The sequence below is a fragment of the Microbacterium sp. C23T genome (assembly GCF_053345975.1).
Genome location: NZ_JBKFBD010000010.1, coordinates 57378 through 114040 on the forward strand (window position 1 = coordinate 57378; position 56663 = coordinate 114040).

A 56663-nucleotide genomic window follows, 5' to 3' on the forward strand; every position below is an offset into this window, starting at 1 on the left:
CGGCAAGCCCGTGCGGGCGCTGTGCGGCAAGAAGTGGACGCCGGGCCGCGACCCCGAGAAGTTCCCCGTGTGCCCGACCTGCAAAGAGATCTACGAGTCGCTCCAGGGCTGATCACTCGGCGTCGGTATAGACCGTCGGGATCGCCGGGTCGGAGCGGCTGAGCGCGAGTCCGCGCACCGGAAGCTCTTCGCGCACCCGGGCGTGATGTGCTCGAGCGGCCTCGACGCCGTCGGATCCCTCGTACGCGGCATCCGGTTCGCCGTCCACGACGAGCGGCACCTGCAGCGCGCGGGATCCCGGGTGGGCCGAGGCGGTGTCGAGCGCTTCGAAGCCGTCCGACACGACGATGAGCTCGCTCGTCGCGGTACCCGCGTCGAGCGCGCGGAACGCCGCCTTGCGGCCGCCCTTGGACGCCTTGTCGGTCGACGCCTTCGCCACACCGACCCACCCGCCGTCGGAGTCCTGCCGCGCCACGAGCTTGTAGACCATTCCCGCGGTCGGCGTCCCCGACCCCGTGACCACCGACGTGCCGACGCCGTAGGAGTCGACAGGGGATGCCGCGAGCGCCGCGATCGCGTACTCGTCGAGGTCGCTCGTCACCGTGATGCGCGTGCCGGTCGCACCGAGCTCGTCGAGCTGGGCGCGCACCTCCGTGGCAACCGTCGGCAGGTCGCCGGAGTCGATCCGGACCCCGCCGAGCCTCGTCCCGGCGACGCGGATGGCCGTCTCGACACCCTGGCGGATGTCGTAGGTGTCGATGAGCAGGGTGGTGCCGACGCCGAGGGCCGCGATCTGCGCGCGGAACGCGTCCTCCTCGGTGTCGTGCAGCAGCGTCCAGGCGTGGGCGGCCGTGCCCATCGTCGGGATGCCCCATCGGCGACCTGCCTCGAGATTCGAGGTGGCGCTGAAACCGGTGATGTAGGCCGCACGCGCCGCGGCGACCGCCGACGACTCGCCGGCCCGCCGCGAACCCATCTCGGCCAGCGGACGGTCCCCGGCGGCGATGCTCATGCGGGCGGCGGCGGTCGCGACCGCCGAATCGTAGTTGAGCACGCTGAGCGCGAGGGTCTCGAGCACGACGGCCTCGGCGAACGTTCCCTCGATCGTCAGGATGGGGGAGCCCGGGAAGTACAGCTCGCCCTCGCGATAGCCCGTCACCGAGCCGGTGAACCGGTAGCCCTCGAGGAAATCGAGGGTCGAGGCATCCACCACCTTCTCGTCGCGGAGGAATCGCAGCTCGTCGTCGCCGAAGCGGAAGTCGCGGATGAGCGAGAGCAGCCGTCCCGTGCCCGCGACGACCCCGAAGCGCCGCGCTCCCGGGAGGCGCCGGCCGAACAGCTCGAACACGCATCGGCGGTGGGCGGTGCCGTCGCGGAGCGCCGCGTCGACCATCGTGAGCTCGTAGCGGTCCGTCAGCAGGGCGGTCGAGGCGGCCATGCGGGTCAGCCTAGCTTTTGATGACGCGGGGGTTCCCCCCGAGGGCTCGCTCTGCTCGCCGCGGCCTCGCCGTGCCCCGCGGCGACCCGCTGGCGTAGGGTGGATTCTCGTGAACGACGCGCCGATCGGAATCTTCGACTCCGGGGTCGGCGGGCTCACCGTCGCGCGGGCCGTCTCGGCGCTGCTGCCGCAGGAGTCGATCCTGTACATCGGCGACACCGCGCGTTCGCCGTACGGCCCGAAGCCGATCGCCGACGTCCGGCGCTACGCACTCGAGGTGCTGGACGATCTCGTCGCCCAGGGTGTGAAGATGCTCGTGATCGCGTGCAACACGGCGTCCGCGGCGATGCTGCGCGACGCGCGCGAGCGGTACGACGTGCCGGTGGTCGAGGTCATCAACCCCGCGGTGCGCACGGCGATGTCGACCACGCGCAACGGGCGCGTCGGCGTCATCGGCACGGCCGGCACCATCAGCTCCGGCGCGTACCAGGACATGCTCGGGGTCAATGAGGTTCTCACCGTCTTCGCGCAGGCCTGCCCGCGGTTCGTCGAGTTCGTCGAAGCCGGCGTCACCGGTTCGCCGGAGGTGCTCGCCGTCGCCGAGGAGTACCTCGCGCCGCTGCGCGCGGCCGAGGTCGACACGCTTGTGCTGGGCTGCACCCACTATCCGTTCCTCGAGGGCGCGATCAGCTACGTGATGGGCCCGGACGTGAGCCTGGTGTCGAGCGACTCCGAGACCGCGAAGGACGTCTACCGTCAGCTGGTCTCCCGGGACCTGCTCGCCGGGCCGGATGCCGAGCCCCGCCACGTCTACGAAGCCACCGGTGCGTCGGCCGATGAGTTCCTGCGGCTCGCGCACCGCCTGATGGGCCGCGAGGTCACCGACGTGCGCCTGGTCCAGACCGGCGCCATCGACCTTCCGCGCGCCTCGAACCCTGCCCGCAGCCTCGGCTGAGGCATCCGTCCCTCCGGAGGAGAACTGCATGACCGACATCACCCGTGCCGACGGCCGTTCCGTCGACCAACTGCGCCCCATCACGATCGAACGGGGCTGGTCGAGCCAGGCCGAAGGGTCGGCGCTCATCTCGTTCGGGAACACCAAGGTGCTGTGCACGGCGTCGTTCACGAACGGCGTGCCGCGCTGGCTGACGGGCAAGGGCAAGGGCTGGATCACCGCCGAGTACGCGATGCTGCCGCGCGCCACCAACGAGCGCAACGACCGCGAGAGCGTCAAGGGCAAGATCGGCGGCCGCACGCACGAGATCTCGCGCCTCATCGGCCGGGCGCTGCGCGCCGTCGTCGACACCAAGGCGCTCGGTGAGAACACCATCGTCATCGACTGCGACGTGCTGCAGGCCGACGGCGGCACGCGCACCGCCGCCATCACCGGCGCCTACGTCGCGCTCGCCGACGCGATCGAGTGGGGCCGCGGAAAGAAGTTCATCGGCCAGAAGGCGCAGGTGCTGTTCGACTCCGTCGCGGCGGTGTCGGTCGGCATCATCGACGGCGAGCCCATGCTCGACCTCGCGTATGTCGAGGACGTGCGCGCCGAGACCGACATGAACGTCGTGGTCACCGGCCGCGGCCTGTTCGTCGAGGTGCAGGGCACCGCAGAGGGCGCGCCGTTCGACAAGCGCGAGCTCGACGCCCTGCTCGAGCTCGGCGTGAACGGCTGCGCCGACCTGCGCACGCACCAGCTGGCCGCACTGCAGCCCGCGGGGGAGTGACGGATGCCCCGGATCGTCCTCGCGACCCACAACCCGCACAAGGTCGAGGAGTTCCAGGCGATCGTCGCGGCGACGCGCCCTGACCTCGAGGTCGTGGGATACGACGGGCCCGAGCCCGTCGAGGATGGGGTGACGTTCGCGGAGAACGCCCTCATCAAGGCGCGCGCGGCCGCCGACCACACCCGACTGCCGGCACTGGCCGACGATTCGGGCGTGTGCGTGGACGTGCTCGGCGGGTCGCCCGGGGTGTTCTCGGCCTACTGGGCCGGGCACGCGAAGGATGCCTCGGCCAACCTGAACCTGCTGCTCGACCAGCTGTCCGACATCGGCGACCCGCACCGCACGGCGCAGTTCGTGTCGACGATCGCGCTCGTCGTGCCGGCGGGCGATGGGGAAGCCGTCGAGCACGTGGTCGAGGGGATCTGGCCCGGACGCCTCGCGACGGCGCCGTCGGGCGCCGGCGGCTTCGGCTACGACCCGATCTTCGTACCCGACGGGCAGGAGACGGGCGCCGAGCGGACGGTCGGAGAGTGGACGGCCGACGAGAAGAACGCGGCATCCCATCGCTCGCGCGCGTTCGTCGCGCTGGCCGCGCTGCTCGCCGAGCTCTGACGCGAGGGGTCAGCGCCGTTCCACGACGGGCAGCTCCAGCACCTGTGGGCGGCCAGGATCGGAGTGCAGCGTGAAGCCGGCTCGCCCACCGGAGCGGTAGAGGGCCGGGAACGCGCCCGTCAGCGGGTTCCGAGGGGACAGCTGGCGCCCGGCGACGTGGAGCCGCAGTTCGTCACCGGCCCGGAAGAACGTCGCCGACGGAGCGAAGTCGATCTCGACCTCCGTGGGGGCGGCGCCCGCATCGACCCGGCGAAGACCGGTCGTGACGAGATCGCGGCCGAAGCCGTACGAGCCTTCGAACGGGACGAATCGTCCGCCGCTCCACTTCGAGAGCCCGACGAAGACCGAGACCGGGCCGGCGACCGCGGCGCTCACCCACAGCCGCACGCTCGCCTCGCCGGTCACCTCGGTGTCGTCCGCGAACACCCACGAGAACCGCGCGGCACGTCGTCGGCCGTCCACCGGGACCGCGCTGCTGCGCACGGGCGGGTGGGCCAGGCGACCTCCGTCTGCGAGGTGGAGCCGCAGCGGCCGGGTCTCGGGCGGCCAGCGCTCTTCATCTCGGACGGCATGGACCAGATCGGCGCGCTCGCGCACCTCCAGCCGCACGCGCGGCAGCTCGGAGGAGGCCCCCTTCAGGTGGGCGTCGAGAAACGCGCGCTGTGCCGCCTTGCCTTCATCGCCGTAGAACGCGGCCCACTTGCCGGTGCGATGGGTGAACAGGTGACGGTCGGACGACCCGACCTGGGCGAAGGCGCGGAAGCTGCCGCGTGAGTGCAGGTTGGCGTCGGAGAAGCTGCCGCAGACGAGCATCGGGGTTTCGATCCGGCCGAGGTCGGGGGCGAGCGAACGCCACCACGCATCGTCATCGGGACGGGCCGCCGCCTCACGGCCCAGATCCGGCGACATGCGCGATCCCCGGCGGACGAGGGTCGTCCACAGGCGGGAGAATCCGACCTCTCGAACGCCGCCGGGGTAGAAGAAGTCGGGATGCGCGTCGGTGAAGCCCTCCCACGGAATGATCGCGCGAAGATGCGGCGGGCGGAGCGCCGCCGCCTTGTACTGCGAGATCGCCAGATACGACACGCCGAGCATCGCGACGCCGCCGTCGCACCAGTCCTGCGCGGCGATCCACTCGATCGCGTCGTAGACGTCCTCTGCCTCGGCGTCGCTCATCAACGACCCCACGCCGTCCGAACGGCCGGCGCCGCGGAGGTCGAGGTTGATCACGGCGTAGCCCTGCGGCACCCACCACGCCGGATCGGGGGCCTCCCAGCTGGTCTCGTCCGAGATGTGCACGGCGGCGGTCTGGCGCAGGATGCGGAACTGCGGATTTATCCGGTAGTGCCGGCCCGCGCGCCGCGGAAGCGCGTCCTTGCCATAGGGGTGCGCGCAGAGGATCGCCGGCACGGGATCGCCGGTGGCCGGCAGGTAGACGTTCGCCCGCAGCACCGTGCCGTCGCGCATCGGCACCTCGACGTCGCGTCGGATCCGCACGTCGGCGCCGATCGGCGTGACCACGACGGGAGGACGCACCGCCCGCGCCGCGCGCTCGCTGGCGTAGCCCCATGCACCCGGGCGCCGCCAGGGGCGATCGGTCACTCCGTCGACACCGTCCTTCACGGGCGCGACGGTATCAGGTGGAGGGCGTCGACGCGGGAGAGACCCTTCATGCCTCGCCATCGCCGCCAGGGAGGGGCATGCTGTTGTGGACGCAGCCTTTTTCCGGAGCGGCCGATGTTCTTCCTTCGCTGGATCCCCACCTTCCTCGCCTTTCCGCTGGGGGAGTCGATCGCCTCAGCGGTCCTGGGGACGCATCGCAGCCCGCTGACGGCGCTGGCGGCGGGCGCGATCGTCGGCGGCGTCGTCGGAGCCGCGCAGTGGCTCGCGCTGGGCCGCCTCGTGGACTGGCGCTGGGCGGTCTGGACGCTCGGCGCGACGGGTGCGGGCTGCGCGCTCAGCCTCGTCTGGTTCGGCCCCGCGGTCACGCCGGCCGCGGCCGCGGCGACGGCACTCGTCACGGGCGGCATGGTCGGGGTCGCCCAGGGGTCGTTGCTGCGACGCCGGTGGCGCATCGCGCTCGCGTGGGCGGCGACGGTGTGTCTGACCTGGGGCGTTGCCGGACTGGTGGGGACCCTGGACGGAGCCCGCACCGTCCTCGGCTCGAACGGCGCTCTGGGGGCGACGGTCGTCACGGGCGTCGTGCTGTGGCTCGTGCTACGGCCCCGCTTGATCCGCCGGGGCGTTCCCCCTGCGGACTCGACCCGGACCATGGACCTCGCCGCGAGCATCATCGAGGCGAGGCGGGAGGTCAACCGCAGGCACCGCTAGCGGGCATCGCGCTGCGAGTGAGAATCACACTCATTCCCGACTAGGCGCAACAGCCCTTTCCGGTGCAATCCCGGGCTTAGCCTGGGCTCATGCACGACCACGCGCCGACCGGGATCCGAGGGGCAGGCAACCGCCGCCTGCTCGCGATCTCGCTCGCGATCACCTCCACCGTGATGGTGGTGCAGATCGTCGGAGCGGTGCTGTCGGGCTCCCTCGCGCTCCTCGCCGATGCGGCGCACATGTTCACGGACGCCGCCGCTCTGGTGATCGCCCTCATCGCGAGCACCGTCGCGGCGCGACCCGCGAACGACCGCCGCACCTTCGGGTACCAGCGCGCCGAGGTGTTCGGCGCCCTGATCAACGGCGTCATCCTGCTCGTGCTGTCGGGATGGGTCGCGTTCGAAGGCATCTCGCGCCTGCTCGACCCGGGCGAGACCGAGGTCGCCGGCGGGCTCATGCTCGTCGTCGCGATCGTCGGGCTCGTGGCCAACGGGGTCGCGATGTGGCTGCTGAGCTCCGCCCAGCGACACAGCATCAACGTACGCGGCGCGTATCTCGAGGTTCTCGGCGACCTCATCGGATCGGCCGCTGTGATCGTCGCCGCCATCGTCATCGTCACGACCGGCTGGTACCAGGCGGACGCCATCGCGTCGCTCTTCATCGCCGCCATGATCATCCCGCGCGCGGTCGGCCTGCTGCGCGAGGTCGTGTCGGTGCTCGCCGAGTCGGCGCCCAAGGGCACGCACGTGCACGAGATCCGCGAGCACATCCTCGCCACCCCCGGGGTCGTCGACGTGCACGATGTCCATGTGTGGCAGCTCACGCGCGGGGCGCCGGTGTTCACCGCGCACGTGGTCGTCGAGGGCGCGGCTCTCACCGACGGCCGGGCCGCCGGCATCCTCAGCACCCTGCAGTCGTGCCTGTCCGACCACTTCGACGTCGAGCACTCGACCTTCCAGCTCGAGCCCGCCGGACACGTCGAGCACGAAGCCCACGCGTGACGAGGCGCGTCAGTCTTCGCGCCGCACCTCGGCGGGCGACTTGTCGGGACGCAGTCCGCGCCACCTCGGGTGGCGGAGGATGCCGCCCGGGGTGAACTCGCCGTACTCGACTTCGCCGACGAGCTCCGGCCGCACCCAGAGGGCGTCCCGCGCGTCGAGCGGCGGCACGCCGACGAGCGGATTGTGGTCGGTGCGCAGCGGCGTCAGCTTCTTGAGCAGCATCGAGAGCGTCGAGTCGCTGAATCCGCTGCCGACGCGGCCGGCGTACTGCAGGCCGTCGGCCCCGGGGATGCCGAGCAGCAGCGACCCGAAGGTGGTGGTGCGCCCGCCCTTGCCGGGGCGGATGCCCGCGATCACGACCTCCTGGGTCCTGGTGTTCTTGACCTTCAACCACGACTCGGAGCGGCCGCCGCGCAGGTACCGCGACGCCGGGTCCTTGACGACGATGCCCTCGAGGCGCAGCTGCTCGCTGGTGTCGAGCGCGGCGTCGACATCGTCGAACACGGGCGGCACGGTGATCGCTTCGACGGATGCCGCGGCCACCGCCTCGAGCACGTCGCGGCGTTCGCGCAGCGCCAGCCCAGCGAGGTCGACGCCGTCGTGCGAGAGCACGTCGAACAGGTAGTACCGCACGGGCGTGCGCCGCGCCACCCGAGCGATGTCGCCGGCGTGCTCGAGGTTCATCCGGGTCTGCAGGAGCGGAAAGCTGGGGCGGCCGTCGGGTTCGAGAGCGACGAGCTCGCCGTCCACCACGCACGGCTCCGCGCCGAGGCCGGCGTCGACCGCCGCCAGCTCGGGGTAGCGGTGCGTGACCTCGTTGCCGCTGCGCGCGAACAGACGCAGGCGCTGCCCGTCCCACGCGCCGACCGCGCGGATGCCGTCCCACTTCATCTCGACCCAGGCCCCGGTGCCGTGTTCGCGGTCGGTCCACCTGCGCGCGGCCAGGTGCACCTGGGCCGGAGTCGCACTCGACGCGAGCATGGGGCGCAGCTCGGCGGCGGCCGGTGCCGATGTTCCGGGAACCCCGGTGAACTTCCGGTTCACATCGGTGCGCACGTCGGCCGCGGCGACCTGAGCGCCAGAGTCGCCGTGTGAGCCGGAACTGATGTGGGGCTTTCGACTGGTGGCAGCGCCCCGACCGCCCGGCGCGTCGCGAACCGCGTCGGCCTGGGGGCTGGGCTCGACGACCGCGCCGTCCGGCTGTGTGCGGCCCGCAGCATCCGTCTTCATGCGGTGCAGCAGCCAGCTGGACTTCTCGCCGTCGCCGGCGGTGCGGATCAGCGCCAGCCGGACGCGCCCGAGCGGGCCGCCGGGGCGGCCCTCGAGCGTCGCGATGACCTCGTCGTCGCGCCACTTCTCGAGCTCGTAGCGCCCGTCGTCCCAGATGGTCACGGTGCCGCCGCCGTACTCGCCCGCGGGGATCGTGCCCTCGAACGTGGCGTACTCCATGGGGTGGTCCTCGGTCATGATCGCGAGGTTGTTGCGCTTGTACGAGTGCGGGACGCCGCGCGGAACGGCCCAGCTCACCAGGACGCCGTCGTGTTCGAGGCGGAAGTCCCAGTGGAGCGCCGTCGCGTGATGCTCCTGGATGACGAATCTCGGAAGTTCGCCGTGAGGCGACGCGCCGAGGGGGTTCGCGGGCACCGGTTCGGGGGTGCGGTCGGCGCTCCGCTTGGAGATATACGCCGACAGCGGGCCGGACTCGGCGTCGCGGCCGCCGGCGTGGAAGCCGAGCGCGGCCATCGGGTCGCCGATGGTCTCGGCCCGTTCGAGCACCTCGGTGAACTCGAGGTGGCGCAGCCCGGGATCGTCGAGCTCGTCCCAGGTGCGCGGCGCGGCGACAGTCGGGTGCGGCCGGCCGCGCAGCGAGTAGGGCGCGATCGTCGTCTTGGACCCGTTGTTCTGACTCCAGTCGATGAGCACCTTGCCGTGCCGCTCGGTCTTCTTCATGCTGCTGACCACGAGGTCCCTGTGGTCGGCCTCGATCGCGCGGGCGAGCTCGTTCGCGAGCGCGGAGGCCTGCTCGGTCGACTGCCCCGGGGGCAGCGCCGTGTACAGGTGGATGCCCTTGCTGCCGCTCGTGACGGGGTAGGGCTCGAGCCCCATGTCGAGCAGGATCTCGCGGGCCCAGCCCGCAACCACGGCGCACTCCGCCAGGCCGGCGCCGGGCCCGGGGTCCAGATCGAGCACGAGCCGGTCGGCCGGACCGCGTCCGCCGCCGGCGTCGAAGCGCCATTGCGGCACGTGCAGCTCGAGGCTCGCCACCTGGGCCAGGTAGACCAGCGTCGGCACGTCGCCCACCAGCGGGTACTCCTTGGTGCCCGTGGAGTGGGGGATCGGCATTCGTCGCACCCACGACGGCGCGCCGCGCTCGAGGTCCTTCGCGAAGAAGACCATGCCGGGGTCGTCGTCGGTGCCGACACCGTCCGGCCACCGCTTGCGGGTGACGGGTCGTCCCACGACGTGAGGGATGAGAAGCTCGGCGATGCGCGAGTAGTAGTCGATGACCTCGCCCTTGGTGGTGCCGGTCTCGGGGTAGAGCACCTTGTCGAGGTTCGTGATGCGCAGGCGGCGGCCGCCGATGCGCACCAGCTGCTCGTCGCCCGCCATGGGCTCAGAGTATCGGCGCGCCGTGACGCAAGGGGTGGCCGCGTGTCGGCGCCCTGGTGTTCACTGGTGGGGTGAGAGCGATCTGGAAGGGTGCACTGACGTTCGGACTCGTCAACGTGCCGGTGAAGGTGTACTCGGCGACCGAGGACCACGACGTCTCGCTGCACCAGGTGCACAACAAGGACGGCGGGCGCATCCGGTATCAGCGGATCTGCGAGATCGACGGTGAGGTCGTGCCGTACTCCGACATCGACAAGGCTTACGACGACGGTGAGAAGACCGTCGTCCTCACCAAGGAGGACCTCGAGTCGCTGCCTGCGGAGCGCAGTCGCGAGATCGACGTCGTCGAGTTCGTGCCGAGCGAGCAGATCGACCTGCTGACGCTCGACCGTGCGTACTACCTCGAGCCCGACTCGGCTTCTCCCAAGGCCTACGTGCTGCTGCGCAAGACGCTCGAGCAGACCGATCGCACGGCCATCGTGCGCTTCTCCCTCCGGCAGAAGACCCGGCTGGCGGCGCTTCGCGTGCGCGACGACGTGCTGGTGCTGCAGACCCTCCTGTGGTCCGACGAGGTGCGAGAAGCCGCCTTCCCCTCGCTCGACGAGTCGGTGCGCATCTCGGCGAAGGAGCTCGAGCTGTCGGCGTCGCTGGTCGAGAGCTTCTCGAGCGACTTCGATCCCGAAGAGTTCAAGGACGAGTACCAGGAGGAGCTGCGCACCCTCATCGAGGCGAAGCTCGAGAAGGGCGACGCGCTCGACACCTCCGAGACCTTCGGCGAGCAGGAGGAAGAAGAGGCCGGCGGCGAGGTCATCGACCTGATGGCCGCGCTCCGCGCCAGCGTCGAGAAGTCCCGTGCAGCCCGCGAGGGCGGCGATGCGAAGGCCGCGTCAGGGAAGACGGATGCTGCAGCCCCGGCGAAGGCCGACGCCAAGGCACCTGCGAAGAAGCCCGCGGCGAAGAAGAAGAAGGCGTCCTGACAGACCGAGCGACGTCGGCTCAGGCCTTGGGTGCGTCGCCGTGCTCGGGGCCCCGTTCGAACACCTCGGGATCGAGGACGAGTGCCTCTGCCTCGGCGTGGTCGGTGACGACATCCTCACCGGCCGCGGCGGCCTTCTTCGCCTTGCTGCGCTCGCGGAGGTAGTGCCACAGCGTGACGAGCGCCGTGCCGCCGACGGCGACCAGCAGGATGAGGTCGATGTAGTTCTCGACGAACGTGGCGACGGGCGGGATGTAGCCGAGCAGGTAGCCGAACATCGTCAGCCCGAAGCCCCACAGCACCGCGCCGATGAGGTTGTAGAGGGTGTACTTCCACTTGTTCATGTGGCCGATGCCCGCGGCGACGGGCGCGAAGGTGCGGACGATCGGCACGAAGCGCGCCAGGATGATCGTGAGGCCGCCGAACCGCTCGAAGAAGGCGTTGGTGCGTTCGACGTTCTTGACGCTGAAGAGGCCCGATTCCTTCTTCTCGAACACCGCAGGGCCGCCCTTGTGGCCGATGTAGTACCCGACTTCACCGCCGACGAAGGCCGCGAGGCCGATCAGCAGGGACACCACCCAGATGTTGACGCCGAAGATGTTGCTCGTGTGCGTCAGCAGACCCGAGATGACGAGCAGGGTGTCGCCCGGGAGCAGGAAGCCGATGAGCAGACCCGTCTCGGCGAACACGATGAAGCACACGACGACCAGCGCCCATGGGCCTGCCCATTCGATGATGGCGGCCGGATCCAGCCAGGGGATCAGGGCTGTGGGAACTGCGTGCACGATGGTCGTCCCGTCGTCAGTCGGCGGAGGATGCGAGAACTCGCGTGCGGAAGGTGGGACTTGAACCCACACGCCCGGAGGCACAGGAACCTAAATCCTGCGTGTCTGCCAATTTCACCACTCCCGCGAGGCTCTCAGTCTACTGAGGCGACTGGGGGTCGGCTGTGGGGCTGGCCCCCGCTCCGACCGGGGGATCAGCGGCGGATGCCGAACAGGAAGTAACTCGCGGGACCGATCCAGTTGACGAGGATCGCAGGGATCCAGGCGACCTTGGGTCCGCGGACCTCGTCGGCGTCGCGGTGGGCGAGATCCCAGAATGCGAGGAACGCGAACGCGACCTGCACGATGCCGAGCACGCCGAGTCCCGCCTTCGCCGCGGGGGCCATCTCCGTCTTCGTCATCTTCGTCCCTTCGTCTGTTCCTCCATCCTGCCGCGCCGGCGGCCCGCTCGCATCTGTGGATAACTTTCGGCTGGCTCCGGGGCGAATTGGGAGGATGCAGACGTGACTCCCGCCGCCGCCCCCGTCGCGTCCGTCGTGGCGGAGCGCGTGCGGGAGCGGCTCCGGGCCGAGCGGTCGGATCCGACCCGCGACCCCGAGTTCGCGGCGCAGATCGCCCGCGCAGAGGTGCGCCGCCACAACGACTTCGCCCTCGCGCGCGGCCTCGCACCCGTCGACGACGAGACGGCGTGCGTGCGCGAAGTCCTCGCCGCCGTCTCGGGGTTCGGCCCGCTGCAGGCGTACCTTGACGACCCGACCGTCGAAGAGGTCTGGATCAACGCACCCGACCGCATCTTCGTCGCCCGCAGCGGCGTCCCCGAGCGCACGCCGCTCATGCTCACCGACACGGCGGTGCGCGATCTGGTCGAACGGATGCTGCAGTCCAGCGGTCGTCGAGTCGACCTGAGTCAGCCGTTCGTCGACGCGTCACTCCCCGACGGCTCCCGGCTCCACGTCGTGATCCCGGACATCACGCGCCGGCACTGGGCGGTCAACATCCGCAAGTTCCTGCCCGCGTACCGGGACCTCGGGCGCCTCGTCGCGGCGGGCTCGATCGCCCCGGAGGCCGCGACGCTTCTCCGCGACGCCATGAACGCCGGGCAGTCGGTGCTGGTCTCGGGAGCGACGCACGCGGGGAAGACGACGCTGCTCGGCGCGCTCATCGCCGCGTGCCCGCCCGAGCAGCGCATCGTGACGGTCGAGGAGACCTTCGAGCTCGCGGTCGCCGCGCCGGACCTCGTCGCCCTCCAGGGGCGCCAGCCGAGCCTCGAGGGGACCGGTGAGGTGACACTGCGGCGACTCGTGAAGGAGGCGCTGCGCATGCGCCCCGACCGGCTCGTCGTCGGCGAGGTGCGCGACGCTGAGGCGCTCGACCTGCTGCTGGCCCTCAACACCGGCGTTCCCGGTGCCGCCACGATCCACGCCAACTCCGCTCGCGAAGCGCTCGGCAAGCTCGCCGCGCTGCCGTTGCTGGCCGGGCGCAACATCGACGCGAGCTTCGTGCAGCCGGCGGTGGCGGCATCCGTCCATCTCGTCGCGCATTGCGAGCGCGACGCGAGCGGCGCACGGCGGGTGGTCGAGATCGTGGCGCCGACCGGAGTCGCGGACGGCCTGCTCACCGCTCACACTCTCTACCGGGCGGTCGCCGCGTGACCTTCGTATGGGGAGCGGTGCTCGCCGCCGGGCTGCTCCTGATGCTGTCGCCGTGGTTCTGGCCGGCGGGCTCGCGTCGTCCGGGTGCGCCCCGGCGCGGGCGGATCTCGCGTCTCCTCGAAGACGCGGGGATTTCCCGCGTGTCCGTGCCGTCGATCATCGTGGTCGCGGGGGTGTGCGCTGCGGTGGCGGCTGCGGTGGCGTGGCTCATCGCCCCGGTCGCCGCGCTCACTCTGGTCGCGGCGGCGGCGGGGGCGATCGCTCCCTTCATCTGGCTGAGATCGCGACGCTCGAAGCTGCTGCGCACGCGGCGCGGACTCTGGCCGGACGTCTGCGATCTGCTCATCGCATCGGTGCGCGCGGGGATGTCGCTGCCCGATGCGGTCGCGAGTCTCGCGGACTCGGCTCCCGCCGACCTGCGGCCGGCGTTCGCGGCGTTCGCGCGCGACATGGCCGCGTCGGGGCACTTCGACTCGAGCGTCCAGCGGCTCAAGACGAACCTGGCAGACCCGGTCGCCGACCGCATCGTCGAGACCCTGCGCATGGCGCGCCAGGTGGGCGGCACCGAGCTCACCGCGGTGCTGCGCGCGCTCGCCTCCTCCGTGCGAGCCGACGCGGCGTTGCGGGCCGAGGTCGAATCGCGGCAGTCGTGGATCCGCGGCGCGGCTGTGCTCGGCGTGATCGCCCCCTGGGTGATCCTCGCCATGCTCGCGATGCGCCCGGAGGGCGCCCGCGCGTACGGCAGCCCGGGCGGCATCGCGCTCATCCTCGTCGGCGCGGCGGTGTCGCTCGTCGCGTACCGGCTCATGATCCGTCTCGGCCGCCTTCCCGAACCGCGGCGGTGGTTCGGGTGATCGGATTCGCGATCGGCGACGTCGCGTATGCCGTCGTGCTCGGCACGGCGCTCGGTGTCGGGGTGTGCCTGCTGATCTCGCTCGCTCCGCGGTGGGGCGCGCCCAGCCTGGCGCGGAGGATCGCGCCCTACATCCGCGACGTGACCGATCCGCGGGGCCTCGACGTGGCGGGTGCTGCGATCGGAGGGTCGCCGTTCGCGTGGTCGGCGTTCGCGCAGCGTCGCCTCGCCCGGCTGGCAGGCGGTGATGCGGCGCTCACCCGGCGCCTGCAGCAGGCCGCATGGACGATAGACGCGGCCCGCTTCCGCGGACGGCAGCTGGCCTGGGCCATCACGGGACTCGCGATCGGCGGCGCGGTGGTCGTCGTGCTCGTGCTCGTCGGCCGCGGATCGCCGGTCCTCGGCCTGCTTCCGCCGGTCGCCGCCGTGGCCGCGGCGCTCGCGTACGACGCGTCGCTCACGCGTGCGGCGCGGGCACGGGCCGCACGCATCGAGGAGGAGCTGCCGACGGTGCTCGAGTTCCTCGCGCTGTGCCTCTCGGCGGGTGAGGGGATCCTCGACTCGCTGCGTCGAGTGAGCGAGGTGGGCGCGGGGGAGCTCACCGCGGAGCTCCGCGGCGTCGTCGTCGCGGTGGGCACCGGCTCACCGCTGTCGGAATCCCTCACGCGCCTTGCCGCAGGACTCGAGATCCCCGCGCTCACCCGCTCGATCGACCAGCTCGTGGCGGCGATCGAGCGAGGCGCGCCGCTCGCTCACGTTCTCCAGGCGCAGGCGATCGACGCTCGCGAGGACGCGAAGCGCACACTCATCGAGCGCGCGGGCCGGAAGGAGATCTACATGCTCTTTCCGCTCGTCTTCCTGATCCTGCCGCTCAGCGTGCTGTTCGCGGTGTTCCCGGGGATCTTCATGCTTCGACTCGGACTCGGCTGACGGCCGGAAGGAGAAATGATGAAAGCACGGATGCTGCGCCTCACGGCTCGTCTTCGCACCACCGCGCGCGACCTCGCAGACGACGAACGGGGTGACGTCCCCGGCTGGGTCCTCATCACGCTCATGACCGCGGGGCTCGTCGTCGTGATCTGGGCGATGGCCGGGCCGGCCCTTGCCGACCTGTTCGAGCAGGCGATCAGCCGCGTCTCCGGGCTCTGACGTCTTGCGTGCCGGCCTGGTCCGCGCGTTGTCGAGCCTGCGCGCCCGACTCAGCGCTGACCTGCGCGACGACGCCGGGGCGAGCCCCGTCGAGTTCGTCCTCGTCGGCACGCTGCTCACCGTGCTCACCCTCGGTGTGCTGCAGTTCGGCCTCGCCGTGTATGTCCGCAACGTGGTGCACGACGCGGCCGTCGAGGGGGCCTATCACGCTGCCCTCGCCGACACGACCCTCGCCGAGGGCGCGCAGCGCACGCGCGACATCGTGGGTCGCGCGATCGGCGCCGAGTACGCGACGGACGTCAGCGTGCAGGAGACGGCGGCGCTCGGCCAGCGGACCGTCGAGGTGCGAGTCGAGGCGACCCTGCCCCTCGTGGGCCTGCTCGGTGCGCCGCGCGGAATGGACGTGACGGCGCATGCGCCCGTCGAATCGTTCGACTGAAGGCCTCGCGGTGGACCCGCTCGGAGACGACCGCGGGTCCGCGGCGCTCGAGTTCATCCTCGTCGGGCTCCTCCTCCTCGTGCCGCTCGTCTACGTGGTCGTGGCGCTCGGCCTCATCCAGGGGCAGAGCCTCGGGGCCGAGGCCGCCGCACGTCACATCGCGCGCGCGGTGTCGACCGCGAGCGACGTGGACGACGCGCGCGCCCGGGCCGACGCGGTGCTCGCCGCAGTGGCGGAGGAGTACGGCCTCGACGACGTCGACCTCTCCATCGACTGCACGCCATCGGGCGCCGCCTGTCCGCGGGCGGGTGCGACCCTGCACGTTCGCGTCCGCACGACGGTCACGCTGCCGCTCGTGCCGCCGGTGCTCGACCTCGACCGCATCGCCGCGGTCCCGATCGAGGCGTCGTCCGCGCACAAGGTCTCGCGCTTCTGGAGCGAGCGGTGATGGCTCGGGTGACGCGCGTGATCGCACGCAGGAACAAGGCGGTCGACCCCGATGACGCGGGCAGCGTCCTCATCCTCACCCTCGGCTACGCCGTGCTGGCGATCGCGGTGATCCTCGTCTGCACGGCGGCGACGAGCCTGTACCTCGCGCAGAAGCAGCTCGACGCGGTGGCGGATGCCGCGGCTCTGGCCGCAGCGGACGGCTTCGACCTTTCCGTGGTCGGCGGCGAGCCCGTCGCCACCCTGACCGACGCGGGCGTGCGTCGGGAAGCCGAGGCGATGATGGGTGCCCTCGGTCCCGAGGCGCGACTCGTCTCGGCTTCGACCCCCGACGGAGTCTCCGCGCGGGTGACGGTCGCCGGGCAGTGGCATCCGCCCATCGTCACCGTGTTCGTGCCCGACGGCGTCGCCCTCGAGGCCACCGCCACGAGCCGGACGGCGCTGCGCTGACGCGCAGGCACCGCCGTCGGCTCTACGCCTCCGAGCCGGCCGTGGCGCGGGCGGCGAGCGCCACCGCCTCCATACGCGAATGCACGCCGAGCTTGCCGAGCAGGTTCTGCATGTGCGCACCGACCGTCTTGATGCTGATCCCCATCTCGGTGGCGACCTGCTTCTGCGACATCCCCTCGGTCGTGAGCGCGAGCACCTGTCTCTCCCGCGGGGTCAGCGACGAGAGCCGGCGGAGGTCCGCGGTCGCGCCGCGCGCCGGCCGCGTGCGCTCGATGAGCCGTCTCACGCGGGCGAGGAACTCCTCGGCGTCCATGGACTCCGCCGCATAGTCGTCGGCGCCCACGAGCAGCCCGGCGACGACGTCGGCGGGCGTCGTCCGATCCGCCGAGACGAGCACCGCGGGCATCTCGGGCCCGTAACGATCTCGAAGCTCCCGCAGGAACCCGCAGCCGCCGTCCTCGACTTCGAGGATCGCCACCTCGGGCGCCACGCCGTTCAACTGCGCGGCGGCCTGTGTCGCCGTCGCGAATGCCACCGCGGACAGCCCCAGCCGGCCCAGCAGCGCTACATATTCGGTCCTGACGTGGTCACCTGCGACCACGAGTGCGAATGACTCTTCCGTGCTCACGATTCCTCCCCGAATCGCGCGCCCTCCCGCTGGGACCGATGACCTAGGGAGTTCCCCGGAATCCCCATCCGCACTTCACCCAATGGTCGCGTCCCCACGCGGTTCATAGCCTAAGCCCAGCAATGGCCTGGGGAAAGGGGAGGACCATGTCTGAGGACAAGCGGCGGCGCGCGCTCGCCGCGGGGATCACGGGCTGTTTGGTGGCAGCCTTCGTGCTGGGCGGTGCCGTCGCCGCGTCAGCTGCGGATGGACCGTACAACATCGACGGGAACGTACCGGACGCGAACACCGCCAACCTGTCCGACCTGTTCGGCAGTGTCAAGGAGCTCGGACCGGCCAACTCGAACACGACGAAGATCGGGGTCATCCACAACGACGGACTGCCGACGCTCGACACCACCAACCCGAACGCTCAGGTGGATCTGCGTCAAGCGTGGCTCGACACCGAACGCGACCCCGCCGCCCCCAACCACGACTGGCTCTACTTCGCCTGGGAGCGCGACAGCAACAGCGGCAGCGGCTTCATCGCCTACGAGTTCATGCAGGATCCGGCTCCGGCGGGCTGCGCGTATGACACCGCCACCGACGCCCAGCTCATCGCCAACTGCAACCCGTGGGCGAACCGCAGGGCCGGCGACTTCATGATCCTCTGGGACCAGCAGGGCGGCAGCAGGGATCTCTACCTGCGCACGTGGAGCGGCACGAAGCCGAACCTCACCCTGGGCGCGCCGACGTTGCTCGACGCAGCGGTCTCGCAGGCCGCGTACAGTGCGGACGGATTCCGAGGTGAAGCGGCGGTCGACTTGACGGCCACCATCTTCGGCGGCTCCACCGCCTGCAAGACCTTCGCGAACACGATCCCCAGCACGGTGACCGGCAACTCCGACACCGCCGACTACAAGGACACCATCCTCAAGAACGCTCCGCCGATCACCAACTGCACGTCGACCACGGTCACCACGCCGAAGCTCGGCGACGGCACGACCAACATCCCGGCCGGCGGTGCGTCCATCGGAACGGGCGTCCTCGCCGTCAAGGACTCGGCAGTGGTCAGCGTCATCGGCGGGACGGCCACTCCGGCCGGCTCGGTGGCGTTCTTCCTCTGCAAGGTGGACGCACCCGGTCTGTGCACGAGCCCGAACGGAACCTCGGTCGGCAGCACGAACCTGACCGGCTCCGCGTATCCGGTGACCGTCGTCTCACCGACCGCCTATGTCACTTCGGCAGGCAGATACTGCTGGCGCGCCACCTTCACCGGTGACTCCGCCAATGGCATACCGAGCTCCGGCGACTCGAGCGCGACCGAGTGCTTCACCGTGAATCCGGTGACACCGACTCTGTCCACGAGCGCAGGCGTCGACGTGCTCCTCGGCACGGCGGTCACCGACTCGGCCACGCTCGGAGGCACCGCGACGCAGCCGGCCAACCCGGTGATCAACCTCACCGGTACGGGAGGCGCTCCGGCAGGCGGCACGATCACGTTCAAGCTGTACGGCCCGAGCGCGACCGGGTGCGGCGCCCTCGCGTACACCTCGCCGACGGTGGCGGTCAGCGGGAACGGCACGTACTCCACGCCGAACCCGCAGTTCGTGCCCACCGCGCCCGGTGACTACCACTGGGTCGCGGAGTACAGCGGCAACCCGCCGAACACCAACGCGCAGACGCACAACACCGCGTGCACCGACACCGCCGAGGACGTGACGGTCACCGCCATCCAACCGACGATGACGACGGCCCAGCGCTGGACGCCGAACGACTCCGCGACGATCACGGCGTCGGCAGGCGGCAACCTGGCCGGCACGGCGTCGTTCACGCTGTACCCGACGACCAACTGCACGGGCACTCCGGTGCTCCCGACGATCAACGTCCCGGTGGCGGGCGCGTCGCCGCAGACGCCGAGCACGGCGAACACGGTGGCGGTGACGGCGGGTGGCTCCTTCTCGTGGAAGGTCAGCTACGACAGCACCAACCCGGCCCAGCTGGACATCGCCGACACCTGCAAGGAGGTGTCCACCCTCACGATCAACAACAACTTCGTGCAGCCGTAAGGCACGGGTGACGGGCTGACCGGCCCGTCGAGCACGATCACCGCGGATGGCGTCCGGATCGCAGAAGTCCGGACGCCATCCCTGTGTCTGCGCACCGGCGCAGGGTGGATCCGCCGGATGCCCTCGGCTAGAGTGTCGCGGAGTCGGTGCGAGCGTCCTGCCGCACCCGGACCGGAGGGAGGAAGAACGATGGCTGTCTCTGTCGCGCCTCGCAACCCCACCCCCTTCCGCGAGGTCGCCCGCACGCGTTGACCTGTCGGCGACCTCCTCTCCTGGAGTGTCCTACCGATGTCATTCGAACGCTTCGACGCGTCCGCATCCGTTCTCTCGCCGGATCTCGAACCCGGCCCCGATCAGCGCTGGTCCACGTGGCCGGCGTCTCCGCCGACCCAGCGCGGGCCGCTGCCGCACCCGGAATGGGTCGTCACCGCGTCCGGCGCGTTCGACACCGAGCTCGGTGTCGTGAAGACCGGCAAAGAAGCCGACGTGCACCTCATCGAGCGCGCGGTGCCCGGCACCGCCGGCGTGCTGCTGGCCGCCAAGCGCTACCGCAACTCGCATCACAGTGACTTCCACCGATCGGGAAGCTACGAGGAGGGGCGCACCATCCGCAACACCCGCGACGCCCGAGCTGTGAGTCGCAGGTCGGCGTACGGGCGCTCGGTCGCCGCCGGCCACTGGGCGGTGAGCGAGTTCGATGCGCTCTGCCGCGCCTGGCGCGCGGGGGTCCCGGTGCCGTACCCGGTGCAGGTGAGCGACACCGAAGTGCTCATGGAGTTCGTCGGCGAGGGGCGAGCGGCGGCGCCACGACTGGCGCAGAGCCGGCTGCACGGAGAGCAGCTGCGCAGTGCCTTCGACCAGGTCGTCGGCATCCTCGAGGCGTTCGCGCACGCCGGATTCGCGCACGGCGACCTCTCGCCCTATAACCTGCTCGATCACGACGGCCGTGTCGTCGTGATCGATCTCCCGCAGATCGTCGACGTCGCCGCGAATCCGCAGGGCCTCGACTTCCTCCACCGTGACGTCGTCAACGTCTCGACGTGGTTCACCCGTCGCGGGCTCGAGAACGACCCCGAGGAGGTGTTCGCCCACCTCGTCGCGATGCTCTGGTGAGCGTGCGTCAGGTGGAGTCGCGCACGTTGATCGTCGGAGTCAGCTGGACCTGCTGCGAGGGCGCGTCCTCGCGCTGCTCGAGTCTCATCAGGCACGTCTCGAGCGCACGGCGCCCGACGGCGAGCTTGGGCGGTGCGATCGCGGTGAGCGGCACGCTCGCGAACGACGCGATCTCGTCGTCATACGCGACGATCGCGAAGTCCTCCGGCACCCGCAGCCCGCGCCCCTCGGCGATGCCGAGCAGCCCGACGGCGAGATCATCGGGCAGGACGATGGCGGAACGGATGCCGGCGGCCAGGCAGTCGTCGAGGAAGGCGCGCAGCACGTCCGAGGTCGAGCCGTCTCCCCAGCGCGGTGAGGGCGCGGTGGCCACGGGTGCGTCGACCATGCCGTGGCGGCGCGTGGCGCGCGCATGACCGAGCGCGACCCACGGCGCCGTGGCCGTCTCGCGCAGCAGCAGGCCGACCCCTCGATGCCCGCGCTCGGCGAGGTGGTCGACCGCGAGCTCGGCGCCGAAGCCGTGATCCGAGCGCACCGAATCCACCCGGAGGGTCGTCGGCACGCCCTCGGGGGAGCGCTCCACCAGGACAACCGGGGTGCGGATGCCGGCGATCGTCTCCCACGTCGCGGTGTCCTCGATGCCGGGTCGGGCGGTCACGAGCATGATGGCGTCGGCGCCGGCGGCGTCGAGCCGCGCGAGCTGATGGATCTCTTCGCGGGGGTCGTAGTTGGTGGTGCCCAGAACGATCCGGATGCCCGCGCCGCGCGCCGCCTCACCCACCCCGCGGATCAGGGGAGGGAAGTAGTAGGCGGCATCCGGCACGATGAGCCCGATGGTCGCCATCGGGCGCGACGACGTGCCGATCCGACGGCTCCCGGTGGCGGGGGCGTCCGCGGTCTCGGGCAGCACAGCCCCTCCATGCACGCGGCGGATGAGTCCTCGGTCGGCGAGTACGGCGAGGTCGCGCCGGATCGTCATGCCGCTGAGACCGGACCGCCCGGCGAAGTCCGCGACCTCGATGCGCCCCCGCAGGACGATCTCGCGGAGGATCCGCTCTCGGCGCTGCTCGGCGATCATCGGCTCACCCCAAATCTCTCGATGTCCATCATGCGCGACCGGCCGGCGTGCCGCGTGGCCGCGGGGACGGTGCGCGCCCCGCCCCCGCAGCGCCGCGGATCAGCGGCAGTCGACCCCTGCGTACGGCACCGTCGTCGTGGTGCGGGCGCCGTCGCCTGTCGTCGCCACGACCCGCACCTCACCGTCGGCGAGGGAGTCGCGGATCTTGAACGACGAGCGGGTGTCCTTGCCCGGGTTGAGCTTCGCCTTCACGTCGTCTCCGAGCACGGTCTTCACCGCCACCGTGACGGGCGCGCCGTGCTCGTTCGCCACCGTGACATGCACCCAGGCGTTCGGACCGCGGCACTCGGTCGAGACCTGCACCGCGGTCGGCACGGCGCTGCCGGTGAGCTCCATCGCGAACAGGGTCAGGCCCTGGCCGGTCACCGGATTCCCTTCCGGCAGTGTGACGCTCGCAACCGGCTTGCCCGAGAGCGGGATCCGCTGGGCGAACACCGACGCGGGCGCCGCGATCGTCGAGACGGTGCCTCCGAGGTACGGCTTCGTCCGCTGGAGGTACGACGTGGCGCTCGCGAGCAGCACCGTGTCCGCAGCATCCGTCGACGCATCGCTCCAGAGCGGCAGTGCGAGCTGCACCCGCTGGGTCGTCCCGTCCGCGTAGTGGACGGTCGCGGTCCCCGACGTCGCGACACCCGCCGAGAAGCCGGCGACGATGAGCTCGTCGCCCTCGCCCTCGAGCGACACCCGCTGGCCGGCGACCTTGATCGCGTCGGGTGTGCCGACCGCGGTCGGGTGCCAGTCCAGCTCGGAGCCGAACGCCGTGGCCTTCGCGCCGACCGCGAGTCCCGCGTCGGCCAGCGCCTCGGCCGAGAACACCCGGAAGTCCGCGGTGACGGCACCGTTGCGCGCGTTCGCGGTGGAGGCGACCGCCGTCTGGTTCACGAGCGCGTCGAACGGGAGCGGTGCGACCTCGACGCCCGATCCCTGGTACGCACCGATGTTCGGCGTCGCCGGGATCGGGTTGCCGAAGAAGTCGCGGTCACCGGCGTCCGAGATCGGCACGCCCGCGCCGAGGAGCGGCGAGCCGACGGCGAGCTGGTAGCCGGGGAGCGCACGGGTCAGCTGCCCGCTGCCGGCGGCGACGAGCTGCGGGTCGCCCACGACGGCGCCCGTCTCGGTGGACACCGGCTGGATGCCGCCGAAGTACGCGTTGTTCGCGTACACCGCGTTCGCCGTCTTGAACGTGCCGCCCTGCGAGATGAAGATGTTGTTCTTCACCTGCCGCGGCGCGGTCATGTCGTCCTCGAAAGGCCGGTTCAGGCACGAGAACGTGTTGTTGTAGATCAGATGCTGACCGGGTCCGCCGCTGGCGCCGCCCAGGCGGCAGTCGTCCTGCGACACGTTGTACCGAAGGATGGCGTTCGCGGTCGTCGATGCCGTGCCGCAGCCGGAGATGCAGTCCAGGTAGAACCCGCCGGCGTTGCCGTACGAGTAGTTGTACTGGAACGTGCAGGTGCCCTTGATCTTCATGTCGCAGTCCCACGCGGTCGAATCGTAGGTGGACGCGACGCTGTTGCCCACCACGTTGTACTGGAACAGCGGGTCGACGGAGTTGTAGGGCCACATGCCGGCGAAGTTGCCCTTGAGGAAGGGGTACTCGCCGTGTCCGAGGTCGATCGCCGAGTTGTACTCGATGACCGGCTTGTCGGAGTTGTGGATCACGATGCCGTCGCCGCCGACGGCGCGGATGTCGTTGCGCGCGACGTAGACGTCGGTGTTGTAGTGCTTGGTCGTGTCGGGCGCCGAGAGCTTGATGCCGCCGGCGGCGGTGTCGTTCACGACGTTGTCGGTGACGGTGATGCCGTCGAACCAGCCGATGCCGTCGCCGAGCACCGAGATGCCGGCCGAGCGCGAGAAGGCGTTGCCGAGGCTCGTCTTGTCGGACCAGCCGGCGACCTTCTCGACGTGGTTGTGCGTGAGCACCACGCCGCTGCGCTTCGAGCCGTCGTTGATCTCGAAGAGGATGCCGACGCGTCGCTGGTCGGGAGTGCCCGGGTTGATCACACGCATGCCGTCGACGGTCCAGTTGCTGACATTGAGGAGGTGGATGCCGGCGAGCCGGCCGTCGCCGTTGATCGTGGCGGGTGCGTCGCCGTCGCCGTAGGGGGAGACGGTGATCGGCGCGGTGCCGAGACCGGAGCCGGTCGGGGCGAAGGTGCCCACGCACTCGGAGCCGCGCTTGAAGCGCACGGACTCACCGGGCTGGAACGGCTGCACCGCCGCGAGCTGGTCGAGCGCGGTGAACGGTGCGGCTTCGGTGCCGGCGCCGGCGCCGGTTGCCGAGCAGTCGACGAAGTAGACCGTGTCGGAGACGGCGACGACGTGTGCCGCGAGCTCTCCCTGCGCGATCGCGCCGAACAGCGACTCGGCGCGCGCCGTGATCGCGTACTCGCCCGCGGTGGTGCCGGCGGGCACGACGAAGGACGCGGTGGCGCGGCCGGCGTCGTCGGAGTTCACCACGACCTCGGTGCCCGCGAAGCCGACGGTCACCGGTACGCGCGCTCCCGCGCCGTCGACGGTGACCGCGACGGGAACGCCCGGAGCGAGCAGCGAGAGGTCGACGTCGTTCGGGGTGATGGTCAGCGGCTGTGCGAGGTAGCCGTCCGTGCAGTTGATGCGGAGGTCGGCCCAGTCGGCGTGGTCGTTGCCGTTGCCCTCGGCGCCCGGCTCGGCGATGAGCTCGACGGTGCTCGCCCCACGGAGGTCGAGATTGAGCCGGCCCGCGGGGTCGGTGCCCTTGCGATCCATCCGGAACTTCTCGGCACCGTCGACCTTCACCACGAAGTCCACGCGTCCCTTGCCGGACTGGCTGTCGTCGATGCCGACGTAACCCAGCAGCTGTGTGCACTGCTGCGTGAGGTCGTACACGATGCGCGCGGGCGCGTGCGTGCCCAGTCCCTTCGGGAACTTCGTCCCGCGGATGGACTGGATCGCCCGGTCCGCATCGGGCACAGCACGGGCGCCGTTGTTGTAGTCGCGCTCCACCGGACCCCAGCCGTTGTCGGCCGAGACCCAGTCCAGATCGCTGGCGTAGTGCACCGCGCCGCCCAGACCGTCTGCCGCCATTGCCGCGGGGGCCTGAAGACCCCCGAGACAGAACGCGCCGACGGTCGCTGCGACGAGCAGCTTCATCCGCTTGGTGGGCAAGATTCCTCCTCGAATCACACGGCCCGCCGCCGGAGTGACGGGGGACCGCGAGCCATCGTTCCAGCGGGTGTTCGAATTGGCGATCGAAATGAACACACCTGAACATCGAGGGCGCGTTCGGAGGCGCGACGGACCGGAGAACGACAGAGACCCCGGCGCGCGTGCGCCGGGGTCTCTGGACTGGTGGACTAGCGGACGCCCTTGGCCGGTGTGGCCTCGAACGCCTTCTCGATCTCCTGCGTGAAGGTGTTGCCCGCGGCGTCCTTCGCCGTGACACGGAGGTCGACCCAGCCGCCCTTGTCGGACACCGGGATCTCGGCCGAGTAGCCGCTGACCCATGCGCGCGACACCGCGAAGATGTCGCCGTCACCCTCCACCGCGCCGGTGGGGGCATCCGTCTTCGCGCTCTTCAGCGCGACCTTCACCCACTCGCCGCCCGCGGTGCGGGCCTCGAGCGTCGCGTCGGTGATCGCACCGGCCGGTGCGGTGCCGGCGACGTGGCCGAGCTCGAGGCCGAGCGGGATCGCTGAGCCCTTGCGGCGGCCTTCGCCGACGCGGTTCTCGTCGTTCACGTCGACGTCGTAATACGCCTGGATCAGGGGGAGCAGCCGGTAGTCCCAATCGCCGAGTTTGCCCGACGCGCGGAAGCTCCAGTCGCTGACCGTCTTCGTCGACCCGGCGAGGTGCGAGCCGTCGTGCGTCGCGGTGCTGACCACGCGCCAATCGTGCTCGCCGTCGGGCAGGTCGAACACGTTCGCGCCCTGGTGCTCCTTCTGGGCGAAGAGCTCCCCGTCGAGGTAGATGTCGGTCAGCTGCTGCACCGTGGACGGCTCCGTCCACGTGTCGAAGGTGCCGGTGTGCTCGCCGTCACCGCCGTCCGCCCAGCTCGGGATATTGATCTGGGCGTAGTCCGACACGAGGTACGGCATCCAGAATCCCGTGCCGACGTAGGGCCGCACGACGCCGCCGTAGTAGTCGGCCTGGGTGCGCTCGCCGCGGTCGTAGGTGCGCTTGATGTCGCGCATCTCCCAGCCGACCGAGGTGATGAACGCCCCCTGGTACCAGCGCAGGCCGTCGGTGTTCACCCATTCCTCACGCTCGGTGCCGCGCTGCGTGCGCAGGGGGAACCCGCTGCCGTACTTCGCACCGGGCACGAAGTCGTACCGGAATTCGCCGATCTCCTCCGCCTGCCCGATGTACCGGGTGTCGATGCGGGCGAGATCCTTAGCGCTGTGGCGGTAGGCCATGTCGGCCGGGATCTCACCGTCGCCGAAGTGGGCGATGTCATAGGTCACCTCGGAGGTCGGCTCGCCGACGGCCGAGAGTGTGACCTTCTTGTGGCCGCTGAGCTGCTTGAGCAGCTGGCGCCCCTCGACACCGCTGATCGCGGCGACCGGGATCCCGACGTTCGTCGTGAAGTCCTCCGAGCCGACCCATTCGCTGAGCTCTCCGTCGCCGTCGTTGACGACGATCAGCAGCTTGGCGCCCGCGGCGACCGCGTTCGCGGCGCGAGCGGATGCTGAGACCTCCGCCGACCGGGTGACCACCGCGATCTTGTCCTTGACTCCCGCTGCCGCGAACTCCTCGACGCTGCCCTTGCCGGCATCCACGGCTGCCGCCTTGAACGAGCCGTCGAGGAACGACGAGCCGATCTGCACGATGAGGTCGAGCGGGGTCTTCCCGGACGCGACCGTCAGCATCGGCGTCTGCAGACGCCAACGCGTCGCCCACGAGAAGTCGGCGTCGTCGACCTTCATGGGCTGCGCCCACATCTCGTCGGTCCACACCGGCATCATCGCGCTCGCCGCGAAGTCGTCGACGGTCACGTCCATGCGCCGGAACACCTGGTCGAGACCCTTCTGGCCGACGTCGACCGTGACCTGCTTCGCCGTGCGCGCGTCGAGCGCGACCGTGCGGTTCTGGTCGAGCTCGAGCGTCGGCTCGCCGACGAGGACGCTCGCGATCGTGTCGGGCGTGCGGTTCAGCTCCATGAACGACATGACCGTGTAGTCGCCCTTCATGAGGCGCAGCGTCGTCTCGCCTTCGACGAGCACCGGCTCCGCCCACTGGGTCGCGGGATCCCACAGCATCGCGTAGGTCGTCGTCGGGTTGCCGTCGAAGTCCGTCGCGGTGAGCGTGAGGTCGTACCGCTCGGCCTCGGCGATCGTGCCGAGGGCGGTGCGGGTGACCGGGTCACCGTCGACGGACGCCACGAGCATGCCCGACAGCTGCGTGCCGGCGGGGACCTTCGCGGGATCCACCGTCAGCGTGACCGCGCGGCTCTCGCCCGCGGGGATCGTCAGAGTGTCGACGTCCATGGTGAGCGCATCGAACGCGATGCCCGCCGACAGCGGGCCCGGCTCGCCACCGCCGGCTCCGGGCGTGGTGTCGCCGAGGTTCGCGGCGAGGGTGACGGTGGTCTCGGCATCCGTGCGGTTCGTGTACTGGACCGTGCGCTCGACCGGCGTCGGCGTCTCGCCCCACATCAGCATGCCGAAGTCGCCCGATCCGGCGGCGATGATCGGCGCCTCGAGTGCGGCCGCGACGTTCACGACACCCGTGCCACCCTGGTACGCGGAGTACCCGACATCGGTCGTGGTGCTCGCGATCGCGGCCTTGAGCTGGTCCCTCGTGTACTCCGGGTTCGCGCTCAGCAGGATCGCGGCCTCGCCCGCGACGTGGGGCGTCGCCATCGACGTGCCGCTCATCGAGATGTAGGCGCCGTCGCCACCGCTGTCAGCCGATCGTGCGGCGGTCACGTCGTTGCCCGGTCCGGTGACATCGGGCTTGAGCGCGCCCGAGCGGGCGAGCGGGCCCTGGCTCGTGAACCACGACAGGGCGCCCGACGGATCGTCGACCGAGCCGACGGTGAGCGCCTGCTCAGCCGAGCCGGGTGCGCCGATCGTCTCGGGTGCGCCGGCGTTGCCCGCCGCGACCACGAACAGCGCCCCGGTCTCCTGGGAGATCTGGTTGAGCGACTCGGCCATGAGGTCCTTGCCGTCGGAGGCCTGCGTCGAGCCGAGGCTCATCGAGACGATCGGGGCGTTCTGGCCCGCCCACTCCATCGCGTCGATGATCCACGAGTCCTGGCCGTAGCCGTCGGCGCCGAGCACCTTGCCCACGAGCAGCTCCGCGCCGTCGGCCACGCCGCGGTGCGTGCCGCCGCTGGCGGCGCCCGTGCCCGCGATCGTCGAGGCGACGTGCGTGCCGTGGCCGTTCGGGTCGCTGTCGACCTCTTCGCCGGGCACGAAGCTCTTCGAGTCGGCGCTCACGTGACCCTGCAGGTCGGGGTGGGTGTCGTCGTAGCCGGTGTCGAGCACGGCGACGGTGACGCCCTCGCCGGTGTAGCCCTCGGCCCACGCCTCCGGGGCGTGGATGTACGGCACGCTCGAGTCGAGCGTCGCGCGCACCTTGCCGTCGAGGTGGATAGCCTCGATGCCTCCGCCCAGCGCCGGCGACGCCGAGAAGCTGCGGGCGGTCGGGGCGGTGAGCGCCTGCCACGCGGATGCCGCATCGCCGTGTCCCAGCGTGGCGGCGGCGCCGCCGATGCTCTCGAGCGGCGTCGTCACCTCGAGACCGGGGACCGGCGCCGAGAAGGACCGCGCCGCCCCTGCCTGCTCGACGATGATCGGCGTCGCGTCGACGGACGCGTCGTCGTAGCCGTAGTCGATGAGCAGCGAGACGTTGAACAGGTCGGCGTCGAGCGCCCCCGATGCGAGGTACGGCAGCGCGGCGTCGGGCACCACGTGCAGGTCGCCCGCCGCCTCATAGGTGCGGGCGCCGGCGCCGTCGACAGCGGTGTCGATCGAGACGGCGTGGGTGCCGTCGCTCAAGTCGGTGACGGTGACGCGGTCACCCGTGATGAGGGTGACGGAGTGGGAACTGCCGGCGACCGCCCGTGTGGTGGGGGAGTCGTCTGGGGCGGAGGTGGCGGCCGCCGGCAGGGTGGTGAGGCCGATGCCTGCGATTCCGATCGCCAGGCCGCTTGTGGCGGCGACGATCGGACGGAGGCGAGGGCCGAAGGGCTGGGGTCGTGACATGCGCGAGCCTCTCGGTGTGTGGGGATCCGTGTAACCCCCACCTTCCTGCGCTGAGTGCATAAAGTGGATGGCGGAGAAATGCCATGGCCTGCATCCGCCAATGTCGGTGGGTGACGATGAACACGTGGAGAAGGTCGCCGTGCTCGATGCGCTCGGTCTCGACGAGGCCCACACTGCGGTCTACCGGTTCGTGCTGCAGCAGTCGTCGGCGTCGACCGCGGAGATCGCATCTGGCCTGAGCATGTCGCTGCCGCGCACCAGGCCGATCGTCGCCGAGCTCGAACGCCTCGGCCTGCTCGCCCGCCAGGCCGCGCGCAGCGACCGGTTCGTGGCGTCGCCGCCGTCGATCTCGCTCCGCCCCCTGCTGCTCGAGCGCGAGCGCGGGCTCACGCGCGCCCACGAGGCGCTCGTCGAACTCAGCGACATGTACCGGCGTTCGGCCGAGCAGCGCAGCGTCGCCGATGTCGTCGACGTCGTGATCGGCGATGACGCGGTGCGCCAGCGCGTCGCGCAGCTTCAGGCTGCCTCCGTCGAGCAGGTGCGCGTGCTCGTGCTGCACGAGGTCGCGCTGGTGAGCGGCGAGGAGAACATCGAGGAGGACCGCGCGCTCGCGCGTGGCGTGCGGTATCGCGTGATCGTCGAGAACGCGGTCCTCGAACGCCCGGGCTTCCTCGACGCAGCCCGCGAGATGGCCCAGATCGGCGAGGAGATCCGGGTGCTGCCCACGCTGCCCACGCGGATGTTCATCGCGGACGACCAGATGGCGCTCGTGCCCATGCACTCGCAGGCCGAGGATCAAGGATTCGGGGCGCTGCTCATCCACCCCAGCGGTCTGCTCGACCTCGTGACGTCGATCTTCGAGGAGTACTGGCGGGCCGCCACCGAGTTCCTGCCGGTCGCCGCCGTTCCCACCGCCGACGCCGTCGACACCGACCTCCTGCGCCTGCTCCTTCTGGGGGTGACGGATGCTGCCGCCGCCGCGCAGCTCGGGATCTCACTGCGCACCGTCCAGCGCCGGGTGTCCGAGCTGATGGAGACGGCAGGGGTCACCACGAGGATGCAGCTGGGGGCGGAAGCCGTGCGCCGGAACTGGGTGTGACGCGTCTGCTACCAGCCGTGGGCGTTGAACCACTCGCCGCGACGCCGGGCTTCGGCATCCGTCTCGCCCTCGTCCGCGGTGTCGTGTCCGATCAGGCGACCGGCGTCGTCGAGCGGGATGAACCGCAGGCACACCGGGCACAGCGCGCGCCCGTCGGGGAAGCCGTCGGCGAGGGGTGCGGCGGGTTCGCCCGGTTCGCCGGAGCCGGAGCAGTGCGCGGGATCCGCCCCGGCATCCGACCACATGATCGTGCGGTGGCGGTGCAGTCCCGCGTGCCCGAGGGGGCGCGTGCAGCGCCGCCCGTCGTTGCGGCTGCGGCAGAAGCTCACGACCTCGCTCACGCGCGGGCCCGCGGTACGTGGCGCGGCACCCACCGCACGAAGGCGAGCGCGCCGACGAGACCGATCGCGCCCATGATCCCGGTCGCGACGGAAAGGGACGCGACGGCGGCGATGCCCGATACGAGCAGCGGTGCGACCGCGCCCCCCGCGTCGGTGAGGGTTCGCCACGAGCCGAGGAAGGGCGCCGGGTCCGCCTTGGGTGCGACGTCGGCGCCGAGGGTCAGCAGGATGCCGCTCGACAGGCCGTTGCCCACGCCCAGCACCGCCGCGAACATCGCGAACCACATCGCGGCCTGGGGGAGGTCGTGCGTGAACGCGAGGGCGACGAAGCCCGCACCCATCAGGATCATGGCCGGCAGGGCGGCCCACAGTCGACCGAAACGGTCCATGACCTGGCCGCTCGCGTAGAACAGGGCGAAGTCGATCGCACCCGAGATGCCGACCACGAGGGCGATCGTCTGCGCGTCGAGGCCGATCGACACACCCCACAGCGGCAGTACGACCTGGCGCGCCGAGCGGACGGCGGACAGGGATGCCGCGGCCAGGCCGAGCGTCGACAGCACACGGCGGTGGCGCCACATGGTGCGGATCACGCCGGTCCCGGGACCGGTGCCGGAGGCCTCCCTCCGCGGAAGGCGGATCGAACCGGTGACAGGTTCACCCGTGTCTTCCGTGTCGACGGAAGCGTCACGCGCCGCCTGCTCCTGCGGCATGAGGAACTGCTTCTCGGGGTCGGGGCCGAGGAGCACGAGGAGCACCGTGGCCACGAGGCATCCGCCGAAGAACCAGATCGTGGCGTGCTCGTCGCCGAACAGGGCGAGAAGGCCCGCCGCGACGAACGGCCCGACGAACATGCCGAGGCGGAACGTGCCGCCCAGCAGCGACAGTGCGCGAGCGCGGAACGACAGGGGGACGCGGGTCGTCATGAACGAATGGCGGGCCAGGCCGAAGGCCGCGGCGCAGAATCCGATGAGGAAGACCGCGAGGGCGAAGATGCCGAGCGACGGCGCCAGCGCCATGCCCACCACCCCGCCGAGGGAGATGACTCCGGCGATCGCCATGGTCAGCCGCTCGCCGACGCGGGCGACCGCCCAGCCGGCGGGGATGTTGCCGCAGAGCTGCCCCACGACCAGCGCGGAGGCGACGAGGGCGGCGGTCGCGACATCCGCTCCGAGCTGTGCGGCGATGACGGGGATCAGCGGGATGACGGCGCCCTCGCCGAGCGCGAACAGTACGGTGGGGCCGTAGACCATCGGCCCGAACCGCCACAGCACGTCACGAGCGGTGGGGGAGCCTGCGTGATCGGTCATCGCTTCCACGTTAGTCTGGAGTGTCATGCTCGACTTCGATCCCTCCGCCGACATCCAGGCCCTGCGTTCCACGTTCGCCGACATCAAGGCCGTGGTCGACGTCGAGGCACTCAACGCCGACATCGCCCGACTCAGCGAGGAGGCCGGCGCCCCCAATCTGTGGGATGACGTCGAGAAGGCGCAGAAGGTCACCAGCGCCCTCAGCCACCGCCAGGCCGAGCTCAAGCGCGTCACGGACGTCGAGCAGCGCCTCGACGATCTCGATGTGCTCGTCGAGCTCGCCAACGAGATGGACGACGAGGACTCCGCCGAAGAAGCGCGCCACGAGATCGCCGAACTGGAGGACATCGTCAGCCAGCTCGAGGTGCAGACGCTCCTCGACGGCGAGTACGACGAGCGCTCCGCGGTGGTGACGATCCGCTCGGGCGCGGGCGGCGACGACGCCACCGACTTCGCGGAAATGCTCCTGCGCATGTACCTGCGCTGGGCGGAGCGTCACAAGTACTCGGTGAAGGTCATGGACACCTCCTACGCCGAGGGAGCCGGCATCAAGTCGGCGACGTTCGAGATCGACGCCCCCTACGCCTACGGCACGCTGTCGGTGGAGGCCGGAACGCACCGCCTCGCGCGCATCAGCCCGTTCGGCTCGGCCGACAAGCGCCAGACGTCCTTCGCGGCGGTCGAGGTCATCCCGGTGATGGAGGAGGCCGTCGAGGTCGACATCCCCGAGAACGACCTCCGCGTCGACGTCTTCCGCTCCTCGGGCCCCGGCGGCCAGTCCGTCAACACGACGGACTCGGCGGTGCGCCTCACGCACATCCCGACCGGCATCGTCGTGTCGATGCAGAACGAGAAGTCGCAGATCCAGAACCGCGCTGCCGCGATGCGCGTGCTCCAGACCCGCCTGCTCCTGCTCAAGCGCGAGGAAGAGGCGGCGAAGAAGAAGGAGCTCGCGGGCACGATCACGGCGAGCTGGGGCGACCAGATGCGCTCGTACTTCCTGTACGGGCAGCAGCTCGTCAAGGATCTCCGCACCGGCCACGAGGTGGGCAACCCGGCCATCGTCTTCGACGGCGACCTGGACGGCTTCATCTCCGCCGGCATCCGCTGGCGCAAGCGCAAGGACGACGACGACTGATCCAGCCCGCACTCGGCGAACCGATGCGCAAACGATGAGTGTCGCTGGACCGGGGCCGGTGGCGTCCGCATAGGCTCGTTAGGCCATGATCCGGTTCGAAAACGTCACGAAGCGCTTTCGCGGCACTTCCAAACCCGCCCTGAGCGATGTCGACTTCGAGGTGCTGCGCGGGGAGTTCGTCTTCCTCGTCGGTGCGTCGGGCTCCGGCAAGTCGTCCTGCCTCCGTCTGATCCTCCGCGAGGAGACGCCGTCCGAAGGGCGTGTGGTCGTTCTCGGTCGTGACCTGCGCACGCTGTCGAACCGCAAGGTTCCGTACTTCCGGCGCCATGTGGGGGCGGTCTTCCAGGACTTCCGGCTGCTGCCGACCAAGACCGTGTTCCAGAACGTCGCGTTCACGCTGCAGGTCATCGGATCGTCGAGAGGCTTCATCCAGCAGGCGGTCCCCGAGGTGCTCGCGCTCGTCGGCCTCGCCGGCAAGGAGAAGAGGTTCCCGCACGAGCTGTCGGGCGGTGAGCAGCAGCGCGTCGCGATCGCACGCGCGCTGGTGAATCGGCCCCAGATCCTCCTCGCGGACGAGCCGACGGGAAACCTCGACCCCGCGACATCCATCGACATCATGCAGCTGCTTGCGCGCATCAACGCGGGAGGCACCACTGTCGTGATGGCCACCCACGAGGCGGGCTTCGTCGACCAGATGCAGCGCCGCGTCATCGAGCTGCGCCACGGCGAGATCATCCGCGACGAGCGCCACGGCGGGTACGGCGACCGGTCGAGCCTGCCGAGCCTCGCTCCCGAGCCGGAGCGCGGCGCCGCCGCGGTCGCCGCCCTCACCGCCGTGCTCGAGGTGCAGCGCGAGGCCGCGATCGCTGCCGCCGCGGGCCTCGATCCGACGGCCGTGCAGGATGACGAGGAGCTCGTCGGCGTGGAACCGGATGCGGCGTCGCCGGCCGCCGGTGTCGCGGCGGGGGCGGCCGCCGCAGCAGCCGCTGTCGCCGTCACGGCCGCAGAGGCGCAGCAGGCGGAGGGCCTTGCGCAGGCCCTCGAGGAGCCGGTCGTCGAACCCGCGCCCGCGCCCGCGTCCGCGCCCTCAGCCGAGGCATCCGCTCCCGCGAAGCCCACTCACACCCAGCCGATCCCGCTCGTCGACGCCGTCGAGCTGCAGGTCGAGGAGCTCGGTCTCGCCGATCGGCTCGGTCTCGGCGCCACCGATCCTGACGACGAAGTGGGGCCCACCTCATGAGGTTCGGACTCATCATGTCGGAGGCTTTCACGGGCCTCCGGCGCAACGTCTCGATGGTCGTCTCGGTGGTGCTGGTCACCTTCGTGTCGCTCACGTTCGTCGGTGCGGCGATCCTCATGCAGATGCAGATCGGCACGATGCGCGACTTCTGGGTCGAGCGCGCGCAGGTCGCGGTCTACATGTGCACCAGCATCTCGACGCCCGCGACGTGCTCGAACGGCGAGGCGTCGCCGGAGCAGGTCGAAGAGGTGCGCGCGAAGCTCAAGGGCAGCGCGCTGGCGCCTCTCATTCGCGACCTGACGTTCCTCGACCACCAGCAGGCGTACGACGAGCTGCTGCAGATCGCCGGCGAAGAGAACGCGAGCGTGATCACGCCCGATCAGGTCAACGAGACGTTCCGCATCACGCTGGTCGACCCCGAGCAGTCGGACGTCATCATCGAGGCCTTCAGCGGCATGCAGGGGGTCGAGCTGGTGAAGGACCAGATGCAGTACCTCGATCCGTTGTTCTCGGCCCTGACGATCGCGACCTACATCGCGGTCGGCATCGCCGTGCTCATGCTGATCGCCGCGGTGCTGCTGATCGCGACCACCATCCGGCTCTCCGCGTTCGCACGAAGACGGGAGCTCGGGATCATGCGCCTGGTCGGGGCATCCAACCGCTTCATCCAGACTCCGTTCATCCTCGAGGGTGTCTTCGCGGCGCTGCTCGGATCCATCCTCGCCAGCGCCGCCGTGATCGCCGGTGTGCACTTCGGCGTGAACAACTACCTGCGCAACCGCGTCGATTTCGTCACGACGTGGGTCGGCATGGCGGACGCGTGGCTCGTGGTGCCTGTCCTGATCCTGGTCGGTGTGGTGCTCGCGGCGCTGTCGGCGAGCTTCGCGATCCGCAGGTGGCTGCGCGCGTGATCGTCGGCCCCTCCGCAGGGGTAGACTGACAGGCTGCCGTCCGCCCTTCGACAGGCTCAGGGGCCAGCAGGCCGGCATCAGCGAGGAGACATCATGCCCAGGGAACGCGGGGAGAAGGTCGTGGCGACCAATCGTCGCGCGCGCCACGAGTACGCGATCGAGAAGACCTACGAGGCGGGCCTTGTGCTGACCGGCACCGAGGTGAAGTCGCTGCGCGAAGGTCGCGCGAACCTCTCGGACGGCTATGCGTACATCGACAACGGCGAGGCGTACCTGGACGCGGTGCACATCCCCGAGTACTCGCAGGGCCACTGGACGAACCACTCGTCGAAGCGCACGCGCAAGCTGCTCCTGCACAAGGAGGAGATCGTCAAGCTCTCGCACGCCATCTCGGCGGGCGGCTACACGCTCATCCCTTTGAAGCTCTACTTCTCGGACGGCCGCGCCAAGGTCGAGATCGCTGTCGCCAAGGGCAAGCGCGAGTTCGAGAAGCGCCAGACGATCCGCGAGCGCGAAGACAAGCGCGAGGCGGAACGCGCGATGCGTTCGCGCAACCGCCTCGGCGAGTAGAGCGTCAGCTCACTGCTTCCGCCGCGTCCGCGCCGTGCGCGGCACTGTCGCTGAACGCCGTCTTCGGGACGAAGCACAGCAGCACCGCGGCGGCCAGCGCCGTCACGCCGCACACCACCCACACCGTGACGTAGCCCGAGAACGATCCCGCGGTGCCCTCGGTCGCCGCGCCGGTCGCGCCGTGCAGCAGCGCGATGCCGAACACGCACGACGCGATCGCACCGCCGACGGTCTTGACCGAGTTCGTGAGACCGGTCGCGACCCCCGTCTGAGTGGGAGGGGCGGCGGATGCTGCGGCCGCGGGCAGCGCCGCGACCAGCGCTCCCGACCCGAGGCCGACGACCACCATGTTCACGATGACCTGGGTGTAGGTGGCGTGGAAGGGCAGGAACATGAGGAACCCGAGGCCGACCAGCGTCGCCGCACCGATCAGGGTCAGGCGGGGCGCGGTGAGCCGGGCGATGAGCGGGAACAGCAGTGCGCCCGTGATCATCGCGATGAGGTAGACGCCGATGATGAGCGAGGTCTGGAAGCCGGTCGTGCCCAGGCCGTATCCGTACACCGACGGGTCGGTGCGGGCGAAGGTCGACAGCGGGGCCTGCGCGCCGAGCACGCTCACACCGAACAGGCCGGCAGTGAGGAAGACGGGCCCGAGGGCAGGGGAGCGGAACATCCGCACATCGATGAGCGGATCGTCGTGCCGGAGCTCCCACAGCGCGAAGGGCACCACGAGCAGCACTCCGAGAGCCGTGACGAGCCAGGCGATCGGATCAGCCGGGCCGTTGAGGCGCAGCAGGCTGAGGCCGCCGGTGAAGGCGACGAGCGCGAGCGAGATGAGCACCAGGCCGACGTTGTCGAGGCGGCCGCCGGTCGGTTCGGGCGATTCCTTGACTCCGAACAGGATCACGAAGAAGCACGCGACGACGAGCAGGGCGGGCACGAGCAGCACGATCCACAGCGGCAGGCTGTCGATGAGCATGCCGCCCACGAGGGCACCCGTGATGGCGCCCATCTCGAGCGCCGCCACGAGGAATCCGGCGGCTCGGGCCGTGATGGTCGCCCGGCCTTCCATGCGCCGTGAGCGCGACCAGATCAGGGCGATCTCCAGGGGCAGCCACACGACGTAGAACCCCTGGATGGCCCACGCCGCGAGGAAGACGCCGAACGAGTCGGTGAACGGCAGGACGAGGGATGCCGCCGCCGTGATCGCCGTCGAGATCACCAGCATCCGTTTGTGCCCGACCATGTCGCCGAGCTTCGCGAACGCGGGGACGACGAGCGCCGAGAGCATGAGCTGCGTGCCCTCGAGCCAATTGACGTCGGCGTCGTGCACTCCGAGATGACGGGCGATGTCGGTGAGCATGGGCGTGTAGAAGCCCTGGATCACACCGCTCGTGAACTCGACGAACGCGAGGAAGCCGACGACTCCCGCGAGCGCGCCGATGGTGACGCGTGAGGACACGGCGCTGCGCGTCATCGGTGCTCCTTCGCTCGGGCCCCAGACCCGGTCACTGCTGCGCTCCGCCCCAGGCATGCCGAAGGGCGGGTGCGAATCACTCTAAGCGCTGGAGGAGGGTGCGGTGGAACAGCTCACCCCGCTCGAGCGCGGCGATCTCGACCCGCTCGTCGACGCCGTGGATCGAGGCGCGCTGCGCCTTGCTCATCTCGAGCGGTGCGAAACGGTAGACCGCCGGCGAGAAGCGGTGGAAATGCCGCGAGTCGGTGGCCGCCATCATCACGTACGGAACCGTCGCGGCGTCCGGGTGCGACACCTTCACCGCATCTGTGATCAGCGCGAACTGCGCGTTCTCCGTCGACGACTCCGGCGACGGTCCGTCGCCCTCGAGCACCTCGACCTTCACGTGCCGGTCCGCGACCCGCTTGCGGACCCGCCTCACGGTGCTCTCGACGGACTCGCCGAGCGCGATGCGCAGGTTGAGCGTCGCCGATGCCTGGGACGGCAGGACGTTCGCGGCCGTGCCGCCGGACTGCATCGTGGCGGCGACCGTCGTGCGCACCAGCGCCGCGGGCTCGCCGCCCATCGCGGTGAAGGCGCGCGCGGTGAGCCACGGTGCCCTCGACAGCAGTCGGTACAGCGCGCGAGGGATGCCGCCCGTCCGGGTGGCGAAGAGCTCGAGCATGCGCGTCACCGCCGCCGGCGTGCGCGCGGGGAACGTCTCGGGCGACAGTCGATCGACCGCGCGCGCGATGCGCCGGACGGCGGTGCGGGCCGGGGGAGCGGACGCGTGCCCGCCCTCGCCGCGGGCGCTCAGACGGAGCGTCAGCACGCCCTTCTCGCCCACGCCCACCATGGCCGCGGTTCCGCGGACGAAGGGAAGCGGCGCGTCCACGACCGCGCCTCCTTCGTCGAGCACGAGCCACGGCTCGACGCCGCGATCCCTGAGCGTCTCGGCGATGATGCGGGCGGCGCCACCGAACGTCTCCTCGTCGCCCCCGAACGACAGGTACACGTCGCGCACCGGAGTGAACCCCGAAGCCAGCAGGTTCTCGACGGCATCCATCACGACGACGAGCGGTCCCTTGTCGTCGAGGGCGCCGCGGCCGTACACCCAGCCACGATCGATGCGCCCCTCGAACGGCGGGTGGGTCCAGGCGTCGCCCTCGTCGACCGGGACGACGTCGAAGTGCGCCATCAACACGGTGGGCTGCTGCGCGACGCGCCCGCGCCACCGGTAGAGGATCCCCAGTTCGCCGATGCGCTCGCGCTCGAGGTGGGCGTGGACGAGCGGGTAGAGCTCGACGAGCAGGTCGGCGAACGCATCGAACGGTCCCTGCCCGCGTTCGGCGCGCTCTGCCGACACGGTGGGCAGCTGGATCATGCGCGACAGTCGTTCGGCGATGCCCGCGCGGGGCACGACGTGGGCAGCGCTCATCGGGCGGCGAACCGGGCCTCGACGGCCGCCGAGATCACGATGTCCTCGGGCTGGAGCTGCACAGCGGGCCCCCCGCCCGCGGCGTCCGAGGCGAACGACGCCTTCGCCATGAGCATGCGGGGCGCTGGTGCCGCCTCGGGGCCGCTCTGCTGAGTCAGCAGTCCCACGTCGGCGAGTTCGACGGCGGTGACATCGGCGAGTCCGAGCGCCCCGGCGTACGCGCTCGCTCGTGCAACCGCCACTCCCACGGCCTGCGTGGCGACTTCCCGTTCGACGGATGCCTTCGTCTCGGGGGTGAGCTTCCACTCGATCCAGCCGAGCTGCACACCCTCGCGCTCGGCGACCTCGCCGGCCCACCACGACAGCACCGCGAAGTCGGTGAACGTGACGGAGAACTCCACCGTCGCGTAGTGCACGGGGGCCAGGCGCTTGCCCTCGTTGTTCCAGGGGCGCTCCGACCACACCGACACGCGCTGGCTCGTCCACTCGGTGACGGTGCCCGCGGACTTGCGCGAGGCGAGGTCGTCGCGCACCGGCTCGGTGAGCGCGGCCATGCGCTCGACGACGGCGCCGCGCTCGGGACCTTCGGCGCGGATGGTCAGGTGCGCGATCGCGCGCTCGGGGGCGATGCGGGTCTCGTGCTCCCCGCGGACCGTGATGACGACGTCGCTCATGCTCAGACCCTAACCCGTGACCGGTGCGTCAATCGGGGAAGATCTGCCCGACCGGGAGGCGCTTCTCGGCCTGGAACGCGTCCTCGGTGCGTCCGTACGCCCAGTACGCCGACAGCGACAGGTCGGCGCGCGCGACGCCGCGCTCGAGCAGGAGCGGCCGCAGCGACTTCATCGCACCGCGCTCACCATGTGCGAAGACCTGCACGCGGCCGGCCGGCCAGGCCGCAGCACCCACCGCCGAGACGAGCCGGGCGCCGGGAGCGTCGTGGTCCTCGTCGACCCACTGGACGACCACGCCCGACGGCACCTCGATCCGGTGCGCCGGCGAACGGGTCTCGATGATGGTGGTCACCGCCGCGTCGGCGGGCAGCGCCTCGAGCGCAGACCAGATCGCCGGGATCGCCGACTCGTCGCCGATCAGCACGTGGTGATCCGCGGTGAGGTCGGGCGAGTACCCCGCTCCGGGGGACGACATCGTCAGCCGGTCGCCGGGCTTCGCGTTCGCGGCCCACGGCCCCGCGATGCCGGTGTCACCGTGCACGACGAAGTCGATCTCGATGGTGCCGGCGGCGGCATCCACTCGCCGGATCGTGTAGGTGCGGATCGTCGGCAGCTCGTCGAACGCCACCGTCTCGCGCAGCGTGGCGAGGTCGTACGGCGGCTCGAGCGCGCTGCCCGCCGGCGGGAAGTACAGCTTCGCGTACTTGTCGGTCTCGGGCCGGTCGGCGAAGTCGGCGAACTCGTCGCCCGCCAGCGTCACCCGCACGAGGTCGGGTGAGAGCCAGACGCTCCCGGTCACGAAGAGGGTGGTCTGCGGGCGCGCGGCACGAGGTGAGGTCACCCTTACATGCTAGGCAACGGATGCTGCATGCCGGCCGGAGCCGGCCAGGAATGGCGGGGAGGGCGCATCCGTTGTATTCTGATGTGCTCGGATGCTTCGGCGCCCGAGTCTTGGCAACTCCACAGTGTGACAGCGGCCCTTCGCGAGAAGGACACCTCGAAAGAGGCAACGGGGATGATCGGTTTCGACATCGCCTGTGAATCTGCGTGAAGCGGGCCGAGGATGCAGGGTTATCTCGTAAACGCTCCTTGCAAACCAATAACTGCCGAAAAGAAGCAGTCCGCGTTCGCCCTCGCTGCCTGAGCAGCGAGCCCGACGCCGTCAATCCGTGACTGATCCCGTCACGGGTATTGGCGTCATCTAGGGATCTTGCTGCGTGACGTCGCCTGAGCGTCACGCGGGACTCTTTTCAGGATGGGCTTGTCGACTTAGGTGTCTGTGACAAAGGTCGGAGCCGAGTAGAACGATTTCACAGACTGCGCCCGGAGAAACCGCAGTTACCCAGCGATGGACGGGGGTTCGATTCCCCCCATCTCCACGAACCGCTGTCACAGAAGAGGGCCCGAGAGCCGCGGAATCACGTGGATCTCGGGCCTTTTTCGATGGGTTCGGGTGCGGGTCACGAAGGTGTTTGCCCACAATTTGCCCACACTTGAGGAGGAACGCGGCACGGCTAGACCGACCACAGCCGAGTCACATCGGCGTCAAGTCCACCTTGGTTCATCCGGGCCGCGACGTCGGCCAGGTCGTCCTCGAACAGGTCGGCGTACGTGTCGAGAGTCATCGCCGCGGACTTGTGGCCGAGCATCCTCTGTACGGCCTTGACGTTCGCGCCCGACGAGATCGCGAGGCTTGCGGCGGTGTGCCGCAGGTCGTGCGGCGTGAGTCGTTCGACCCCCGAGCGCTCGAGGGCAGCCGCGAACCACGAGGTCGTGCCGACGCTGGTCTTCGCACGCCGAAGGTGATTGCCGTCGGCGTCCGTGAACACCAGGTCGTCCGGACCCTTGCCTGCACACATCTCGCGGAGCGGCCCCTCGAGGAAGGCGGGGAAGGGTACAATTCGTCGCTCCCAGTTCTTCGGCGCGCCGACCACGATACGTCCCTCGACCTCGACGGCGGCCCGATTGACCTGGATGCGCTGGCGCTCGAAGTTGATATCGCGCACGTGCATTCCGATCGCCTCGCTCCACCGCAGCCCGCAGTAGGCGAGGACCAGGATGAGCGTGCGATACGTCGAGGTGCTCGCACCTTCAGCGAGGCGAACAACCTCGGCGTGCGTCAGATATCGCCGGGGCTTCTCGGAGCGCTTGGTCGGAAGATTCTGCGCGCCCCGGGCGACGTTCCGGGGGATGCGTCCGTCACGGACCGCGGTGTCGAGGATGCCGGCGAGCACGCCGAGCGCGCGGTAGACAACAGTCGCGGAGCGCGGCTTGCCCGCGACGCCGCTGCTTTTCGTGCGGGCGGTCGGGGCGGTCCCTTCGGAGAGCTCGCGAATCCACTGTTCGACCTGTGACGCACGGATGTCACCGATGCGGGTGTCTTCCCACCGCGGGCGGACGTAGACGCGCCACGAGGTCTCGAGCGAGCTGTAGGAAGAGGCCTTGAGCGAATGGCGCTTGTTGCGCATCCACTCGGCGCCGAGATCGCCGACCGTGGCTCGCGCCGCGGCGGGGTCGGTGTAGGAGCCGTCGGTGCGGGCGACTTCGGTGCGGGCGAGGAAGATCTCGGCTTCGCGCTTGGTTCGGAACCCGCGCTTCTCGACCTGCCGATGGGTGCTGTCGTCGCGCCAGCGAACGCGGTAGCGGCGGCCGGCCGCCGCCTGGTAGCTCGCGATGCTTCCCATAAGTGCCTCGGCGGTCAGGTTAGCCCAGGCGGGGGACACGGCGCTGAGCGGCGGTCCAGGGCGCCAGGTACTGCCAGTGCCTGGCGAAGCACCGCTCGCTCACTGTCCGCTTTCGTGCGGATGGTCGTCCGATCGCGGGTGGCCGTCACCGGGATCACGTTGCGATAGGGTGCTGGGGCCGTGAGACTGGTGGGTCAGTTCGGTCACGGAGCGTCCGCAAGGAGGTGGTACGTGGGAGGCGAGGCGTTAGAGGTGCCCGCCGTTGACGATCTCATCAGCCTGGGTTTGCTGGTCGAGCGGTCTGAAGACGCGTGGGTCGTCAGCGCGACGGCTTGGGCTTCGGACGGGAGCTGGGTCGTCGTCACTTGGGATGAGGTTGCGCGGTCCGTGGCAGTGAGGTGGCTCGACGATATTGGCGAGCGCGCAGTGTTCGAGCGCGAATCAGCGACTCGAGTTTCTGTGCAGAGCCAGCATGGCGCGACCGAGATTCGAGTATGGACGCGATCTGAGGGCATCGGTGGGGCTCTGCATGTTTGGGTGGGCGACCGAGTAACGCTGTCTGACGCCGTGCTCCGAGACTGAATCACTCGGCCCGGACGACAGCCGGTCGCTCAGCGCACAGATGCCACTCGCGCGCCGTGTCGGTGGTCTCGCGAATGCTGGATCCGTGACGATCGACTGGAACAGGCTGCGGTAGAAGCCTCCACCCGTGTGGCCCTCGCCCGCGCTGGCATCCACGAGGAGGAAGCGTTCCAGGCCCCCGCAGAAGCACGGGCGACAGGTCCGGCGGCACAGCAAAACCCGGGTGAGCCTCAGTACTGGGCCCCTCGCGCGAAGGTCCACGCAACACGGCGCCAGCGATTGGGCGATGAAGCCATCGCCGAGGAAGCAGTCGAAGCGTTCGCACGTGGCCAGATGGGTTCGTAGAGCAGTCGCCAAAACGCGCGAAGAACCTACTACCTGTCTGCAGCTTCGTCGATGGTCACGGAATCGACCTGCGCGCCGGCCGGCATGCGGAGGGTGCTCAGCCGCAGCTGCCCGAACAAGCCCCAGTAGACCGCGGTGTCGGTCAGCTCCAAATTGGAGATCTCGTCGACACCGCCAAGGTAGAGCGGCGTGCGATATCCGACGCTTTCGGTGAAGCTCGGGGTGCCGCCGCCGGCGCTTCGCCAAGCGCTGAAGAATCCCTCAGCGAGGGCGGCATCGGAGTACTCGACGATCTCCTCACTGAAGAACCCGCCGAGGTCGACCGGAATCTGCAGAGCGTCACCAGTGCCGGGCTCGAACATCAGGACGCCGGTGGATCCTGGGGCATCACCTGGCCCGGGGTCGACCGAGAACTGCCGACCGGCCCAGTCGAATGCAAAGCACCTGACTCGGTTGCCGAAGTCGGGGAACGCGTCGCGTACGAACGCGTCTGCCTCTCGCGCGGAGTCCCGAGTGTGGATGCGCAACAGTCCTTGCCCGATGACGGTCCCACCGGCTGTGCGAAGCAGCGCGTCGACATCGACAAACGCGATATCGCCGATCGGGCGATCCGCCCCAACGCGCTCGACCAATTCACTCAGCACGTTCAGCCGACTTTTCGCAAGCCACTCATGAAGTGGAAGATACCGGACGGCTCAGGGCCGCCGCGCACCAGATGAGGGGCCCTGAGCGCAGAGCCCCGAGCCGCGAGCCAGTGGGCGACGCCCTCAGGCCCGGATCGGGCTGACCCCGTGCGGTCTGGGCTCAATCAAGGACGAGGCCGTCGTTCCAGCGCAGTCCGATGTCGTACTGGGCCAGGCCGCGTTGCACGGACTCCAAGTCAGCAACCGCGGCAGGAGACAGGTCGAAGTAGGCGTCGATGACGATCTGAATCGGCAGCCCAGCGGCGTCCGGGTAGGTCGCGGCAAGTTGGCCGTCGAGGGCGAACCCGACGTAGTTGAGGAGTTTCTCGTTCAACTGCGCGGGATCGGGTCGGTCGGACCATGGTTCGGTTTCCACAACGTGCAGGTTGCAGCTTGATCCGTCCGGTGTGACGCTGACGAGATCGATGACATTCGGATTGCTTAACCCCGGCATGCTCCGAGCCTACGCAATGTCCCGAACCGCGTCGGTTCAGCGGGCAACGCGCTACGCCTGAGTTGATTTGGCGCACGCAGTCGGTCGGCCAGCGGGCGCGACGGGTGCGGTGTCGTGGATCGGTGGTGACACGTCCGCCCGGGCGCTTATGCGGACACCGGCTGATCAGGACGCTCGGTGCCCGCTGGCTACGATCGGGGGATGCACAGCACGGAGATCGCGCCGGTTCTGTCAATCGGCGCAGTGCTCGGCGACTCCGACGCCGAGAATATGGCGTGGAAGCGAGCGATCGGCGAGTTGGGCAAGCAGGTCGTGGCAGCGCGCGAAGCCGTCGCGAGCCCGGTCAACCTCAACGTCGTGTTCCACGTGGACGGCAAGCTTGCGCCCAACGAGTTTGTCGGCGTGCGCGCCGGGCGCTTCAGCCAAGCGACGTCCCAGCTCATGGTGCAGGCCGCGGTCGCTCCTGGCGCGGTCGATGATCGACGTTCCGTACTTCTAGGTCTACTCAGTGCAGCCGTGGATGAGGCAGAGCTGTTCGCCCGTCGGCGCGAGCTAGCAGACGACCTGAGCGCGATCCGATCAATTCTCGTGGGACTACCACCAAGCTGACCCGGGAGCCAACCACTGCGTTCTGCGCACAACTGGATCCTCGGACGGGCGGCATCCGCGGGAAGATGTGGACGTGAGCCGCGAGGAAGACTTCCGTCTCGTATGGACGCAGAGGGATACGGAGCGGTTGTGAGGAGGTTCGCGGCGGGCGCTGTCGTTTGGGTCGCCAACCCACCTTCCGTGAACGACCGGTGGGTTTCTGTTGAGCACACTCCGGAGGGAGTCGTGGCGAACTCATGGAACGGCATGCGCGTGATTCTCGACCCAGATACGTGTCGCGGGTTGTCATCGAAGTTCGCCAAGTAGTGAGTGCCCGCCAGCGGGTCCCTCGACGGACAGCACGAAGGTTGTCCGGACACCCGGGGTCGGGTTCCACGTTCGCCGTTATCCACAGGTCCTTCATCGGTCGAGGTGAGGTCGTCTCGTTCGGGCAGACTCGCTGCTATGGGTGTGATGTTCGACTACTTCGCGGCGCCGAACGATGAGGAGGCTGCAGCGACGATTGACCGACCCGGTGGCCCCGCCCAGCCGGAAGTGGTGCCTCAGGCATCGCCGGCTAGGCGGACGCTGTTCGGTCGCCGGCGGCCTGCAATAGTCTCGGCCAGTGACTCTGCAAGTGCAGTTGTTTACGACACGGTCTCCGTTAAGGGCATCGATCCGGTCGTGCAATTGGGAACGCTGGAAGGACTGCTTACGGGGCGCACGTTCGACGACGTGCTCGCTGATCCGCGGACAGGCCACGACCTAGCGATCAGAGACGGCGGAGAGTTGTTGGTGGTCACTATCAACGACGCGGTGTCGGCGGCACTGGGGACTGCCGACGAAGGAACACTCGAGCAGGTAGCGGGGCCGTGGTCGCAGACAGAGGAGTTCTGGGGCCGGGGCGACCCGACTGAACTTGCCGGGTTCTTGAAGGACCTGGCTGGACTCGCGCGCCGCGCCCAGGCGTCCGGCGACCGCCTCTATTGCTGGATCTGCGTATAGCCGTCGGACGGTCCGTCAGCGTGCTAGCTGAGAGCGGTGAGGACGAGTTCGTGGTTCCACTCATCGCTAAGCACGCCGCCGAGGCGATCGTCGTCGCTGCTAAGACAGAAGGGGACGCTGTCCTCATCGAGTACGCCAAGTCGCACCGGCGCAGCCAACAGGCCCCACGGCTCGATGCGGTTCGCCAATCGCCCGTCGAGCACCAATTCCCGGTACGCGGGCGACCACCAGGTTTCGAGAACCGGCTGCAGGTCGCGCGGGTCGATTCCGATCCAGACGCCATACGTGATCGTGTATCCGCCTGTCAGCTTCACCGGCAGAAGTGCTCGGACGAACACACCGATGCCGTTCACCTGCATCATTACGGAAGAGTTCGGGTCGGCTCCGCTCATCCAGACATCCGACTCTGGAAGAGCGTCGGCGTCGACGACCGGATCCGGCCAAACGAAGCGGATGTTACGGTCGTGCTCATTGATGCTGTGCCCGCACAGCTCGCACACGTCGCCTGAGCTCACGGCGCAAGACTATCTACGTCCCGTCTGCGCACGGGAGCCGGTCGCGGACTTAACGCGCGTAGCCGTCGACTCGTACGCTCTCTCGCCGATGTTCCCGCCCCATGCAGATGCCCCGCCCGAACCCATTCCCGATCGACGCCCCTCAACAGCAGCGCACCGCCAACCGACAAAGAAGACTGCAATGCACGCAGGCACTTTCTGTGGGTGCTCCTGGGACCGTTGTGAACAAAGGGATCGCGTGACAACCTGGTTACATGGCTCGTGGGCGTCGAACTGCTAAGCGAGACGCCGCCCAGAAGCGGCAATCTGATCAGCTCGCGCGCGAAGCGGCGGCGGCGAAAGCTGCCCAGCGTCTGGTCGGCAAGTGGGGCGGCGAGCATCAGGCGCTGAAGCGCCTCGGCGCACTGTCGACGGAACTCGAGCGACTCCACAAGCAGGAGACAGTACTCCTCCGGGAGCGCGATCAACTCGTTCGCGATCTACGTGAGACGGGGAGCAGTTGGGCATCCCTGAGTTCGCGCACGCGGCTCAGCCGCCAGGCGCTGATGAAGCGCGCCGCCTCGTAACTGGTCGTCAAGGCTGCGGCGGGCGAGCGGTGGCCACTCTGCCTCGACAGCATCCATCGGTTAGACTATGACTTAGAAGTCATACGCAAGGAGGTCCGGCATGACGGCTTCGACGCTCATCCGCGCCGCTCGCAAGAGCAGGCGACTGACCCAGCAGCAGCTCGCGGACCGTGCTCGGATCGATCAGAGCAGGGTCTCGCGGTCGGAGCGCGGGCGCGATACCGACTTCGGTACCGTCGAGCGCCTGCTCGCAGGGGCGGGCCACCGTCTGTACTCCGCGCCGACTCAGCGCGACGATGCTGCGGCCGTGGCGGCTGAGATCCGTACGCGTCTCGCGGACGGGAACAGGGAACTCGCGCTGCGGGCGCTGCTGCAGCTGAATGACAACCTCGTCGCGGAGCACGGGCTCGTCCGGGGCGTTCTCGGTCTGGCGGAACCGGAGTCGACGGCCGATCGCGCCTGGGATGCTGCGATCGCTGCCTTGGTTGCGTGGCGCCTACGTGAGGACGAGCTGCCGGCCCCGGCGTGGGTGGACGATCCCAGTCGTCACCTCTCCGCGCCGGTTGCGCTGGTGATCGATCCGGCCGATCCGACACCGCCCCTGTCGGAGGTTCCCGAGGAGTTCGCCCGTCGGGGCGTGCTCGCGTGGCGTGACACGTTCGCGAGCGTCTGACCGTGGCAACCACGCTCGACCGCGACGACATCCTGGACGGGCTCCGCGCGCTCATCGCGGAACTGCGCTCATCGAACCTCGTCGCGGGCATCCGCCTCGTCGGCGGTGCGGCTCTCGCCCTTCGCTATTTTCCGCGCGGAACGACGCAGGATCTGGACTCGCTACACATCCATCCAGGCAACGACGCCGACGTCGCCGCGGCAGCGGCGAGGGTCTCCACGGCACGAGGGTGGGATCCCGGGTGGCTCAACTTCGACGTCGAGCAGACCGGCGCAATCCCGTCATTCGGGCGACGCTCGGTCGCGTGGGAAACCATCTACGACCAGGACGGCATCGTCATCCAGGTCGCAGACAAGGAGGCGATGCTCGCGATGAAGCTGCGCGCCAATCGTCCGGGCCGCGATACCAACGACATCCGTCAGTTGTTGACACTCTGCCAGGTCACGACGCTCGACGCAGCAGAAGAGCTCTACGAAGACTTCTACCCAGGTGATGCCCTCACCGACCGTGCCGTGGCCATGGTCAACGCCATCCTGGATGGGGGACTGCCCGAGCATGTTCCCTCGCCAGGGCCGGTCGAGCTGTAGTGCCCATTCGTCCGAGTGCAGCCTCCGGATCGATGCGCTCCGACGCCGGGAGTGTAGCGATCGCAACCGGCTCCGTTCTCGCCGCTCGCTCCTTCCAGACTCCGCGCTTCGCGCTGCGCTTAGGAGCCGCTCTCATCGAGCACTCCGCTGGCCGCGATCGCTGGGCGGCTGATTGTCGGAGCGGACCGATTTGCCCACAATCTGCCCACATCTGAACCAGATCGAGCACGAATGAGACCCGCTGAGCATGCTCGAACGTAACCGAAAAGCTGCGGAATTCCGCGGATTCGGGGGCCAATCCGCGGAATGGCGGGGGAGCCTCGGCAGAATTCGATTCCCCCCATCTCCACTGCCGTTGTCATACAGAGTTGGAGCCCCGGTCCCCGCGAGAAATCGCGAGGACCGGGGCTTTTCTTGTCACGTGGACGAGGTCACGACCCGGCGATCCACACGGTGGTCTCACCCGGAAGCAGGCGTCCCTCCACCGGGCCGCTCGAGAGCGAGAGCTGCGGCCCCGCCGGCAGTGCGAACGGCTCGGCCCCGAAGTTCGTGATCACCGTCCAGCCGTTCGGGCGTCGGAAGGCCAGCACGTCGTCGCGCCCGGTGTCGATCCACTCCAGCGACTCCCCGGTCTGCAGCACGTGGCGCAGCGCCAGCGCGTCGCGATACAGCGACAGCGTCGAGGCGGGGTCGGCGTCCTCCACCGAGACCGCGGACTCCGCGAACCACGCGGGCTGCGGCAGGTGCGCGCCGCCGTCACCGAAGCCGTACGAAGACCCCGAAGCCGACCACGGCAGCGGGACGCGGCATCCGTCCCGTCCGATGTCCTCGCCGGGGCTGCGGAAGAAGGTCGGGTCCTGCCGCTCGGCGTCGGGAATCGCGGCCACCTCGTGCAGGCCCAGCTCCTCGCCCTGATAGACGTACGCCGAGCCGGGCAGCCCGAGGACGAACAGCGTCGCCGCCCGGGCCCGACGCAGTCCGCGTGCCGCATCGAGCACGGGCTCGGTGCCGCCCGACAGCAGCCATTCATTGCCGTGCTTGCGCGTGGGGCGGCCGAAGGCGTCGTGTTCGGCGTCGGGCAGGCCGTACCGGGTGGCGTGGCGCACGACATCGTGGTTCGACAGCACCCACGTCGTCGACGAGCCCGAGAGCGCGGCGAGGTCGAGGTTGTCTCCGACGATCCGGCGGAACTGGGCGGGGTCGAAGTCGGCCTCGAGCAGGTCGAAGTTGAACGCCTGCCCCAGGCTCTCGGAGCTCGCGTAGAGCGGGATGCGCGACGGCTCGACCCATGCCTCGGCCACGGCGGTGCGCGGCGGGTCGTACGAGTCGAACACCTGCCGCCACTCGGCGTAGACGTCGTGGACGTCGTCGCGGTCGATCATCGGGTGGTTGCCGTCACGGGGCATCGAGTCGAGCGCTGCCTGCGAGGGGAGCGGGTCGACGAAGTCCTTCGTGAGCATGTGGGCGACGTCGATGCGGAAGCCGTCGACACCGCGGTCGCTCCAGAACCGCAGCGTCTTCACGAAGTCGGCGCGCACCTCGGGATTCGACCAGTCGAGGTCGGGCTGCTCCACGGCGAAGTTGTGGAAGTACCATTGCCCGTCGGCGACCCGCTCCCACGCCGGGCCGCCGAAGACCGACACCCAGTCCGCCGGGGGCTCGGAGCCGTCGGGACCGGAGCCGTCGCGGAAGATGTAGCGTCGACGAGCGGCGGAGCCGCGCCCGGCGGTCAGGGCCTCCTGGAACCAGGCGTGCTGATCCGACGTGTGGTTCGGCACGATGTCGACGACGACCTTGATCCCGGCGTCATGGAGCGCAGCGAGCAGCTCGTCGAAGTCGTCGAGGGTGCCCAGTCGCGGATCGACGTCGCGGTAATCGGCGACGTCGTACCCGCCGTCGGCGAGCGCTGACGGGTAGAACGGACTCAGCCACACCGCGTCGATCCCGAGCTCTTTCAGGTACGGCACCCGCGAGGTGATGCCGCGGATGTCGCCGATGCCGTCGCCGTCGGCGTCCGCGAAGCTCCGCGGATACACCTGGTAGACGACTGCCTGGCGCCACCAGGCGGGCAGTTCGAGGTCGTGCTGGTCGGAGGAGGAGGGTGCGGGGTGCACAGTCGTCACGGAGACGCTTTCCTTTCGATTCGGGTTCGGTTCGGGTGAGGGATGACGGATGCCGCGGCCTCAGCCTTTGACGGCTCCCTGCGTCACGCCTTCCATGACCCATCGCTGGGTGAACAGGTAGACGATGATCGCGGGGGCCATCGCCATGAGATACGAGGCGAACGACACGTTGTAGTTGTTGCTGAACTGGGTCTGGAAGATGTTCTGGACGACCGGCAGCGTCTGCGATGCCGGGTCGGAGATGATGAGCGACGGCATCATGAAGTCATTCCACGATGCCAGGAATGCGAAGATCCCGACAGTGGCGCTCATGGGTGCGAGCAGTGGGAAGATCAGCCGCCAGAACGTCTGCCACGTCGTGGCGCCGTCGATACGGGCGCTCTCTTCGAGCTCCCCCGGGATCGACCGCAGGAACGCGGTGAACAGCAGGATGCTGAAGCTCAGCTGGAACATGATGTGCAGGATCGTCACGCCCACGGGGTTGTCGAGGCCGGCGAGGCCCGTCAGCTGGATCTGGGGGAGCGCGACCACCGGGAACGGGAGGAACATCGCCGCGAGCAGGTAGTAGAAGGAGTACCGGAAGAGCTTGCGGTCCCAGTTCCGCGAGATGGCGAACGACGCGAGCGCGGCCAAGATGATCGTGCCGGCGACCGAGAACGCCGTCACGAGCAGCGAGATCGTGAAGGCGCGGGGGAAGTTCGTCAGTTCCCACGCCGCCGTGAATCCGTCGATGCTCCACGGCGCCGGAAGTGAGAACGCATTGCCGTCGACGGCCTGCCCCTGCGTCTTGAACGCCATCGAGATCGTGACGTACAGCGGGATCAGCACCGTGACGGCGCACAGGATCAGCACGATGGTGCCGGGCCAGTTCACGCGCTCCATCGCGAAGCGCGATCGGGCGGGCTTGCGGGCGGAGTCGCCGTCGAGCACACGCTCGGCGTTGATGTCCTCGATGGCGAGGGCGGCTTGCGTGGTCATCAGAACACGTTCCTTCCGCGGGTGAGACGGAGTTGGAGGAGAGAGAGGATCAGCGCGATGACGAAGAAGATCGTCGCGTTGGCCATCTGGTAGGCGTAGTCGCCGCCCGAGAAGCCGGTGAAGATCGTCATCGCGATGCTGCGGGTGGCCGTGCCGGGACCGCCGTTGGTGAGGCCGACGATGATGTCGTAGGCGTTCAGGAAGTTCTTGAAGCCGAGGATGACGTTGATCACGACGTATCCCGCGACGAGCGGCAGCGTGATCCGCAGGAGCTGCTGCGTCTTGCCGGCGCCGTCGATGTCGGCCGCTTCGTACACGTCGCCCGGGATCGAGAGAAGCCCCGCGATGTAGATCAGGAGCGTGCCGGGGATCGCCTGCCATGCGGTCACGATCACGATCGCGACCCACGCGAGGTCCGGGTTCGCGAGGATGCTCTCGCTCAGCCAGGGGATGCCCCACGCCTGCCCGAGCGCCGGCACCGAGTTCGAGAACAGGAAGTTGAAGACGTAGGCGATGATGATGCCCGAGATCACCATCGGGATCACGAAGATCGCCCGCAGCCCGGTCTTGAGCCGCACGCGGGAGACGAGCCCGACCGCGAGCAGGAACGCCACGGCGTTGACGACCACGACCGTGACGGCGGCGAAGCCGAAGGTGAAGAGGTAGCTCTGCAGGATGGCCGGGTCGGTGAAGACGGCGACGTAGTTGATGAGGCCGACGAACTCCCAGTCGCCGAACCCGATGGAGTCGGTGAAGCTGAAGAAGATCCCGATGATCGCGGGAATGGTGATCGCGAGCGTGAACAGGATGAGCGCCGGGAGCAGGAAGAAGTAGTAGACCCCTTCCACGCGCCGGCGCGTGCGCGGCATCGTCGCCGCGCCGGTGCGCCGGCCGGTCTTGGGCACCGTGAGGGTGGCCGTGGTGGTTGCCATGAGTGCGTTCCCTTCGTCGCGCTATCGGCGCATCGCCAGTCGGGCCCAGTCCGCGTCCATCACGCGCAGCGTGTTCTCGACGTCGGATCCGGTCACGATGCCCTGCATGTAGTTGTCGGTGGGGATGGTCAGCGGGATCGCCTTCGAGGCGCCCTGATAGAACTTCGCGGAGTCGTAGTACTCCTTCATGCCGACGATGCGCTCGTCGGTGACGGGTGCGGAGTCGGTGGTGGTGCCGTAGCCGAGGAACGCGGCGTTGTACTCGTCCATGACGTCCTTCCGGAACAGGTAGCGCAGGAAGTCGCGCGCACCCTCCTTCTGATCGGATGCCTCGGGGATCCACGCGGCGAGGTCGATGTTGACCCGCACCCGGTTGTCGTCGGGGTCGTCGGTCATCGGCAGCGGGAACGTGCCGAGGTCGAGGTCGGGGTTCGTCTTGTCGATCTCGCCGAACGCCCACGGCCCCTGCAGGTACATGGCGGCCTCGCCCTTCGCGAAGGCGAGGTTGCCGTCGCCGTAGCCCCGGCTGGCAGCATCCGTGTTCGTGTACTCGCTCGTGAGCTGCGTCATGCGCTCGACCGGCTCGGCCAGTGTCTTCTCGAACGACACCGGCGAGTCGGGGCCGACCTCGGTGCCGAGCTCGTTCATCTCGTCGTAGAACGAGGCGACGTCGACCTCGCCGCCGACGGCGTAGTCGAACCACCCCTGGCCGACGGTCCACGGGTCCTTGAAGGTGGCGTAGAACGGCGTGATCCCCGCCGCCTTCAGCGCGTCGCAGACCTCGACGAGCTCGTCCCATGTGGTGGGGACGTCGAGTCCCTGCTCTTCGAAGATCCGCTTGTTGTAGATGACCGAAGCCGCCATCACCGAGTACGGCAGTACGCTCGTGCGACCGGGGTAGGTGGCGTACTGGTCGACCAGATCCTGCACCTCGGGGAGGATGCGGTCGGCCTCGGGCATGTCGCTCAGGTCGCTGAGGGCGCCGCGCTCCATGAAGCGCGCCATCTCCATGTTGTAGTTGAGCAGCCCGAGGTCCGGCGGGTTGCCGCGCAGGAAGCCCGCCTGCAGGTTCGAAGACGTGTCGAAGACGACCTCGACCTCGTCCTGGCTCGCGTTGTACTCCTCGATCAGATCGCGGAAGTAGGGGATCGCCTCGGGCTTGCTGAGATGGAACCTCACCTCGGCCGGCCCGGTCGATGCGCCGGAGCACGCGACCAGGGACGTGCCCAGGATCGCGAGGGCGGCGCCCGCCGCGCTCGCGCGGCGGAGGAAGACGGATGCTGCAGGCACGTCGTTGTCCTTTTTGCGTGGGTTGTGGGAACTGGTTGGTTCGAAGAGTAGATTTACTCGGCGAATCAATTAGGTGTGGACCGTAATGCTGAGGAACGCGTGAAAGGTCAAGACCTCGATGTCACAATCGCTGCTCACCCCGACGGCACTGCGCCGCGCGAGTCTGGACGCCGTCCTCGGGTTCGCCTGGGACGCCGACGCGTTGACGGCCTCCGACGTGATCGAACACGTCGGGCTGACGCGGTCCACCGCCATCGACGTCGTCGACGAACTCGTCGAGCGCGGCCTGCTCGCGGAGCTGCCGAACGCCCGTGCCGTGGGGGAGTACCAGAAGGGGCGGCCGGCTCGACGGTTCGCCTTCCGCGCGGACACGGGATTCGTGGTCGGGCTGGACGCCGGTCGCGCGCGCCTCACGGCGACGGTCGCGGATCTCCGGGGCGGCACGCGAGGTGTGAGCCATCTGGCCGCGGACGCCGCTCAGGATTCGGCGGAAGACCGGCGTCGCGACGCCGCGCGTGTCGTCGACGATGCGCTTTCGGCCGCCGGGATCACGCGCACCGACGTCGTCGCGGTGTGCGTCGGCGTTCCGGCGCCCGTGGACCGGAACGGCTCGTCGCCTCCTCACCGCGATGACTTCTGGCACCGCATGAACCCGTCGTTCGGCGACCTCTTCGGCGATTGGGCGCCGATCGTGCGGGTCGAGAACGACGCTTCGCTCGCGGCGGTGGCAGAGCGTGCGGTCGGTGCGGCCGTCGGCTACGACGACTTCGTGACGCTGCTCGCGGGAGAGCGCCTCGGCGCGGGGGTCTGGGTCGACGGGACGCTGCTGCGGGGTGCGCATGGCGGGGCGGCCGAGATGGTCGCCTTCGACCACGTCGCGGGCGTCGAGGGGGCGTGGGGGCTCGGATATCGGGTGGCCGAGCTGGCACGGCGTGCGCTGGCGAAGGGGTCGCTCCCGGCGTCGAGCGCGCTCCGTGGGCTGAACCCCGCCCAGATCGACGCCAAGACCGTGCTCACGCTCGCGGCGGAAGGCGACGCGGGCGCGGCCCTCGTCGCGCGGCAGGTGGGAGAGACGCTCGCCGTCATCGCCGGTGTACTGGGGAGCCTCTTCGATTCCCGGCGGATCATCGTGTCGGGCGCGGTCGCCGCCGGTGCGGGGCCGGTGATCGACGCCGCACTCGACGCGCTGCCGCAGGAGCTCGACCTGCCCGCACCCGAGATCGTCGCGTCCGACCTGGGCGCCGACATCGTGTCGGTCGGAGCCGTGCGCGCCGCCGTCGAGGCGGCGCGCACGGGTGCGCTCGATCTGCCCCGGTTCGCAGTCGCTAGCTGACTCGCCAGAGCTCAGCGAGCCGATCGGCCACGGTGAGGGCCTGCGCGTAGCCGGCCCGCGCCGCGCGGGGACGGGACAGAGGGTTCATCATGTTGTCGCCGAACGCGGTCAGCGAGGCGGCGTCGGGGAAGACCGTCTCGACGCTGCTTCCCTCGGCGCGCAGCTGATCGACCTGCGTCGCCAGGTGCGTACCCCACTCCACCGGGGTGAAAGATCGCCCGCCGAGAGGTGACAGCACCAGCACGCGCTCGTAGCCGGCCGCGAGGTCTGCGTTGTCGGCGTTGGACCGGTAGCCCCCGTCGATGTAGCGGGCGTCGCCGATGCCGTAGGCGAATCCGCCGGCGCAGCTCGCGGACACCGCGTCCACGAGGTCGATCCCGCTGTCGCGATCGAACACCACGGGCGCGCCGCTGCGCGCGTCGACGGCGGTGACGACGACACGCTGCCGCGGCCAGAGAGCCGTCGGAAACCGCGCCGCGACGGTCGCCCGCCATTGCGCAGAGGTGATGGCCGCGGCATCCGTCTCGAGTTCCTTGCCCATCTTGCGGCGCCAGTCATCCGCATCCGATGCGTCTGCGATGATCGCCTTCATCCGGTCGAGATGACGTGACTGCAGGCCGGGCCCGGCGGGGCGAGCGCGGGTGCCGCCGGGAGCGGACGGCGGCGGCGGACTGGTGATGGTCGCGGCGAACAGATCGACGGGGCGGGTGCTGGTGACCTGCGCCGCGGCGGTGGACCCGGCCGAGGTCCCGACGATGAGGTCGGCGTCGGTCACGTCCAGACCGGCCTCGGCGAGACCGGCGATGACACCGATCAGCCAGGCGTTGCCTGCCGATCCTCCGCCGCCGAGGACGAGCGCCCGACGCGGGACGGGGTGAGGTGAAGATGCTGAGTTCATGGGAGTCGCCTTTCGCGATTGCGTGTGGGGGCTCCCGTACGGCTATCTCGGCCGTTCGATCGTGCGCTGCGGGAGAGCACCCCATGGGGATACTGCGTTCATGGGTCTCACCTCCCGTCGTCGATCACGATCGCCGGCAAGCCTCGCACGCGGACGTGTCGGCCGCAAGTCGGCAGACCTCGTCGTCCGTCCAGGCGCGGACCGGCGCCTGCGATCGCGCAGGCGCCGGTCGGTGATCTCGGGGTGTCGCCCCCGCATGCGTGCGCGAGGCCGTCAGCGGCCCACCGCCTGGAAGTAGTGGGCCGCCGCGTACTGCGCCACGTTCAGGCCCAGCAGCTGGCCCTGGACGTCCGCGTGGTGGAAGTGCAGGCCCGCCCAGATGCGGGCGTCGATCAGCTCGGAGAGCGGCTGCGAGAACGTCTGGAACGTGCGCACCCTCGGTTCGCCGGCAACGAGCAGCGCGGACGTGCTCGTCATCTGGAAGCCACCCGCGATGACGTCGCCGAAGTGCATGCGCAGGACGGCGGCGTACGCGCCGTCGAGGCAATTGTGCCCGGACGGGTGCTCGGGGTACGGCGCCGTGATCAGTGCCGCCCACCCGGGTTCAGCGGTCGTGCCGCCGTTGCCGTCCTCGCCGGCGCGCGGGATCGCGTTCCACGGCCGCCAGAAGTCGTACGCGTACTTGTCGTTCCAGCAGGTGATCGCCGCGTCCGCACCGCTGAGGTTCTGCAGTGCCAGCAGCCTCGCGGCGTCGCCTGCGCCGAGATCGTTCCTTGTGATGAGCTGGCGCGCGACCTCGTTCCACCCGAGGACCGGCGCCCACTGCCACCACTTCGCGGCGTACGTCTGGTCAGGCGTGCGCGTGGATCCCGTCGCCCTGCCGAGAGCCTGCACCGCGTTCACCTCCGCCGCGTACTCGGGGCTGTCGAGCGCGAGCGGCGGCGCCGACTGGAACTGCGTCGCGCTCTCGACGAGGAACGGTTCGACGCCGCCCACCCAGGGGGTCGGGTCGAGGATCTCCTGCCCCGCCGTGTTGAGCAGGGGGGACCAGTGCCCTGCGCGGGGGTCGCGAACCCACTGCGACGGTCCGAATCGTCCGTCGTCCTGCCGCGCCTGGAGCATCGCATCGGCAGCGGCATGGCCCGCCGCGACGCCCTGCCTCTTGAACGCATCGTCGGCGATCGCGCCGAGCGACGTCGCGTACTGGGCATCCAGGCCGGCGAGCAACCCCGCCCTGCCGGGGAACGGAGCGATCTCGGGTGCGGTGGACACGAGGTTCGTGAGCACCTCGTACGCGGCCGTCGCCACGGCCGCCTCGACCGACGCCTTGGCCCCGAAGCGCTGCGTGAGCAGGTACGGCTGGTACTTCTTGGGTCCGATCGCGGTGACGGCGTCGTACACGGCGCCCTGCGTCATGCCCATGTTCAGCTGGTAGGCGGGCGGTGCGCCGCCATCGGGCCCGGGAACGGCGGCGAGCGTGTTCGCCGCCACCTCATTCCAATGGACGACGGCGGTGGCGTCGGCTGGTGTCGGCGGAGCGGCCGACGCCCCGGCGGCTCCGAGTGAGACCGACGCGATGAGCGCGGCCGCGATGATGGCGATGGATCGACGAGTGTTCATGACCAACCTCACAAGTGGGGATCTGAGGCACAGGCTCGGGTAGCCT

General features: G+C 69.6%; 52 protein-coding genes, 1 tRNA gene and 1 other RNA gene (1 of these 54 only partly in view). 28 read left to right on the forward strand and 26 right to left on the reverse strand.

Going from position 1 to position 56663, the window contains the following annotated elements:
• Positions 1–112, forward strand: the final stretch of a protein-coding gene (locus tag ACLBXX_RS07490) for a DUF3039 domain-containing protein (protein ID WP_045296870.1). It extends 155 nt beyond the left edge of the window; 112 of the gene's 267 nt are visible here — the last part of the coding sequence; the start codon falls outside the window, past its left edge; it ends in the stop codon at positions 110–112.
• Here ACLBXX_RS07490 and ACLBXX_RS07495 read toward each other — a convergent pair whose 3' ends face one another.
• On the reverse strand, positions 113–1438 hold the full coding sequence (locus ACLBXX_RS07495) for a nicotinate phosphoribosyltransferase (RefSeq protein WP_447657523.1): 1326 nt from the start codon (positions 1436–1438) through the stop codon (positions 113–115).
• A 109-nt stretch (positions 1439–1547) separates the two neighbouring features.
• Between ACLBXX_RS07495 and murI the strand changes: the two genes are divergently transcribed.
• Genes murI through rdgB form a run of 3 tightly spaced genes read left to right on the forward strand, consistent with a single transcriptional unit; the run spans position 1548 to position 3777 of the window.
• Entirely contained in the window at positions 1548–2393 is an 846-nt protein-coding gene (murI, locus tag ACLBXX_RS07500; RefSeq protein ID WP_447657524.1) for a glutamate racemase, read from the forward strand.
• A gap of 28 nt (positions 2394–2421) precedes the next feature.
• The gene (gene rph / locus ACLBXX_RS07505; protein WP_387136601.1) at positions 2422–3165 is read left to right on the forward strand and encodes a ribonuclease PH; all 744 of its coding nucleotides are present in this window, start codon (positions 2422–2424) and stop codon (positions 3163–3165) included.
• Positions 3166–3168: 3 nt separating this feature from the next.
• On the forward strand, positions 3169–3777 hold the full coding sequence (gene rdgB, locus ACLBXX_RS07510) for an RdgB/HAM1 family non-canonical purine NTP pyrophosphatase (protein ID WP_447657525.1): 609 nt from the start codon (positions 3169–3171) through the stop codon (positions 3775–3777).
• A 9-nt stretch (positions 3778–3786) separates the two neighbouring features.
• Here the strand turns inward: rdgB and ACLBXX_RS07515 are convergent, their stop codons facing one another.
• Positions 3787–5400, reverse strand: a complete 1614-nt coding sequence (locus tag ACLBXX_RS07515) for a CocE/NonD family hydrolase (protein WP_447657526.1) — start codon at positions 5398–5400, stop codon at positions 3787–3789.
• Positions 5401–5514: 114 nt separating this feature from the next.
• Between ACLBXX_RS07515 and ACLBXX_RS07520 the strand changes: the two genes are divergently transcribed.
• Both ACLBXX_RS07520 and ACLBXX_RS07525 read left to right on the forward strand, forming a co-directional pair.
• A complete protein-coding gene (locus ACLBXX_RS07520) occupies positions 5515–6108 on the forward strand; it encodes a hypothetical protein (RefSeq protein WP_447657527.1) in 594 nt (197 codons plus the stop codon).
• A gap of 89 nt (positions 6109–6197) precedes the next feature.
• Complete coding sequence (locus ACLBXX_RS07525; RefSeq protein WP_447657528.1) at positions 6198–7109, forward strand: cation diffusion facilitator family transporter; 912 nt, start codon at positions 6198–6200, stop codon at positions 7107–7109.
• Between the two features lie 9 nt (positions 7110–7118).
• Here ACLBXX_RS07525 and ACLBXX_RS07530 read toward each other — a convergent pair whose 3' ends face one another.
• A complete protein-coding gene (locus ACLBXX_RS07530) occupies positions 7119–9719 on the reverse strand; it encodes an ATP-dependent DNA ligase (RefSeq protein ID WP_447657529.1) in 2601 nt (866 codons plus the stop codon).
• Positions 9720–9790: 71 nt separating this feature from the next.
• Here ACLBXX_RS07530 and ku point away from each other — a divergent pair, with 71 nt between their 5' ends.
• Positions 9791–10696, forward strand: coding sequence for a non-homologous end joining protein Ku (gene ku, locus ACLBXX_RS07535; protein WP_447657530.1), 906 nt, complete (start codon positions 9791–9793; stop codon positions 10694–10696).
• 19 nt (positions 10697–10715) lie between these two features.
• Here ku and ACLBXX_RS07540 read toward each other — a convergent pair whose 3' ends face one another.
• The 3 genes from ACLBXX_RS07540 to ACLBXX_RS07550 form a co-directional block, all read right to left on the reverse strand.
• Positions 10716–11480: a DedA family protein gene (locus ACLBXX_RS07540; protein WP_387136615.1), complete on the reverse strand. Its 765-nt coding sequence runs from the start codon at positions 11478–11480 to the stop codon at positions 10716–10718.
• A 45-nt stretch (positions 11481–11525) separates the two neighbouring features.
• Positions 11526–11607, reverse strand: a tRNA-Leu gene (locus ACLBXX_RS07545).
• A gap of 67 nt (positions 11608–11674) precedes the next feature.
• Positions 11675–11881, reverse strand: coding sequence for a PLDc N-terminal domain-containing protein (locus tag ACLBXX_RS07550; protein WP_056367805.1), 207 nt, complete (start codon positions 11879–11881; stop codon positions 11675–11677).
• Positions 11882–11983: 102 nt separating this feature from the next.
• Between ACLBXX_RS07550 and ACLBXX_RS07555 the strand changes: the two genes are divergently transcribed.
• The 7 genes from ACLBXX_RS07555 (at position 11984) to ACLBXX_RS07585 (ending at position 16470) form a co-directional block, all read left to right on the forward strand.
• Entirely contained in the window at positions 11984–13132 is a 1149-nt protein-coding gene (locus ACLBXX_RS07555) for a CpaF family protein (protein ID WP_447657531.1), read from the forward strand.
• Positions 13129–13986: a type II secretion system F family protein gene (locus ACLBXX_RS07560; protein ID WP_447657532.1), complete on the forward strand. Its 858-nt coding sequence runs from the start codon at positions 13129–13131 to the stop codon at positions 13984–13986. Before ACLBXX_RS07555 ends, ACLBXX_RS07560 begins: the two co-directional genes overlap by 4 nt.
• Positions 13983–14915, forward strand: a complete 933-nt coding sequence (locus tag ACLBXX_RS07565) for a type II secretion system F family protein (protein ID WP_447657533.1) — start codon at positions 13983–13985, stop codon at positions 14913–14915. Before ACLBXX_RS07560 ends, ACLBXX_RS07565 begins: the two co-directional genes overlap by 4 nt.
• 18 nt (positions 14916–14933) lie before the next feature.
• A complete protein-coding gene (locus tag ACLBXX_RS07570; RefSeq protein ID WP_056368355.1) occupies positions 14934–15134 on the forward strand; it encodes a hypothetical protein in 201 nt (66 codons plus the stop codon).
• Between the two features lie 61 nt (positions 15135–15195).
• Entirely contained in the window at positions 15196–15573 is a 378-nt protein-coding gene (locus tag ACLBXX_RS07575; protein ID WP_447657579.1) for a TadE/TadG family type IV pilus assembly protein, read from the forward strand.
• Between the two features lie 10 nt (positions 15574–15583).
• Complete coding sequence (locus tag ACLBXX_RS07580; protein WP_375871885.1) at positions 15584–16021, forward strand: TadE family protein; 438 nt, start codon at positions 15584–15586, stop codon at positions 16019–16021.
• 17 nt (positions 16022–16038) lie between these two features.
• Positions 16039–16470, forward strand: coding sequence for a pilus assembly protein TadG-related protein (locus ACLBXX_RS07585; protein ID WP_447657534.1), 432 nt, complete (start codon positions 16039–16041; stop codon positions 16468–16470).
• A gap of 22 nt (positions 16471–16492) precedes the next feature.
• Here ACLBXX_RS07585 and ACLBXX_RS07590 read toward each other — a convergent pair whose 3' ends face one another.
• The gene (locus ACLBXX_RS07590; RefSeq protein WP_387136629.1) at positions 16493–17098 is read right to left on the reverse strand and encodes a LuxR C-terminal-related transcriptional regulator; all 606 of its coding nucleotides are present in this window, start codon (positions 17096–17098) and stop codon (positions 16493–16495) included.
• 146 nt (positions 17099–17244) lie between these two features.
• Between ACLBXX_RS07590 and ACLBXX_RS07595 the strand changes: the two genes are divergently transcribed.
• Together ACLBXX_RS07595 and ACLBXX_RS07600 are read left to right on the forward strand one after the other, a co-directional pair.
• Positions 17245–19146 carry a hemagglutinin gene (locus ACLBXX_RS07595; RefSeq protein ID WP_447657535.1) on the forward strand — a complete coding sequence of 634 codons (1902 nt, stop codon included), beginning with the start codon at positions 17245–17247 and terminating at the stop codon, positions 19144–19146.
• A gap of 288 nt (positions 19147–19434) precedes the next feature.
• The gene (locus tag ACLBXX_RS07600) at positions 19435–20259 is read left to right on the forward strand and encodes a serine protein kinase RIO (RefSeq protein WP_387136633.1); all 825 of its coding nucleotides are present in this window, start codon (positions 19435–19437) and stop codon (positions 20257–20259) included.
• Between the two features lie 7 nt (positions 20260–20266).
• On the opposite strand, the gene ACLBXX_RS07605 is transcribed toward ACLBXX_RS07600, so the two are convergent.
• The 3 genes from ACLBXX_RS07605 to ACLBXX_RS07615 all read right to left on the reverse strand — a co-directional run bounded on the left by ACLBXX_RS07605 (position 20267) and on the right by ACLBXX_RS07615 (position 28584).
• Positions 20267–21337, reverse strand: a complete 1071-nt coding sequence (locus tag ACLBXX_RS07605) for a substrate-binding domain-containing protein (protein ID WP_447657536.1) — start codon at positions 21335–21337, stop codon at positions 20267–20269.
• Between the two features lie 99 nt (positions 21338–21436).
• The gene (locus ACLBXX_RS07610; RefSeq protein ID WP_447657537.1) at positions 21437–24544 is read right to left on the reverse strand and encodes an NPCBM/NEW2 domain-containing protein; all 3108 of its coding nucleotides are present in this window, start codon (positions 24542–24544) and stop codon (positions 21437–21439) included.
• A gap of 188 nt (positions 24545–24732) precedes the next feature.
• Positions 24733–28584, reverse strand: a complete 3852-nt coding sequence (locus ACLBXX_RS07615; protein WP_447657538.1) for a S8 family serine peptidase — start codon at positions 28582–28584, stop codon at positions 24733–24735.
• A gap of 124 nt (positions 28585–28708) precedes the next feature.
• On the opposite strand from ACLBXX_RS07615, the gene ACLBXX_RS07620 reads away from it, so the two are divergent.
• Complete coding sequence (locus ACLBXX_RS07620) at positions 28709–29683, forward strand: transcriptional regulator TrmB (protein WP_387136641.1); 975 nt, start codon at positions 28709–28711, stop codon at positions 29681–29683.
• 8 nt (positions 29684–29691) lie between these two features.
• Here the strand turns inward: ACLBXX_RS07620 and ACLBXX_RS07625 are convergent, their stop codons facing one another.
• A complete protein-coding gene (locus ACLBXX_RS07625; RefSeq protein ID WP_447657539.1) occupies positions 29692–30024 on the reverse strand; it encodes a hypothetical protein in 333 nt (110 codons plus the stop codon).
• The gene (locus ACLBXX_RS07630; protein WP_447657540.1) at positions 30021–31334 is read right to left on the reverse strand and encodes an MFS transporter; all 1314 of its coding nucleotides are present in this window, start codon (positions 31332–31334) and stop codon (positions 30021–30023) included. The genes ACLBXX_RS07625 and ACLBXX_RS07630 overlap by 4 nt, the downstream gene beginning before the upstream one ends.
• Before the next feature lie 25 nt (positions 31335–31359).
• On the opposite strand from ACLBXX_RS07630, the gene prfB reads away from it, so the two are divergent.
• From prfB to smpB, 4 genes are all read left to right on the forward strand, one after another.
• A complete protein-coding gene (gene prfB / locus ACLBXX_RS07635; RefSeq protein WP_387136647.1) occupies positions 31360–32472 on the forward strand; it encodes a peptide chain release factor 2 in 1113 nt (370 codons plus the stop codon).
• A gap of 85 nt (positions 32473–32557) precedes the next feature.
• A complete protein-coding gene (gene ftsE, locus ACLBXX_RS07640; RefSeq protein ID WP_447657541.1) occupies positions 32558–33712 on the forward strand; it encodes a cell division ATP-binding protein FtsE in 1155 nt (384 codons plus the stop codon).
• Positions 33709–34623 carry a permease-like cell division protein FtsX gene (gene ftsX, locus ACLBXX_RS07645; RefSeq protein WP_447657542.1) on the forward strand — a complete coding sequence of 305 codons (915 nt, stop codon included), beginning with the start codon at positions 33709–33711 and terminating at the stop codon, positions 34621–34623. Before ftsE ends, ftsX begins: the two co-directional genes overlap by 4 nt.
• A gap of 93 nt (positions 34624–34716) precedes the next feature.
• Complete coding sequence (gene smpB / locus ACLBXX_RS07650; RefSeq protein ID WP_045296901.1) at positions 34717–35193, forward strand: SsrA-binding protein SmpB; 477 nt, start codon at positions 34717–34719, stop codon at positions 35191–35193.
• Between the two features lie 4 nt (positions 35194–35197).
• Here smpB and ACLBXX_RS07655 read toward each other — a convergent pair whose 3' ends face one another.
• From ACLBXX_RS07655 to ACLBXX_RS07670, 4 genes are all read right to left on the reverse strand, one after another.
• Positions 35198–36670: an MFS transporter gene (locus ACLBXX_RS07655; RefSeq protein ID WP_447657543.1), complete on the reverse strand. Its 1473-nt coding sequence runs from the start codon at positions 36668–36670 to the stop codon at positions 35198–35200.
• Positions 36671–36746: 76 nt separating this feature from the next.
• Positions 36747–38087: a M20/M25/M40 family metallo-hydrolase gene (locus ACLBXX_RS07660; RefSeq protein WP_447657544.1), complete on the reverse strand. Its 1341-nt coding sequence runs from the start codon at positions 38085–38087 to the stop codon at positions 36747–36749.
• Positions 38084–38761 carry an SIMPL domain-containing protein gene (locus ACLBXX_RS07665; RefSeq protein ID WP_447657545.1) on the reverse strand — a complete coding sequence of 226 codons (678 nt, stop codon included), beginning with the start codon at positions 38759–38761 and terminating at the stop codon, positions 38084–38086. Before ACLBXX_RS07665 ends, ACLBXX_RS07660 begins: the two co-directional genes overlap by 4 nt.
• A gap of 28 nt (positions 38762–38789) precedes the next feature.
• Positions 38790–39602 carry a siderophore-interacting protein gene (locus tag ACLBXX_RS07670; protein WP_447657546.1) on the reverse strand — a complete coding sequence of 271 codons (813 nt, stop codon included), beginning with the start codon at positions 39600–39602 and terminating at the stop codon, positions 38790–38792.
• 170 nt (positions 39603–39772) lie between these two features.
• Here ACLBXX_RS07670 and ssrA point away from each other — a divergent pair.
• Positions 39773–40143: a transfer-messenger RNA gene (ssrA, locus tag ACLBXX_RS07675) on the forward strand.
• A 132-nt stretch (positions 40144–40275) separates the two neighbouring features.
• Here ssrA and ACLBXX_RS07680 read toward each other — a convergent pair.
• From ACLBXX_RS07680 to ACLBXX_RS07690, 3 genes are all read right to left on the reverse strand, one after another.
• Positions 40276–41445: a tyrosine-type recombinase/integrase gene (locus tag ACLBXX_RS07680; RefSeq protein ID WP_447657547.1), complete on the reverse strand. Its 1170-nt coding sequence runs from the start codon at positions 41443–41445 to the stop codon at positions 40276–40278.
• A gap of 956 nt (positions 41446–42401) precedes the next feature.
• A complete protein-coding gene (locus ACLBXX_RS07685; RefSeq protein ID WP_447657548.1) occupies positions 42402–43016 on the reverse strand; it encodes a hypothetical protein in 615 nt (204 codons plus the stop codon).
• A 160-nt stretch (positions 43017–43176) separates the two neighbouring features.
• Positions 43177–43509, reverse strand: coding sequence for a DUF6572 domain-containing protein (locus ACLBXX_RS07690; protein ID WP_447657549.1), 333 nt, complete (start codon positions 43507–43509; stop codon positions 43177–43179).
• A gap of 201 nt (positions 43510–43710) precedes the next feature.
• On the opposite strand from ACLBXX_RS07690, the gene ACLBXX_RS07695 reads away from it, so the two are divergent.
• Both ACLBXX_RS07695 and ACLBXX_RS07700 read left to right on the forward strand, forming a co-directional pair.
• Positions 43711–44118 carry a hypothetical protein gene (locus ACLBXX_RS07695; RefSeq protein WP_447657550.1) on the forward strand — a complete coding sequence of 136 codons (408 nt, stop codon included), beginning with the start codon at positions 43711–43713 and terminating at the stop codon, positions 44116–44118.
• Positions 44119–44562: 444 nt separating this feature from the next.
• Entirely contained in the window at positions 44563–45102 is a 540-nt protein-coding gene (locus ACLBXX_RS07700) for a hypothetical protein (protein WP_447657551.1), read from the forward strand.
• A 23-nt stretch (positions 45103–45125) separates the two neighbouring features.
• Here the strand turns inward: ACLBXX_RS07700 and ACLBXX_RS07705 are convergent, their stop codons facing one another.
• Positions 45126–45617: a DUF2199 domain-containing protein gene (locus tag ACLBXX_RS07705; protein ID WP_447657552.1), complete on the reverse strand. Its 492-nt coding sequence runs from the start codon at positions 45615–45617 to the stop codon at positions 45126–45128.
• 254 nt (positions 45618–45871) lie between these two features.
• Here ACLBXX_RS07705 and ACLBXX_RS07710 point away from each other — a divergent pair, with 254 nt between their 5' ends.
• From ACLBXX_RS07710 to ACLBXX_RS07720, 3 genes are all read left to right on the forward strand, one after another.
• Positions 45872–46183, forward strand: coding sequence for a hypothetical protein (locus ACLBXX_RS07710; protein ID WP_447657553.1), 312 nt, complete (start codon positions 45872–45874; stop codon positions 46181–46183).
• Between the two features lie 100 nt (positions 46184–46283).
• Positions 46284–46856, forward strand: coding sequence for a helix-turn-helix domain-containing protein (locus ACLBXX_RS07715; protein WP_447657554.1), 573 nt, complete (start codon positions 46284–46286; stop codon positions 46854–46856).
• A gap of 2 nt (positions 46857–46858) precedes the next feature.
• On the forward strand, positions 46859–47443 hold the full coding sequence (locus tag ACLBXX_RS07720; RefSeq protein WP_447657555.1) for a hypothetical protein: 585 nt from the start codon (positions 46859–46861) through the stop codon (positions 47441–47443).
• Positions 47444–47874: 431 nt separating this feature from the next.
• On the opposite strand, the gene ACLBXX_RS07725 is transcribed toward ACLBXX_RS07720, so the two are convergent.
• From ACLBXX_RS07725 to ACLBXX_RS07740, 4 genes are read right to left on the reverse strand one after another with little or no spacing between them, the layout of a single operon-like run.
• Positions 47875–49566, reverse strand: coding sequence for a glycoside hydrolase family 13 protein (locus ACLBXX_RS07725; RefSeq protein ID WP_447657556.1), 1692 nt, complete (start codon positions 49564–49566; stop codon positions 47875–47877).
• A 60-nt stretch (positions 49567–49626) separates the two neighbouring features.
• Entirely contained in the window at positions 49627–50544 is a 918-nt protein-coding gene (locus ACLBXX_RS07730) for a carbohydrate ABC transporter permease (protein ID WP_447657557.1), read from the reverse strand.
• Positions 50544–51476 carry a carbohydrate ABC transporter permease gene (locus ACLBXX_RS07735; RefSeq protein WP_447657558.1) on the reverse strand — a complete coding sequence of 311 codons (933 nt, stop codon included), beginning with the start codon at positions 51474–51476 and terminating at the stop codon, positions 50544–50546. The genes ACLBXX_RS07730 and ACLBXX_RS07735 overlap by 1 nt, the downstream gene beginning before the upstream one ends.
• A gap of 21 nt (positions 51477–51497) precedes the next feature.
• Positions 51498–52766: an ABC transporter substrate-binding protein gene (locus tag ACLBXX_RS07740; protein WP_447657559.1), complete on the reverse strand. Its 1269-nt coding sequence runs from the start codon at positions 52764–52766 to the stop codon at positions 51498–51500.
• 118 nt (positions 52767–52884) lie between these two features.
• Here ACLBXX_RS07740 and ACLBXX_RS07745 point away from each other — a divergent pair, with 118 nt between their 5' ends.
• Positions 52885–54099 carry an ROK family protein gene (locus ACLBXX_RS07745; RefSeq protein WP_447657560.1) on the forward strand — a complete coding sequence of 405 codons (1215 nt, stop codon included), beginning with the start codon at positions 52885–52887 and terminating at the stop codon, positions 54097–54099.
• Here ACLBXX_RS07745 and ACLBXX_RS07750 read toward each other — a convergent pair.
• Complete coding sequence (locus tag ACLBXX_RS07750; RefSeq protein WP_447657561.1) at positions 54092–54997, reverse strand: patatin-like phospholipase family protein; 906 nt, start codon at positions 54995–54997, stop codon at positions 54092–54094. The two genes, ACLBXX_RS07745 and ACLBXX_RS07750, sit on opposite strands and share 8 nt — an antisense overlap.
• Positions 54998–55270: 273 nt before the next feature.
• Entirely contained in the window at positions 55271–56617 is a 1347-nt protein-coding gene (locus tag ACLBXX_RS07755; RefSeq protein ID WP_447657562.1) for a vanadium-dependent haloperoxidase, read from the reverse strand.
• Between the last annotated feature and the right edge of the window lie 46 nt (positions 56618–56663).

Bases quoted from the DNA above. Each gene is read 5' to 3' on its own strand.
- ACLBXX_RS07520 (WP_447657527.1), top strand. From the start codon at position 5,515: ATGTTCTTCCTTCGCTGGATCCCCACCTTCCTCGCCTTTCCGCTGGGG.
- rph (WP_387136601.1), top strand. From the start codon at position 2,422: ATGACCGACATCACCCGTGCCGACGGCCGTTCCGTCGACCAACTGCGC.
- ACLBXX_RS07735 (WP_447657558.1), bottom strand. From the start codon at position 51,476: ATGGCAACCACCACGGCCACCCTCACGGTGCCCAAGACCGGCCGGCGC.
- ACLBXX_RS07615 (WP_447657538.1), bottom strand. From the start codon at position 28,584: ATGTCACGACCCCAGCCCTTCGGCCCTCGCCTCCGTCCGATCGTCGCC.
- ACLBXX_RS07680 (WP_447657547.1), bottom strand. From the start codon at position 41,445: ATGGGAAGCATCGCGAGCTACCAGGCGGCGGCCGGCCGCCGCTACCGC.
- ACLBXX_RS07690 (WP_447657549.1), bottom strand. From the start codon at position 43,509: ATGCCGGGGTTAAGCAATCCGAATGTCATCGATCTCGTCAGCGTCACA.
- ACLBXX_RS07570 (WP_056368355.1), top strand. From the start codon at position 14,934: ATGAAAGCACGGATGCTGCGCCTCACGGCTCGTCTTCGCACCACCGCG.
- ACLBXX_RS07700 (WP_447657551.1), top strand. From the start codon at position 44,563: ATGGGTGTGATGTTCGACTACTTCGCGGCGCCGAACGATGAGGAGGCT.
- ftsX (WP_447657542.1), top strand. From the start codon at position 33,709: ATGAGGTTCGGACTCATCATGTCGGAGGCTTTCACGGGCCTCCGGCGC.
- ACLBXX_RS07745 (WP_447657560.1), top strand. From the start codon at position 52,885: ATGTCACAATCGCTGCTCACCCCGACGGCACTGCGCCGCGCGAGTCTG.
- ACLBXX_RS07495 (WP_447657523.1), bottom strand. From the start codon at position 1,438: ATGGCCGCCTCGACCGCCCTGCTGACGGACCGCTACGAGCTCACGATG.
- ACLBXX_RS07695 (WP_447657550.1), top strand. From the start codon at position 43,711: ATGCACAGCACGGAGATCGCGCCGGTTCTGTCAATCGGCGCAGTGCTC.
- smpB (WP_045296901.1), top strand. From the start codon at position 34,717: ATGCCCAGGGAACGCGGGGAGAAGGTCGTGGCGACCAATCGTCGCGCG.
- ACLBXX_RS07605 (WP_447657536.1), bottom strand. From the start codon at position 21,337: ATGATCGCCGAGCAGCGCCGAGAGCGGATCCTCCGCGAGATCGTCCTG.
- ACLBXX_RS07660 (WP_447657544.1), bottom strand. From the start codon at position 38,087: ATGAGCGCTGCCCACGTCGTGCCCCGCGCGGGCATCGCCGAACGACTG.
- ACLBXX_RS07710 (WP_447657553.1), top strand. From the start codon at position 45,872: ATGGCTCGTGGGCGTCGAACTGCTAAGCGAGACGCCGCCCAGAAGCGG.
- ACLBXX_RS07655 (WP_447657543.1), bottom strand. From the start codon at position 36,670: ATGACGCGCAGCGCCGTGTCCTCACGCGTCACCATCGGCGCGCTCGCG.
- ACLBXX_RS07595 (WP_447657535.1), top strand. From the start codon at position 17,245: ATGTCTGAGGACAAGCGGCGGCGCGCGCTCGCCGCGGGGATCACGGGC.
- ACLBXX_RS07525 (WP_447657528.1), top strand. From the start codon at position 6,198: ATGCACGACCACGCGCCGACCGGGATCCGAGGGGCAGGCAACCGCCGC.
- ACLBXX_RS07665 (WP_447657545.1), bottom strand. From the start codon at position 38,761: ATGAGCGACGTCGTCATCACGGTCCGCGGGGAGCACGAGACCCGCATC.
- ACLBXX_RS07550 (WP_056367805.1), bottom strand. From the start codon at position 11,881: ATGACGAAGACGGAGATGGCCCCCGCGGCGAAGGCGGGACTCGGCGTG.
- ACLBXX_RS07730 (WP_447657557.1), bottom strand. From the start codon at position 50,544: ATGACCACGCAAGCCGCCCTCGCCATCGAGGACATCAACGCCGAGCGT.
- ACLBXX_RS07750 (WP_447657561.1), bottom strand. From the start codon at position 54,997: ATGAACTCAGCATCTTCACCTCACCCCGTCCCGCGTCGGGCGCTCGTC.
- ACLBXX_RS07715 (WP_447657554.1), top strand. From the start codon at position 46,284: ATGACGGCTTCGACGCTCATCCGCGCCGCTCGCAAGAGCAGGCGACTG.
- ftsE (WP_447657541.1), top strand. From the start codon at position 32,558: ATGATCCGGTTCGAAAACGTCACGAAGCGCTTTCGCGGCACTTCCAAA.
- rdgB (WP_447657525.1), top strand. From the start codon at position 3,169: ATGCCCCGGATCGTCCTCGCGACCCACAACCCGCACAAGGTCGAGGAG.
- ACLBXX_RS07530 (WP_447657529.1), bottom strand. From the start codon at position 9,719: ATGGCGGGCGACGAGCAGCTGGTGCGCATCGGCGGCCGCCGCCTGCGC.
- ACLBXX_RS07755 (WP_447657562.1), bottom strand. From the start codon at position 56,617: ATGAACACTCGTCGATCCATCGCCATCATCGCGGCCGCGCTCATCGCG.
- prfB (WP_387136647.1), top strand. From the start codon at position 31,360: ATGCTCGACTTCGATCCCTCCGCCGACATCCAGGCCCTGCGTTCCACG.
- ACLBXX_RS07630 (WP_447657540.1), bottom strand. From the start codon at position 31,334: ATGACCGATCACGCAGGCTCCCCCACCGCTCGTGACGTGCTGTGGCGG.
- ACLBXX_RS07600 (WP_387136633.1), top strand. From the start codon at position 19,435: ATGTCATTCGAACGCTTCGACGCGTCCGCATCCGTTCTCTCGCCGGAT.